This window comes from Hydrogenophaga sp. UC242_53 (assembly GCF_042696965.1).
GTDB lineage: Bacteria > Pseudomonadota > Gammaproteobacteria > Burkholderiales > Burkholderiaceae_C > Hydrogenophaga.
This window is the reverse complement of the sequence record NZ_CP170552.1, coordinates 2,239,243-2,296,064: the sequence shown is the minus strand read 5'-3', so window position 1 is coordinate 2,296,064 and position 56,822 is coordinate 2,239,243. Positions and strand designations below refer to the sequence as shown.

The 56,822-nt window shown below is 67.2% G+C and carries 45 protein-coding genes, 2 tRNA genes and 10 pseudogenes (2 of these 57 only partly in view); 26 read left to right on the top strand and 31 right to left on the bottom strand.

The window, feature by feature from the left end:
• The 4 genes and pseudogenes from ACFJI0_RS11450 to ACFJI0_RS11435 all read right to left on the bottom strand — a co-directional run.
• Nucleotides 1-120 carry the 5' portion of a phosphotransferase family protein gene (locus ACFJI0_RS11450; RefSeq protein WP_382325025.1) on the bottom strand. It extends 966 nt beyond the left edge of the window, so only the first 120 of its 1,086 coding nucleotides appear in the window; its start codon is at nucleotides 118-120; the stop codon falls past the left edge of the window.
• A 64-nt stretch (nucleotides 121-184) separates the two neighbouring features.
• Entirely contained in the window at nucleotides 185-904 is a 720-nt protein-coding gene (locus ACFJI0_RS11445; protein ID WP_382157670.1) for a Crp/Fnr family transcriptional regulator, read from the bottom strand.
• Between the two features lie 85 nt (nucleotides 905-989).
• Nucleotides 990-1,757, bottom strand: a pseudogene (locus ACFJI0_RS11440) (oxepin-CoA hydrolase, alternative type); the annotation flags it as partial.
• Nucleotides 1,758-1,795: 38 nt separating this feature from the next.
• A pseudogene (locus tag ACFJI0_RS11435) lies at nucleotides 1,796-3,317 on the bottom strand (3-hydroxyacyl-CoA dehydrogenase).
• A 76-nt stretch (nucleotides 3,318-3,393) separates the two neighbouring features.
• On the opposite strand from ACFJI0_RS11435, the gene ACFJI0_RS11430 reads away from it, so the two are divergent.
• Entirely contained in the window at nucleotides 3,394-5,517 is a 2,124-nt protein-coding gene (locus tag ACFJI0_RS11430; RefSeq protein ID WP_382325023.1) for a FimV family protein, read from the top strand.
• Between the two features lie 70 nt (nucleotides 5,518-5,587).
• On the opposite strand, the gene ACFJI0_RS11425 is transcribed toward ACFJI0_RS11430, so the two are convergent.
• The 3 genes from ACFJI0_RS11425 to lexA form a co-directional block, all read right to left on the bottom strand.
• Complete coding sequence (locus ACFJI0_RS11425; protein WP_382325021.1) at nucleotides 5,588-6,595, bottom strand: D-2-hydroxyacid dehydrogenase family protein; 1,008 nt, start codon at nucleotides 6,593-6,595, stop codon at nucleotides 5,588-5,590.
• A gap of 116 nt (nucleotides 6,596-6,711) precedes the next feature.
• Entirely contained in the window at nucleotides 6,712-6,864 is a 153-nt protein-coding gene (locus ACFJI0_RS11420; protein ID WP_382325019.1) for a hypothetical protein, read from the bottom strand.
• Between the two features lie 354 nt (nucleotides 6,865-7,218).
• Complete coding sequence (lexA, locus tag ACFJI0_RS11415; protein WP_382163966.1) at nucleotides 7,219-7,896, bottom strand: transcriptional repressor LexA; 678 nt, start codon at nucleotides 7,894-7,896, stop codon at nucleotides 7,219-7,221.
• A 142-nt stretch (nucleotides 7,897-8,038) separates the two neighbouring features.
• Here lexA and ACFJI0_RS11410 point away from each other — a divergent pair, with 142 nt between their 5' ends.
• From ACFJI0_RS11410 to ACFJI0_RS11400, 3 genes are read left to right on the top strand one after another with little or no spacing between them, the layout of a single operon-like run.
• On the top strand, nucleotides 8,039-8,998 hold the full coding sequence (locus ACFJI0_RS11410; RefSeq protein ID WP_382325017.1) for an asparaginase: 960 nt from the start codon (nucleotides 8,039-8,041) through the stop codon (nucleotides 8,996-8,998).
• Nucleotides 8,999-9,002: 4 nt separating this feature from the next.
• Nucleotides 9,003-9,422 (top strand): hypothetical protein, encoded by a 420-nt coding sequence (locus ACFJI0_RS11405; protein ID WP_382325015.1) that lies wholly within the window; start codon nucleotides 9,003-9,005, stop codon nucleotides 9,420-9,422.
• Between the two features lie 16 nt (nucleotides 9,423-9,438).
• Nucleotides 9,439-9,918, top strand: coding sequence for a DUF6152 family protein (locus ACFJI0_RS11400; RefSeq protein WP_382325013.1), 480 nt, complete (start codon nucleotides 9,439-9,441; stop codon nucleotides 9,916-9,918).
• 61 nt (nucleotides 9,919-9,979) lie between these two features.
• Here the strand turns inward: ACFJI0_RS11400 and adk are convergent, their stop codons facing one another.
• From adk to ACFJI0_RS11365, 7 genes and pseudogenes are all read right to left on the bottom strand, one after another.
• Nucleotides 9,980-10,636, bottom strand: a complete 657-nt coding sequence (gene adk / locus ACFJI0_RS11395; RefSeq protein WP_382157688.1) for an adenylate kinase — start codon at nucleotides 10,634-10,636, stop codon at nucleotides 9,980-9,982.
• Nucleotides 10,637-10,792: 156 nt separating this feature from the next.
• Nucleotides 10,793-11,578: a 3-deoxy-manno-octulosonate cytidylyltransferase gene (kdsB, locus tag ACFJI0_RS11390; RefSeq protein WP_382325011.1), complete on the bottom strand. Its 786-nt coding sequence runs from the start codon at nucleotides 11,576-11,578 to the stop codon at nucleotides 10,793-10,795.
• A complete protein-coding gene (locus ACFJI0_RS11385) occupies nucleotides 11,575-11,781 on the bottom strand; it encodes a Trm112 family protein (RefSeq protein ID WP_291117088.1) in 207 nt (68 codons plus the stop codon). The genes kdsB and ACFJI0_RS11385 overlap by 4 nt, the downstream gene beginning before the upstream one ends.
• A 35-nt stretch (nucleotides 11,782-11,816) precedes the next feature.
• On the bottom strand, nucleotides 11,817-12,887 hold the full coding sequence (lpxK, locus tag ACFJI0_RS11380; RefSeq protein WP_382325009.1) for a tetraacyldisaccharide 4'-kinase: 1,071 nt from the start codon (nucleotides 12,885-12,887) through the stop codon (nucleotides 11,817-11,819).
• Between the two features lie 19 nt (nucleotides 12,888-12,906).
• Nucleotides 12,907-13,341: a biopolymer transporter ExbD gene (locus tag ACFJI0_RS11375; RefSeq protein ID WP_291117082.1), complete on the bottom strand. Its 435-nt coding sequence runs from the start codon at nucleotides 13,339-13,341 to the stop codon at nucleotides 12,907-12,909.
• Nucleotides 13,338-13,986, bottom strand: a pseudogene (locus ACFJI0_RS11370) (MotA/TolQ/ExbB proton channel family protein). The gene ACFJI0_RS11375 and the pseudogene ACFJI0_RS11370 overlap by 4 nt, the downstream one beginning before the upstream one ends.
• A 62-nt stretch (nucleotides 13,987-14,048) precedes the next feature.
• Nucleotides 14,049-14,312 carry a hypothetical protein gene (locus ACFJI0_RS11365; RefSeq protein ID WP_382325007.1) on the bottom strand — a complete coding sequence of 88 codons (264 nt, stop codon included), beginning with the start codon at nucleotides 14,310-14,312 and terminating at the stop codon, nucleotides 14,049-14,051.
• 32 nt (nucleotides 14,313-14,344) lie between these two features.
• Here ACFJI0_RS11365 and xseA point away from each other — a divergent pair, with 32 nt between their 5' ends.
• The 3 genes from xseA to ACFJI0_RS11350 all read left to right on the top strand — a co-directional run bounded on the left by xseA (nucleotide 14,345) and on the right by ACFJI0_RS11350 (nucleotide 18,832).
• Nucleotides 14,345-15,643, top strand: coding sequence for an exodeoxyribonuclease VII large subunit (gene xseA / locus ACFJI0_RS11360; protein WP_382325005.1), 1,299 nt, complete (start codon nucleotides 14,345-14,347; stop codon nucleotides 15,641-15,643).
• 134 nt (nucleotides 15,644-15,777) lie between these two features.
• Nucleotides 15,778-16,359: a superoxide dismutase gene (locus ACFJI0_RS11355; protein WP_291117076.1), complete on the top strand. Its 582-nt coding sequence runs from the start codon at nucleotides 15,778-15,780 to the stop codon at nucleotides 16,357-16,359.
• Nucleotides 16,360-16,594: 235 nt separating this feature from the next.
• Nucleotides 16,595-18,832 carry an NADP-dependent isocitrate dehydrogenase gene (locus ACFJI0_RS11350; RefSeq protein WP_382325003.1) on the top strand — a complete coding sequence of 746 codons (2,238 nt, stop codon included), beginning with the start codon at nucleotides 16,595-16,597 and terminating at the stop codon, nucleotides 18,830-18,832.
• 45 nt (nucleotides 18,833-18,877) lie between these two features.
• On the opposite strand, the gene ACFJI0_RS11345 is transcribed toward ACFJI0_RS11350, so the two are convergent.
• Nucleotides 18,878-19,327 carry a DUF192 domain-containing protein gene (locus ACFJI0_RS11345; protein ID WP_382325001.1) on the bottom strand — a complete coding sequence of 150 codons (450 nt, stop codon included), beginning with the start codon at nucleotides 19,325-19,327 and terminating at the stop codon, nucleotides 18,878-18,880.
• 130 nt (nucleotides 19,328-19,457) lie between these two features.
• On the opposite strand from ACFJI0_RS11345, the pseudogene icd reads away from it, so the two are divergent.
• The 3 genes and pseudogenes from icd (at nucleotide 19,458) to clpA (ending at nucleotide 23,741) form a co-directional block, all read left to right on the top strand.
• Nucleotides 19,458-20,712 (top strand): annotated as a pseudogene (icd, locus tag ACFJI0_RS11340) (NADP-dependent isocitrate dehydrogenase).
• A gap of 235 nt (nucleotides 20,713-20,947) precedes the next feature.
• Nucleotides 20,948-21,307: an ATP-dependent Clp protease adapter ClpS gene (clpS, locus tag ACFJI0_RS11335; RefSeq protein WP_382324999.1), complete on the top strand. Its 360-nt coding sequence runs from the start codon at nucleotides 20,948-20,950 to the stop codon at nucleotides 21,305-21,307.
• 97 nt (nucleotides 21,308-21,404) lie between these two features.
• A complete protein-coding gene (clpA, locus tag ACFJI0_RS11330; protein WP_291117064.1) occupies nucleotides 21,405-23,741 on the top strand; it encodes an ATP-dependent Clp protease ATP-binding subunit ClpA in 2,337 nt (778 codons plus the stop codon).
• 67 nt (nucleotides 23,742-23,808) lie between these two features.
• Here the strand turns inward: clpA and ACFJI0_RS11325 are convergent, their stop codons facing one another.
• Nucleotides 23,809-25,359, bottom strand: coding sequence for a helicase HerA-like C-terminal domain-containing protein (locus ACFJI0_RS11325; protein WP_382324997.1), 1,551 nt, complete (start codon nucleotides 25,357-25,359; stop codon nucleotides 23,809-23,811).
• A 91-nt stretch (nucleotides 25,360-25,450) separates the two neighbouring features.
• Between ACFJI0_RS11325 and ACFJI0_RS11320 the strand changes: the two genes are divergently transcribed.
• From ACFJI0_RS11320 to ACFJI0_RS11280, 9 genes are all read left to right on the top strand, one after another.
• A complete protein-coding gene (locus ACFJI0_RS11320; RefSeq protein WP_382324995.1) occupies nucleotides 25,451-26,176 on the top strand; it encodes a YebC/PmpR family DNA-binding transcriptional regulator in 726 nt (241 codons plus the stop codon).
• A gap of 12 nt (nucleotides 26,177-26,188) precedes the next feature.
• Nucleotides 26,189-27,463 carry a phosphoribosylamine--glycine ligase gene (gene purD / locus ACFJI0_RS11315; RefSeq protein WP_382324993.1) on the top strand — a complete coding sequence of 425 codons (1,275 nt, stop codon included), beginning with the start codon at nucleotides 26,189-26,191 and terminating at the stop codon, nucleotides 27,461-27,463.
• Between the two features lie 169 nt (nucleotides 27,464-27,632).
• The gene (locus ACFJI0_RS11310; protein WP_382324991.1) at nucleotides 27,633-28,103 is read left to right on the top strand and encodes a 1-acyl-sn-glycerol-3-phosphate acyltransferase; all 471 of its coding nucleotides are present in this window, start codon (nucleotides 27,633-27,635) and stop codon (nucleotides 28,101-28,103) included.
• 2 nt (nucleotides 28,104-28,105) lie between these two features.
• Nucleotides 28,106-29,023, top strand: coding sequence for an oxygen-dependent coproporphyrinogen oxidase (gene hemF / locus ACFJI0_RS11305; RefSeq protein WP_382325624.1), 918 nt, complete (start codon nucleotides 28,106-28,108; stop codon nucleotides 29,021-29,023).
• Nucleotides 29,023-29,667: a nicotinate (nicotinamide) nucleotide adenylyltransferase gene (gene nadD / locus ACFJI0_RS11300; protein ID WP_382157706.1), complete on the top strand. Its 645-nt coding sequence runs from the start codon at nucleotides 29,023-29,025 to the stop codon at nucleotides 29,665-29,667. Before hemF ends, nadD begins: the two co-directional genes overlap by 1 nt.
• Entirely contained in the window at nucleotides 29,664-30,392 is a 729-nt protein-coding gene (gene rsfS / locus ACFJI0_RS11295) for a ribosome silencing factor (protein ID WP_382324989.1), read from the top strand. The genes nadD and rsfS overlap by 4 nt, the downstream gene beginning before the upstream one ends.
• Complete coding sequence (gene rlmH, locus ACFJI0_RS11290) at nucleotides 30,352-30,819, top strand: 23S rRNA (pseudouridine(1915)-N(3))-methyltransferase RlmH (protein ID WP_291117046.1); 468 nt, start codon at nucleotides 30,352-30,354, stop codon at nucleotides 30,817-30,819. Before rsfS ends, rlmH begins: the two co-directional genes overlap by 41 nt.
• Nucleotides 30,816-31,433, top strand: a complete 618-nt coding sequence (locus tag ACFJI0_RS11285; protein WP_382157712.1) for a Maf family protein — start codon at nucleotides 30,816-30,818, stop codon at nucleotides 31,431-31,433. Before rlmH ends, ACFJI0_RS11285 begins: the two co-directional genes overlap by 4 nt.
• 28 nt (nucleotides 31,434-31,461) lie before the next feature.
• Entirely contained in the window at nucleotides 31,462-33,027 is a 1,566-nt protein-coding gene (locus tag ACFJI0_RS11280) for a ribonuclease E/G (protein WP_382324987.1), read from the top strand.
• Between the two features lie 101 nt (nucleotides 33,028-33,128).
• On the opposite strand, the pseudogene msbA reads toward ACFJI0_RS11280, so the two are convergent.
• Nucleotides 33,129-34,936: pseudogene (gene msbA / locus ACFJI0_RS11275) on the bottom strand (lipid A export permease/ATP-binding protein MsbA).
• Between the two features lie 216 nt (nucleotides 34,937-35,152).
• On the opposite strand from msbA, the pseudogene tolB reads away from it, so the two are divergent.
• From tolB to ACFJI0_RS11240, 7 genes and pseudogenes are all read left to right on the top strand, one after another.
• A pseudogene (gene tolB, locus ACFJI0_RS11270) lies at nucleotides 35,153-36,447 on the top strand (Tol-Pal system beta propeller repeat protein TolB).
• Nucleotides 36,448-36,525: 78 nt separating this feature from the next.
• Nucleotides 36,526-37,107: a peptidoglycan-associated lipoprotein Pal gene (pal, locus tag ACFJI0_RS11265; protein WP_382324985.1), complete on the top strand. Its 582-nt coding sequence runs from the start codon at nucleotides 36,526-36,528 to the stop codon at nucleotides 37,105-37,107.
• A gap of 5 nt (nucleotides 37,108-37,112) precedes the next feature.
• Nucleotides 37,113-37,895, top strand: coding sequence for a tol-pal system protein YbgF (gene ybgF / locus ACFJI0_RS11260; protein ID WP_382324983.1), 783 nt, complete (start codon nucleotides 37,113-37,115; stop codon nucleotides 37,893-37,895).
• Nucleotides 37,896-37,974: 79 nt separating this feature from the next.
• Nucleotides 37,975-39,087 (top strand): YeeE/YedE family protein, encoded by a 1,113-nt coding sequence (locus tag ACFJI0_RS11255; protein ID WP_382324981.1) that lies wholly within the window; start codon nucleotides 37,975-37,977, stop codon nucleotides 39,085-39,087.
• Nucleotides 39,084-39,911, top strand: coding sequence for a ThiF family adenylyltransferase (locus tag ACFJI0_RS11250; protein ID WP_382324979.1), 828 nt, complete (start codon nucleotides 39,084-39,086; stop codon nucleotides 39,909-39,911). Before ACFJI0_RS11255 ends, ACFJI0_RS11250 begins: the two co-directional genes overlap by 4 nt.
• 74 nt (nucleotides 39,912-39,985) lie before the next feature.
• Nucleotides 39,986-40,061: transfer RNA gene (locus ACFJI0_RS11245), tRNA-Lys, on the top strand.
• A gap of 44 nt (nucleotides 40,062-40,105) precedes the next feature.
• Nucleotides 40,106-40,181: transfer RNA gene (locus ACFJI0_RS11240), tRNA-Lys, on the top strand.
• Between the two features lie 5 nt (nucleotides 40,182-40,186).
• Here the strand turns inward: ACFJI0_RS11240 and ACFJI0_RS11235 are convergent.
• From ACFJI0_RS11235 to dapC, 14 genes and pseudogenes are all read right to left on the bottom strand, one after another.
• On the bottom strand, nucleotides 40,187-41,326 hold the full coding sequence (locus ACFJI0_RS11235) for an ATP-binding protein (RefSeq protein WP_382324977.1): 1,140 nt from the start codon (nucleotides 41,324-41,326) through the stop codon (nucleotides 40,187-40,189).
• Nucleotides 41,327-41,329: 3 nt separating this feature from the next.
• Nucleotides 41,330-41,959, bottom strand: coding sequence for a PilZ domain-containing protein (locus tag ACFJI0_RS11230; protein WP_382325622.1), 630 nt, complete (start codon nucleotides 41,957-41,959; stop codon nucleotides 41,330-41,332).
• Between the two features lie 103 nt (nucleotides 41,960-42,062).
• A pseudogene (locus ACFJI0_RS11225) lies at nucleotides 42,063-43,490 on the bottom strand (glycosyltransferase); the annotation flags it as partial.
• A 307-nt stretch (nucleotides 43,491-43,797) separates the two neighbouring features.
• The gene (locus ACFJI0_RS11220; protein WP_382324975.1) at nucleotides 43,798-44,895 is read right to left on the bottom strand and encodes a cellulose synthase subunit BcsC-related outer membrane protein; all 1,098 of its coding nucleotides are present in this window, start codon (nucleotides 44,893-44,895) and stop codon (nucleotides 43,798-43,800) included.
• Nucleotides 44,876-45,667 (bottom strand): hypothetical protein, encoded by a 792-nt coding sequence (locus ACFJI0_RS11215; protein ID WP_382324973.1) that lies wholly within the window; start codon nucleotides 45,665-45,667, stop codon nucleotides 44,876-44,878. The genes ACFJI0_RS11220 and ACFJI0_RS11215 overlap by 20 nt, the downstream gene beginning before the upstream one ends.
• 5 nt (nucleotides 45,668-45,672) lie before the next feature.
• Nucleotides 45,673-46,788 carry a cellulose synthase complex periplasmic endoglucanase BcsZ gene (gene bcsZ, locus ACFJI0_RS11210; protein WP_382324971.1) on the bottom strand — a complete coding sequence of 372 codons (1,116 nt, stop codon included), beginning with the start codon at nucleotides 46,786-46,788 and terminating at the stop codon, nucleotides 45,673-45,675.
• 88 nt (nucleotides 46,789-46,876) lie between these two features.
• A complete protein-coding gene (gene bcsB, locus ACFJI0_RS11205) occupies nucleotides 46,877-49,018 on the bottom strand; it encodes a cellulose biosynthesis cyclic di-GMP-binding regulatory protein BcsB (RefSeq protein ID WP_382324969.1) in 2,142 nt (713 codons plus the stop codon).
• Between the two features lie 399 nt (nucleotides 49,019-49,417).
• Nucleotides 49,418-49,666 (bottom strand): GlsB/YeaQ/YmgE family stress response membrane protein, encoded by a 249-nt coding sequence (locus ACFJI0_RS11200; RefSeq protein ID WP_382157725.1) that lies wholly within the window; start codon nucleotides 49,664-49,666, stop codon nucleotides 49,418-49,420.
• Nucleotides 49,667-49,773: 107 nt separating this feature from the next.
• Nucleotides 49,774-51,781 (bottom strand): annotated as a pseudogene (locus ACFJI0_RS11195) (ABC-F family ATP-binding cassette domain-containing protein).
• Complete coding sequence (gene prmB / locus ACFJI0_RS11190; RefSeq protein ID WP_382324967.1) at nucleotides 51,778-52,683, bottom strand: 50S ribosomal protein L3 N(5)-glutamine methyltransferase; 906 nt, start codon at nucleotides 52,681-52,683, stop codon at nucleotides 51,778-51,780. The pseudogene ACFJI0_RS11195 and the gene prmB overlap by 4 nt, the downstream one beginning before the upstream one ends.
• A gap of 7 nt (nucleotides 52,684-52,690) precedes the next feature.
• Nucleotides 52,691-53,864 (bottom strand): annotated as a pseudogene (gene dapE / locus ACFJI0_RS11185) (succinyl-diaminopimelate desuccinylase).
• Nucleotides 53,865-53,868: 4 nt separating this feature from the next.
• Nucleotides 53,869-55,030, bottom strand: a pseudogene (locus ACFJI0_RS11180) (PilT/PilU family type 4a pilus ATPase).
• A gap of 40 nt (nucleotides 55,031-55,070) precedes the next feature.
• Complete coding sequence (gene dapD / locus ACFJI0_RS11175; RefSeq protein ID WP_382324965.1) at nucleotides 55,071-55,895, bottom strand: 2,3,4,5-tetrahydropyridine-2,6-dicarboxylate N-succinyltransferase; 825 nt, start codon at nucleotides 55,893-55,895, stop codon at nucleotides 55,071-55,073.
• A 53-nt stretch (nucleotides 55,896-55,948) separates the two neighbouring features.
• Nucleotides 55,949-56,822 carry the 3' portion of a succinyldiaminopimelate transaminase gene (gene dapC / locus ACFJI0_RS11170; RefSeq protein ID WP_382324963.1) on the bottom strand. It continues 350 nt past the right edge of the window, so only the last 874 of its 1,224 coding nucleotides appear in the window; its start codon lies beyond the right edge, outside the window; it ends in the stop codon at nucleotides 55,949-55,951.

Here is a 56,822-nt window from a genome sequence, read left to right as displayed (position 1 = left end):
CGAGAGCGGGCCGGCGAAGCCCGGCAGCCGGTCTGTCAGCCAGCGTTCGAGGGCCGGGATGTCGAAGGTGTGTTGTGCCGCAACGGGCCGGGTGCCGACGAAATTCTGGGTGTCGCTCATGGTGTGCGGCTCAAGGCCGTTGTGGGTTGACGGGCCTGAAGCAGCAGTGGCGACAACGCCGGGGTCAGGACTCGGCTTCGGCGATGCGCATGAGCATGTCGCGGTTGCGCACCACCACACCGCCTTGTTCGATGCGGATCGCGTCCTCGCGCTCCATCGACTTGAGCTCCTGGTTCACGCGCTGCCGCGACGCGCCCAGCAGCTGCGCCAGTTCCTCCTGCGCGAGCTGCAGGCCGATGCGCATTTCGCTGCCGTCGGCCAGGCAGGGCACGCCGTAGCTGCGCACCAGGTGCAGCAGCTGTTTGGCCAGCCGCGCGCGCAGGGGCAGGGTGTTGAGGTCTTCCACCAGGCCGAACAGCGTGCGGATGCGCCGTGCCTGCAGTCGCATGAGCGCTTCGTACAACTCCACGTGCGAGGCCAGGATCTTCTGGAAATCGGTGCGCGCCACGCACAGCAAGGTGGTGGCGCCATGCGCGTAGGCATCGTGCGTGCGCTGGTCGCCGTCGAACATCGCCACATCGCCGAACCACACCCCGGGCTCCACATAGGTCAGCGTGATCTGCTTGCCCGAGAGCGAGGTCGAGCTCACGCGCACCGCCCCACGGGCGACCGCCGACCATTCGGTCGGTGGGTCGCCGCGTGCGACGATGAGGTCGCCGTCCTTGAATCGCTTGACGTGGGCGCATCGGAGGATGTCGTGACGCAGGGAAGGTGAAAGGCTGCTGAACCAGCGACCGTTGTTGATCGCCTCGCGTTCTTCCATTGTCAGAATCGGTTCGTCCATGGGCTGTCTTTTGAGTGACTGAGGGTGGCCTTCATTGTCGCCACTGGGACGCGGCGGACAGATCAGGGTATGCGCGCAGACCGCGTCAACGGTAGTTGGCGGCCCGCTTTTCCATGAAGGCCGTGATACCTTCGCCCGCGTTGGCGTGATGCAGGTTGCGCACGAAATGATCGCGCTCGGCCGACAGCTGCGCGTGCAGTGTGACCGTCGGGGCGTCGTTGGCGAGTTCCTTGATGCTGCTGAGCGCGTTGGGCGCGCGCGCATTGAGGCGTTCGCACAGCGTCAGCGCGTCGTGCAGCGCTTCTCCCGGCGTGCTGGTCTGGGTGATGACGCCCAGTTGCTGCAGCCGCTCGGCGCCGATGCGTTCACCGCACAACAGCAACTGCAGCGCCGTGGCCCGGGGCAGGGCGCGCATCAGGCTCCAGGTGGCCCCGCCGTCGGGCGACAGGCCCACGCTGCTGTACGACATCGCGAACACGCTGTTCTGCGCGGCGATCACCAGGTCGCAAGCCAGCGCCAGCGAAAAACCGGCACCGGCGCACGCGCCTTCCACGGCCGCCACCACGGGCTTGGGGAAGGCGCGGATGGTCTCGATCCAGTTGTGCAAACCCTCGATGCTCTGCGCCTGCACCTCGGGCGGCTGCTGCCGGTTGGCCAGCAGCCGCTGCAGGTTGCCGCCGGCACAGAAGTGCGCGCCTTCGCCCGTGAGCACCACGCTGCGCACTTCGGGGCTGCTTTCGGCCACGTTGAGCGCTTCCACGCCAGCGGCGTACATGTCGGGGCCGAGGGCGTTGCGGTGTTCCGGGTTGCTGATGGTCAGCACCATGGTCTGACCATGGCTGTGGCTCTTGAGGCTGGCGGTCATGCGGTGTCGGTCCTTGCGGTCGGGAATCAGGCTTCTTCGTGCGTCAGGCTCAGGCCCAGCGCGCCACGGCGGCGCAGCCAGGGGGAAGGGCGGTAACGCGGGTCGCCGTACACCGTCTGCAGGTTGAACAGGATCTCCAGCAGGTTGGTGGGACCGATGCGGTCGCCCATGGCCAGCGGCCCCATCGGGTAGCCCAGGCCGAGGGTGACCGCCACGTCCAGGTCGGCCGGCGAGCAGATGCCCTGCTGGCACATGTCGGTCGCGATGTTGACGATGGTGCGCCACCACGCGCTGCGTGACGAAACCACCGCTGTCGCGCACCACGCTCACGGCCTTGCCGTCGCTGGCGAACAGGGCGTGAGCGGCGTCGCGCATGTCGGCCCGGGTGGCGGGGTTGGTGGCCAGCACGCGGCGGCGGGTGGAGGCGTCGTCGAGCATCATGTCGATGCCCACGGTGCGCGACGCATCCAGGCGTTCCACGGCGGCCAGCGTGGTCACGTCCAGACCCAGCGGCGCCACCAGAATGAGCGCGGCGGCCGACGGTGCGGCGGCGGTCTCGATGTGCGCGCCCAGGTCCTTGAGCAACTGATAGAGCTCGGCCCGGCGGGCTGCCTTGGGCGAGACCCAGACCGGTGGCAGCTCCGCGACGGTCGGCGCGGCCACGTCGGCCGGCACCTGGGCCACGCCCTTGTCGTAGGCATAGAAACCTTCACCGACCTTCTTGCCCACCACGCCCCCAGCCAGGCGCTGGGCGGTGATCACGCTGGGGCGGTAGCGCGGCTCCTCGAAATACTGGTGGTAGATCGACTCCATCACGGGGTGCGAGACGTCCAGCGCCGTCAGGTCCATCAGCTCGAACGGGCCGAGCTTGAAGCCCATCTGGTCCTTGAGGATGCGGTCGATGGTGGCGAAATCGGCCACGCGTTCGCCCACCACGCGCAGGGCTTCGGTGCCGTAGCCGCGGCCGGCGTGGTTGACGATGAAGCCCGGCGTGTCCTGTGCCGAGACCGGCGTGTGGCCGAACTGGCGGGTGTAGTCCGTCAGGCGCTGGCAGACCGTGGCGCTGGTCTTGAGGCCGGCAATGACCTCGACCACCTTCATCAGGGGCACCGGGTTGAAGAAGTGGTAGCCAGCGAGTTGGGCCGGGCGCTTGAGCGCGGCACCGATCGAGGTGACCGAGAGCGACGAGGTGTTGGTGGCCAGCACCGCATCGGGTTGGACGATGGCTTCGAGATCGGCAAACAGGCGTTGCTTGACGTCGAGCCGTTCGACGATGGCTTCCACCACCAGATCGCAGGGCGCGAGGTCGGTCAGCGCGCCGGCCAAATGCACCCGTGCCAGGCAGTCTTCCATCTGGCTGGCCTCCATGCGGTTCTTGCCCACCAGCGTCTGCCAGGTGCCTTGAAGGGCGGCGCGGGCGGCCTCCGCCGCGCCGGCCTGCACGTCGAAGAGCCAGACCTGGCTGCCGGCCTGGGCCGCCATCTGGGCAATGCCGCGGCCCATGGCACCGGTCCCGACGATGCCCGTATGAAGAAATATGGGTTGCATAAGTGTGTTGTATTTGGAATGAGGGTGCCTGGAGCTATGACAAAATGATCCAACGAAAGAACGAAGGGCTTCCAACGTGCGCCAGACATGGACAGGCTGTATTTTGCTATTAACTGCGCTGGGCAGTTCGGCGGCCACGCTGGGGCGGCACAGTGGTGCAGCTGTCATCGGACAACCTCTCGATGTCCGGGTTCAGGTTCTTCTCGCTCCGGGTGAGGATCTCACCAACCAGTGCCTCAATGCGGATGTCTTTTTTGGCGATACGCAAGTGTCGCCCGGTCTGGTTCGCAGCACGCCCCAGAAAGCCGAGGCCGAGTCCTCGGTGCGCATCCAGACTCGGCAGCCCATCAACGAACCCATCGTCACCTTGTACGTGCGCGCCGGCTGCGGCACCGCGTTCACCCGCCGCTTCGTGCTGCTGGCCGACCCGCTCAACGAGCCGATGGCGCCGGTCGACCGATCCAACAACCCGGTGGCCGTGGCGCCCCCGGCGGTGGCGCAGGCGCCTTCCACGCCTGCGGGTCCCGGTGTCGCGGGCGGCAGCCTGGTAGAGAGTGGCACCGCCAGCGCTCGGCCGCCCGTTGCGGCTGGCCCTGTGGCTTCGCCATCGGCACGGCCTGCGCCCAAGCCCGCCGCGAAACCGGGTGCCACCGCCTCGCCCCGTGCGAGCAGTGTGGTGCGCCGTCCACCGGCACCCCCTGCGGCGCCCCGCCTGCAGCTGGACCCGATCGATCTGGATGCGGGCATCGAGCGCGATCCGACGCTCAAGCTCTCGCCCTTCTTGCTGAGTGAGCCCGCCACCTCCGAAGAAGCCCGCGCCGCCGCCGGCCTGCTCTGGAAGTCTCTCAGCGCGTCGCCGGAAGACATCCTGCGGGACGCCCAGAAACTCGCGGCGCTGGAGGCGGAAGCCGAGCAACTGCGCAACGCCCGGGCCCAGAGCCAGAACAGCATTGGCGAGCTGAACGCCCAACTGAATGAGGCGCGTGACCAGCGCTACCGCAACTGGCTGGTGTACCTGCTGGGCGCACTGCTGTTGCTGACGCTTCTGGCGCTGCTGATGGCGTCGCGCCGCCGTCCAGCGCAGGCCGGGTCCGAGGCGTCCCGTGCGTGGTGGTCCTCGACGCCTGAAGACAAAACCATGCCGGCACAGCTCCGCAAGCCCGTGCGCCAGGGCGCCCCGATGGTGGCGGCCCCCGCGCCCGGCGGCGTGGAACTCGATCTCCACCTGGATCAGGATTCGTCGCTGGACGATTTGCAGGCCCTGGATGGCGCCGCTGCGCGCGAGAGCGATCCACAGTCGGAGTCGGCGGTTGCGCTGCCATCGCGCGACCGTCGGGATTTTTCACCGAGCGCCTTGGGCATCTCCCGTTCGGTGCGCACGGAAGAGTTGTTCGACATTCAGCAGCAGGCCGACTTTTTCGTGTCGCTGGGTGAAGACGAGCAGGCCATCCAAGTGCTGCGCAACCACCTGGCCGAGAGCCATGAGCCCAGCCCCCTGGCTTACCTGGATCTGTTCAAGCTCTATCACCGCCTGGGGCGCCGCGAAGACTACGACGCCCTGCGCGACGAGTTCAACCACGTCTTCAATGCCGGCGCGCCGCCCTTCAACCGCTACACCGACGGTGGTCGAGGCCTTGAAGCCTACGAAACGGCCTTCAGCCGCATTCAGTCGCTGTGGCCGGAGCCCCGGGTGCTGGACCTGATCGAGGAGTCGATCTTCCGGGACGCCAGCGACGACGAAGTCGAGGTGTTCGATCTCGAGGCGTACCGCGAGCTCTTGCTGTTGCACGCGATGGCCAAGGAGCTGATCAAGCGAGACGAGCCGTCCGCGGCAAAGCACAGCGAATTCCGGCACACGAACATGCAACCGCTGAAAGCCGACGGCCGGCGTCCGAGCGCGCCAGCCGGCAAGAAGCCCCCCGTCGCTGAAGAGCCTGCTGGCGGTCGCAACACCCAGCCGATGGACCTGGGTGTGCTGGTGCCTGCGTCGTCCCACCTGGGCCTGGACATCAACCTGAACGACCTCTCCGAGTTCTCTGCCTTCGAGGCCTTGTTGCCAGAGGTGTCGCCGCCCGTGGAGCCGACCGCCAAGGCAGGTGACGCCCAGGACCTGCCGCTGAGCAACCTGATCGATTTCGAGGTGTTGGACTTCATGCCGCCGGACGACGAGCCAGGCTCGAAGCCGGATGGCAAACGCTGACGCCCTTGGTACCCAGAAAAAACGCCGGTGACAACCGGCGTTTTTTCTGGGGTGAGGTCGATCGCAGCCATCAGCGTCGAACCTGCAGCGCGCCTGGATTGACGATATTGGTCGGTGTGCCCTTGATGTAGTTGACCACGTTGTCGAACGCAGAGGAGAAGTACATCTCGTAGCTGTCCTGCTCGACATAGCCGATGTGGGGCGTGCAGATGCAGTTTTCGAGCCGCAGCAGGGCATGGCCTTGCAGGATGGGCTCGGATTCGAACACGTCGATCGCGGCCATGCCCGGGCGACCCCGGTTCAGCGCGGCGATCAGCGCCTCGGGCTGGATGAGCTCGGCGCGGGAGGTGTTGACCAACAGCGCGGAGGTCTTCATGGCGGCGAGGTCTTCGGGTGTCACACAGCCCGCGTTGCTCTCGCTCAGCCGCAAGTGCAGGCTCAGCACGTCGGCCGTTTCAAACAGGGCTGCCTTGCTGGGGGCCACATCGAAACCATCGGACGCGGCGCGGGCACAGCTTTCTTCGCTGCCCCACACGATCACGCGCATGCCGAAGGCCCGCCCGTAACCTGCCACCATCTGCCCGATGCGGCCGTAGCTCCAGATGCCCAGCGTCTTGCCACGCAACACCATGCCCACGCCGAAATTGGCGGGCATGGCAGCAGCCTTCAGCCCGGCCTGTTGCCAGGCGCCATGCTTGAGGTTGGAGACGTATTGCGGGATGCGGCGCATGGCCGCAAGCATCAGGGCCCAGGTGAGCTCGGCGGTGGAGACGGGTGAACCCACGCCCTCGGCCACCGCGATGCCACGCTCGGTGCAGGCATTGACGTCCACATGCCCGCCCACGCGCCCGGTCTGGGCGATGAGTTTGAGCCGGGGGAGTTTTTCAACCAGTTGACGGGTGATGGCGGTGCGTTCCCGGATCAGGACCAGCACATCGGCATCGCGCAATCGGATGGACAGCTGGCCCACGCCCTTGACCGTGTTGGTGAAGACTTTGGCCGGGTAAGGCTCCAGTTTCTCGGCACACCGCAGTTTGCGCACAGCGTCCTGATAGTCATCAAGGATCACAATATTCATGACCCTATTGTGCCTTCACCTCCCAGGCCTTCCGGGCCGCTGACCCCTGGTTACAAGCAGGCACGGCGCGCCGGGAGCCTGGAGGATGGCCGTGTGCTCGCTGGCGGCGGCCGAGTTCAGGCCGCGCGCGTGGACAGCTGGCGTTCCTGGTCGGCCAGTCGATCGAGTTCGGCGCACACATCGTTGATGCGGCCCGAGATCACCAGCCTGACACCGGCCCGGTGCGCCGCCGCGGGGCCGGTCTGCTGCAGCACGCGCACGCGAGGCACAGGGTCCGCTGCCGGTGGCACGGCCCGCAAGACAAGTGGACTGCGGGCCGTGCTGGCGCGCTTGAGCCACCCGGCACGCGCAAAGCGCTGTACAACCTGCGTGCGCACGGGCTCGTTGGCGGCCGTTGCCCGGCGAAGGGCGGGAGAGGGCAACCAGCAGTCGATCAACTGCAAAGGGGCGCGCCACGTGTTGGTGTTGAAAATTTTTCCCATGCGAAACTCCATTGGGTGGGGTTGAACACAGGCAGGATTGCAAAATCAAACGCCTTCGCAGGGATGTGTCCTTGTGGTGGGTTGTGCACCCACCGGGACCAAACGCCCGCCACCTGCTGAGGCGACACGGACCGGGATCGGTCAGAGCTGGAAGCTGTTGCGGATCAGGCCCACGGCGAGTCCTTCGATTTCGAATGGCTCGCCCGGTTCGACGACGATGGTCTTGTAGTCGGGGTTTTCCGCGTGCAATTCAATCAGGTGCTGGCGCCGCATGAAGCGTTTGACGGTGACGTCGTCACCCAGGCGGGCCACCACGATCTGGCCGTTCTTGGCTTCCTTCGTGGCCTGCACGGCGAGCAGATCGCCGTCCATGATGCCGATGTCGCGCATGGACATGCCACGCACCTTGAGCAGGTAGTCGGGCGTGCGCTGGAACAGGCTGCGCTCGACCTGGTAGGTCTGGTCCACATGCTCCTGCGCCAAGATGGGCGAACCGGCTGCGACGCGACCGATCAGGGGGAGCACCAGCTGGGCCAGGCTGGGGATCGGCAGTGTAAGCTGGCGCCCGCGCGAATCGTTGATGGACTGCAGGTCTTCGCTGCGCAGGCGGATGCCTCGCGAAGTGCCACTGACCAGTTCGATCACGCCCTTGCGTGCCAACGCTTGCAGATGCTCTTCGGCGGCATTGGCCGACTTGAACCCGAGTTCGCTGGCGATTTCGGCACGGGTGGGCGGTGCGCCGGTGCGTGCGATCGCCGTCTGGATCAATTCCAGAATCTGTTGCTGCCGGGCGGTGAGCTTCGGTGCGGTATGGGGCATGTCGAGCATGAGGACCTCGTCGTGAACGTGGTGGCCAAGGGGAACGCCATCTGGGAAGACAGGAACAATGCGGGAAGTGGCTGATACCTGTTTTCTTATCCAGTATCTGTATTTTTAACCAGTTTTCAAGGATTGGCAAGTGGTGGACACAAATCAGGGCCGGCGGCTCGTGATCCTGGGCACGGGCGGCACCATCGCCGGGCGTGCGGCGCAGGCGGGCGACAACGTGGGCTACGTGGCGGGGCAGGTCGGCGTGGCCGATCTGGTGGCGGCCGTTCCGGCTTTGGCCGGCGTGCCGTTGGAGGTGGAGCAGGTCGCCCAGATCGACAGCAAGGACATGGGCCTGCCGGTGTGGCAGGCCCTGGCGGCACGGCTCCAGGCGCATCTGGACGATCCCCAGGTGTCGGCGGTGATCGTGACGCACGGCACCGACACCCTGGAGGAAACGGCGTTCGTGCTGCAGCGCCTGCTCCAACCCACCAAGCCTGTGGTGCTGACCTGCGCGATGCGCCCGGCTTCCGCGCTGGTGCCGGATGGGCCGCAGAACCTTGCCGACGCGCTGGCCGTGGTGCGGCATGGGGAGGCCGGCGTGGTGGTGGTGTGTGCCGGACAGGTGCACGGCGCGCTGGAGGTGGCGAAGGAGCACACCTACCGCCTGGACGCTTTTGACTCTGGAGACGCGGGGCCGCTGGCTTGTGTGGAGGAGGGGGAGGTGCGCCGTTTCCGATCCCGGGGCGCCTCCGTTGCTTCCCACGATCCAGCCCCGCTGGCCCGCTTCCTGGCGGCCGACGCCCTGCCTCGGGTCGAACTGGTGACCAGCCATGCCGACGCGGACGGCAGCCTGGTGCGGGCCTTGATGGCGCCAGGCGCCGCCCGTCCCTTGCGGGGCATCGTGGTGGCCGGCACGGGCAACGGTACCGTTCACCAGGCGCTGACCGATGCGCTGAATGCCGCGCAGGCACAACGGGTGCGGGTGGTGCTGGCGACGCGTTGTGCGCGCGGAAGGGTGGTGCCGCACGCTGGCCTGCCATTCGCGCACTCGGCCGGGCTCTCGCCGGTCAAGGCCCGGTTGGCGCTGGCGCTGGACCTGCTGATGGAATGACGCGATGTTCGCCGCGCTCGGTGCCCACGCCTGGGCGTACCCCATGCTGGAAGTGGCCCATCTGCTGGGCGTGGCGCTGTTGCTCGGCAACCTGACGCTGCTGGAACTGCGGGTGTTCGGCTGGGGCCAGAGCCTGCCTGTGGAGCCCCTGGCGAAACTGAGCCTGGGCCTGGTGGCGGTGGGTTTCGCACTGGCCGCCGTGTCGGGCCTCCTGATGTTCGGTACCCAGGCCGGGGAACTGCTGGCCAATCGCGTGTTCACAGCCAAGATGGTGTTGATCATGCTGGCGGGGTGCAACGCCGGCTGGTTCCACGCCCGCCGATCGCTGCAGCGCCAGGACCGCACTGCGCGCCTCTTGATGCTGCTGTCGTCGGCCTTGTGGCTGCTGGTGCTGACCTGCGGCCGTTGGATCGGTTACGTGTGATGGGAAGGAGATCTCCATGCAACGACGTGATGTGATTCGGACCGGGGCCTGGCTGGGCCTGGGGGGTTGGGGCGGTGGGGCGCTGGCCCACCATGGCTGGAGCAGCTTCGACCAGGACCGTCCGCTCTACCTGGAGGGGCGGGTGGTCGAGGTGAAGTGGCGCAACCCGCACGCCGAGCTGGTGCTGGAGCTGCCCGAGGCCCTGCGCCTGCCGGCCGACCTCGGCCAACGCCCTTTGCCCGCCCAGACGGCGGGCATCGACGGGCCCGCGCTGCTGGCCAAGACCGTGTTGCCCACGCGCCGCGACCGGCGCTGGGAGATCGAACTGGCGCCGCTGTTCCGGTTGGGGCAATGGCAGATGCCTGAGGTCAAGACCGGGGCCTCCCTGTCCACCGTGGGCTTCACGTTCAAGGACGAGAAGGGCGAAGCGATCCTGCGCGCCGAGTACGTGTTTCTGGAGGGCAAGGCCTACGGCCTGCGCTCCAGCCCGGCTTGAGCCCTCCTGAAAGCGGAACACCCGGCACGTGGCCGGGTGTTCTGCGGGAAGCCGGGGTGGCTTACTTCGACAGCGCCTCGAAGGCGCGCGCCGTGATGTCCTCGACCGAGCCCATGCCGCTGATGGCGCGGTACTTGGGCGCGGCGGCCGCGTCCGAGCGCGCCCAGCTGCTGTAGTAGTCCACGAGGGGACGGGTCTGTGCGCTGTAGACCTCGAGCCGCTTCTTCACGGTCTCTTCCTTGTCGTCTTCGCGCTGGATCAACGGCTCGCCGGTCACGTCGTCCTTGCCTTCCACCTTGGGCGGGTTGAACTTGACGTGGTAGGTGCGGCCCGAGGCGGGGTGCGAACGGCGGCCGCTCATGCGTTCGATGATGGCGTCGAACGGCACGTCAATTTCCAGCACGTAGTCCAGCTTCACGCCGGCGGACTTCATGGCATCGGCCTGCGGAATGGTGCGCGGGAAGCCGTCGAACAGGAAGCCGTTGGCGCAATCGGACTGGGCAATGCGTTCCTTGACCAGGTTGATGATGAGGTCGTCGCTGACCAGACCGCCGGATTCCATCACGGCCTTGGCTTGCAGCCCCAGGGGGGTGCCGGCCTTCACCGCCGCGCGCAGCATGTCGCCGGTGGAGATCTGGGGGATGCCGTATTTTTGGCAAATGAACGTGGCTTGCGTTCCTTTGCCGGCACCCGGGGCGCCCAACAGAATCAGTCTCATCGCTTTCCTTTTTTCAGAGTTTCAATGGCGTGGCCGCTTGTCTCGAGCGGCGGCCCCAGGGCGTGGGAGCCGGGGCGACCGGTCGAGGATAGCACGGGCACCCTTCGCTCTGGCTGACAGGAAAAGGGCTCCGACGCCCACCGCAAGGCCCGTAATTCAGGCCTTGGCGAGCAGCTCGCGCACCCGTTGAAGATCTTGCGGCGTGTCCACGCCGGGGCCCGGTGCATGGGCCGTCACGTGCACCGCGATGCGGTGGCCGTGCCAGAGCACGCGCAATTGCTCCAGCGACTCGATTGCTTCCAGCGACGAAGGCTCCAGCTGGGGAAACTGCCGCAGGAAGCCGGCGCGATAGGCGTAGATGCCGACGTGGCGCAGTGGCGCAGGGGTCGGCAGCGCGCTCATGGGCTGGCCGGGTGCCATGCCATCGCGCCACCAGGCGATGGGTGCGCGGCTGAAGTACAGCGCGGTGCCCATGCGGTCGAGCACCACCTTCACCACGTTGGGATTGAGGAAGTCGCTCGTGCTGTCGAGGGCGTGGGCGGCGGTGCTCATCACGCAATCGTCGCGGCGCCGCAGTTCGGCCGCCACGGCGTCGATCAGCGTCGGCTCGATCAGAGGTTCGTCGCCTTGCACATTGACCACCAATGCCTCATCCGCCAGGCCGAGCAGGGCGCAGGCTTCGGCCAGGCGGTCGCTGCCGGAGCGGTGGTCGGTTCGCGTGAGCAGGGCTTGCACGCCGTGGGCGGCGCAGGCGTCGACGATGCGCGGATCGTCGGCCGCCACCACGCAGCGCGAGGCGCCGCTCTGCATGGCGCGCTGCGCCACGCGCACCACCATGGGCACGCCGACGATGTCGGCCAGGGGTTTGTCGGGCAGGCGGGTGGAGGCCAGTCGGGCGGGAATGAGGACGGTGAAGTCGGCCGCCGCGGTGGGCAGGCTCATGCGAGCGGGGCGGGGGCCGATGGGCGCGCCGCTTCCTCTTCGCTGATCGTGCGGGCCTCGTGTTCGAGCAGGATGGGAATGCCGTCGCGCACCGGGTAGGCCAGGCGCGCGCTGCGCGAGAGCAGTTCCTGCTTGTCGCGGTCGAAGATCAGAGGGCCCTTGGTGACCGGGCAGACCAGCAGTTCGAGCAGTTTGGTGTCCATGGCGGAATGATAGTCGCGCCGGCTGGATCCGGGTTTCAAGGCTCTGGGCGCCAGGCGGCCAGATGGGCGTCGACCGCCTCGAAAAATGCCGGGTCGGGCGTGAGTTCGAGCGGGACGGCCCAGGCTTGCACGGAGCCGTTTGCCGGCAAAAGGGCAAAGAGTTTGGTCGCGTCCTTCTCGGTGCAGACCAAAGGGTGCCGCGCGCCGTGCACCAGCTCGGCGTAGGCCGCCGGGTCGGCGTGATCCGGCAGGGCCACCTGCTGCGTGGGGACGACGCCGGCCTCCCGCAGCATGTCAAAGAACACCTCGGGCCGGGCGATGCCGGCCACCGCAGTCAGCGGCGCGCCCTTCAATTGCGACAGTTCGATGCGCTGGCCCCGGGGGCCGGTGGCATGGGAGGCCAGTTGGCGCACCGCCCCGAACGCGGGCATGTCCGGCGCCGCCACACCCGTGGCGGCCGGTGCACCCGCGCGGCCTTGCCGCAGGAGAAGGTCGGGCCTGAACGGCGCGTGGCGCGCGGGCGGCCAGGGTTCGCGCAGCAGGCCGGCGGGCAGCAGCCAACCGTTGCCCACGCCGCGATCGTCAAACACCGCGATGGCCAGTTGCCTCGCCAACGCGAGGTGCTGCAGCCCGTCGTCGCACACCAGCACATCCACGTCGGGGTGGGTGGCGCGCAGCGCGCGCGCGGCATCGACCCGGCGAGCCGCCACGCAGACGGGGACGCCGGTGCGCTGGTGGATCAAGAGGGGCTCGTCCCCGGCTTCGCTGGCTGGCGTGTCGGCGTGCACATGGGTCACGCCGATGGCGTGCCGGCCATGACCCCGCGAGACCACACCGGGATGCCAGCCCTGCGCCTGAAGGTGCTTGACCAGCGCGATGGTGCAGGGTGTCTTGCCCGCACCGCCGACCACCACGTTGCCGACCACGACGACCGGCACATCCATCTGGTGAACCTTCAGCAGCCCACGGGCATACAGCCAGCGGCGCAGGGCCATGAGCGAGCGGTACAGCAGGGAGACGGGCCAGAGCAGGCAGGACAGCGGGCCGCGTTGCTGGGCGCGCCGCAGCCAGGCGGCTTCCCGCGTCTGCCCCTGGGCCTGGCTCATGGCGGGCACCCGTGGCGCGTCAGGGTTTGCCGCGGGCGGGGGCACCCGTCTGCTGGGTGGCGAACGTGATCTGCACCAGGCCGGCCCGGCGGGCGGCGTCCATCACATTGATGACCGACTGGTGGGTGGCGGCGGCGTCCGCGCTGATGACGATGACTGTGTCGCGGTTGTCCTGCGAGGCTTCCGAGAGCACGCGCGTGAGGACCTCGACGCCCGCGCCCTCGAGCACCTGCCGGTTGATGGAGTAGCGGCCGTCGCTGCCCACCGCCACCACGATCTCGCGCGGGTTCTGCTTGGGCGCCTGCGCGTCGGCCACGGGAAGGTTCACCTTCAGTTCGGTGAACTTGCTGTAGGTGGTGGTGAGCATCAGGAAGATCAGCACCACCAGCAGGATGTCGATGAACGGGATCAGGTTGATCTCGGGCTCATCGTGCTCACCGGTGCGGAAGTTCATAGCGTGGGCTTCCGCAGGCTCAGCAGGTGCCGGGCGAAGCGCTCCGCCGCGAGTTCCATGGACAGCAGGTAGCTGTCCACCCGGGCGCGGAAGTAGCGCCAGAAGATCAGCGCGGGGATGGCGATGATCAGGCCGAACGCGGTGTTGTAGAGGGCGATCGAGATGCCGTGCGCGAGCTGGCCGGGGTTGCCCATGCCGGGCACGGCGCCAACGGTGTCCACCGCCTGCGAGCCGAAGATCTCGATCATGCCGATGACGGTGCCAAGCAGGCCCAGCAGGGGCGCGGCCGACGCGATCGTGGCGCAGCGCGCCCAGGTAGCGCTGCAGCTTGGCGGCGGCCTCGCGGCCCGCGCCTTCCAGGCTGGCGCGCAGGTCGTCTTCGGTGGCGCGCGGGTTGACGTTGTAGGTGCGGAAACCGGTGGCGAGCACCGTGCCCAGCACGGAGTTCTGTTCAAGCTGCTTGACCACGTCCGGGCCCGGGATGCCGTTGCGCGAGACCATGATGGCTTCGTCGAGCAGCTTGGGCGGGAAGATCTTGCGCGTTTTGAGGCTGACGAAGCGTTCGATGACCAGGGCCATGCCGAGCACGGAACAGGCGATCAGGGGCCAGATGGGCCAGCCAGCGGCTTGTATGATGGAAAACAAATCAGAACTCCAGGCTAGTGCCACCGGACGCGGGTGGCCTTGAGGGTGCGAACGATTATGTCTCAGGCCCATGTGCGGCCCTCTGAAGGGACCGACCATTCGGCCCCTGCCCATGCCGTCCAGCCAGTCGGGCCCGATTCCTCTCCCTGATGCACAAATTCTGTGGATAACTTTGTGAAAAACTCACCCGCGATGCGCACGAAACCCCGGCCTGGAAGGGCCGGCGACACGTCGATCACAAAACAGGCACTGCAAATGTCTTTGGAATCAAGGCTCTTGGCGGCATCGCGCGGCGCCATTGAAGGGTGTTTCAGCATCGCCAGCAACGGCGCGGCTTGTGGACACATTTGCCCCGGAGATGCGCGTGGCTGAATCCTTGTTCGATGCCGATCAGCCGTCCGCGCGGCGTGTGTGGGCAGTTGGCCCGCTGATGCGAGCCGTGGCCGACACCGTCTCGGCCCGATTCAATCCGGTGGCGGTTCGGGGGGAGCTTTCGGGCTTTTCGAGGGCGGCCAGCGGCCATTGTTATTTTTCGCTCAAGGACGAGATCGGCCAGGTGCGTTGCGCCATGTTCAGGCGCTCGGCCGAGCAGTTCAGTTTTGCCCCGCGCGATGGCCAGCTGGTCGAGGCGCGTGGCAAGCTCGATGTCTACGGTGCGCGCGGCGATCTGCAGCTCATTGTCGAGTCGCTGCAGCCCGCGGGGCAGGGCGCGCTGTTCGAACAATTCCTCAAGCTCAAGGCCCAGCTGGAGGCCGAGGGCCTGTTCGAGGAGGCCCGCAAACGTCCGCTGCCCGTGCAGCCGCGCAGCATCGGCATCGTCACGTCCCTGGGTGCGGCGGCCTTGCGCGATGTGGTCACGGCGTTGAAGCGGCGGGTGCCCCATATTCCGGTGGTCATCTACCCGGCGGCCGTGCAGGGCGCGCAGGCGCCTGCCGAGCTGTGCGCCGCGCTGCAAACCGCTTACCAGCGGCATGCGGACACCGGCGAGAGCGAGGTGCTGCTGCTCGTGCGCGGAGGCGGGTCGCTGGAAGACCTGTGGTCGTTCAACGACCCGGTGCTGGTGCGCACCATCGCGCAGGCCCCGATGCCCGTGGTGTGCGGCGTCGGACACGAGACCGACTTCACTTTGGCCGATTTCGTGGCCGACCTGCGCGCGCCCACGCCGACCGCGGCGGCCGAGCTGTGCGCACCCACGAAAGTGCAGCGCCTAGGCGAACTGGCCTACCTGCAGGAGCGCCTGAACGATGGCGCCTATTCGGACATCGATCAGCGCGGTCAGCGGCTTGACCGCCTGGCCCAGCGCCTGGGGCGGCCCTCCGGGCGCATCCACGACAGCCTGCGGCACCTGGCCAGTCTGGAGCACGGCTTGCAGCGCAGTGGTTCGCTGGCGATCCAGCGCCAGCACAACCGCCTGCAGACCTTGCAGACCCAGTTGCCGCCATCCTTGCAGCGCGCGCTGCAAGCGCAGCGGCAGCGGTTGCAGCGCGGCCAGACCGCGCTGGGCCTGCTCGATCCGCAACTCGTGCTGCAGCGGGGCTATGCCTTTCTCACCGACGAGCATGGTGCTGCGCTCACGCGCGCCGCTCAGGCCCGGCCCGGGCAGCCGCTGCGCGCGACGCTGGCCGATGGCTCGCTGGACGTGAGGGTGGAAGGCTGAATCCCTGAGGGCCGAGAAACCCTGATCGCTCTGCCGTCACTGGCCTTGCCTACAATGCGGAGGCCCGATTGCCTTGTGCTCCGCTTCCCGCGGCCAAGCGCGCCATTTCACAACACCAACGCAAGAGGAACCCCATGGAACACACCCTGCCCAAACTGCCTTACGACCTGGACGCCCTGGCCCCGCACTACAGCCGCGAGACGCTCGAGTACCACCACGGCAAGCACCACAACGCGTATGTGGTCAACCTGAACAACCTGCAAAAGGGCACGGAGTTCGAGAACATGGACCTCGAGTCCATCATCAAGAAGTCCAGCGGCGGCATCTACAACAACTCGGCCCAGATCTGGAACCACACCTTCTTCTGGAACTGCATGAAGCCCAACGGTGGCGGTGAGCCTTCCGGCGCGCTGGCCGCGGCCATCACGGCCAAGTGGGGCAGCTATGCCGCCTTCAAGGAAGCCTTCGTCAAGTCCGCCGTGGGCAACTTCGGCTCGGGCTGGACCTGGCTGGTGAAGAAGGCTGACGGCTCGGTCGACATCGTCAACATGGGCGCCGCCGGCACCCCGCTGACCACGGGCGACAAGGCCCTGCTGACCGTGGACGTGTGGGAACACGCCTACTACATCGACTACCGCAACCTGCGTCCCAAGTTCGTCGAGACCTTCCTCGACAAACTGGTGAACTGGTCGTTCGCCGAAGCCAACTTCGCCTGATCGCATGCGCCAGCATCAAGGGCTCGGAGGGTGACCTTCGGGCCCTTTTTGCTGTCTGGCGGCATGAAAGCATGCAAATTTTTTTGCGCGTGTTTTGTATTGTGGGAATGTGATCCCAAAAACGAAGGCCTGGCCCTTGCGCTGAAAGCACAATCACGGGATACCGGTCACCGTGTCCGCGCCACCGGCCTGGATGCCGATCGGCATCGCACCCTACAACCTCTGGAGATAAGCAATGAGCAGCCAGCAACCCACCATCATCTACACCCTGACGGACGAGGCCCCCTTGCTGCGCACCAGTGCGTTTCTCCCTGTCATCCGCACCTTCGCAGCGCCCGCAGGCATCAACGTCACCACCGCCGACATCTCCGTGGCGGGGCGCGTGCTGGCGGCTTTCCCTGAGTGCCTGACCGAGGAACAGCGCGTCAGCGACGACCTCGCCGCGCTGGGCAAGCTCACGCTCAAGCCCGAGGCCAACATCATCAAGCTGCCCAACATCAGCGCGTCGGTGGCCCAGCTCATGTCGTGCATCAAGGAGCTGCAGGCCAAGGGCTACAAGATTCCGGACTACCCCGAGAATCCCAAGACCGACGAAGAAAAGGACATCCGCGCGCGCTACTCCAAGTGCACCGGCAGCGCAGTGAACCCGGTGCTGCGCGAAGGCAACTCGGACCGGCGCGCCCCCCGCGCGGTGAAGGAATACGCCCGCAAGAACCCGCACAGCATGGGTGAGTGGAGCCAGGCTTCACGCTCGCACGTCTCGCACATGCACCACGGCGACTTCTACCACGGTGAGAAGTCCATGACCCTGGACAAGGCGCGCGACGTCAAGATGGAGCTGATCACCAAGAGCGGCAAGACCATCGTGCTCAAGCCCAAGGTCTCGCTGCTGGATCGCGAGGTGATCGACTCGATGTTCATGAGCAAGAAGGCGCTGCTGGCCTTCTACGAAAAGGAGATCGAGGACGCGCGCAAGACCGGCGTGATGTTCTCGCTGCACGTCAAGGCCACCATGATGAAGGTGTCGCACCCCATCGTGTTCGGCCATTGCGTGCGCATCTTCTACCGCGACGCCTTCGAGAAACACGGCAAGCTGTTCGATGAACTGGGCGTGAACGTCAACAACGGCATGGTGGATCTGTACAACAAGATCGCCACGCTGCCGCAGAGCAAGCAGGACGAGATCAAGCGCGACCTGCACGCCTGCCACGAAGGCCGCCCCGAGCTGGCGATGGTCGATTCGGCCAAGGGCATCACCAACTTCCATTCGCCCAACGACGTGATCGTCGACGCTTCCATGCCGGCGATGATCCGCAACAGCGGCAAGATGTGGGGCGCTGATGGCCGCCTGAAGGACGTCAAGGCCGTGATGCCCGAATCGACCTTCGCCCGCATCTACCAGGAGATGATCAACTTCTGCAAGTGGCACGGCGCGTTCGATCCCAAGACCATGGGTACCGTGCCCAACGTGGGCCTGATGGCCCAGCAGGCCGAGGAGTACGGTTCGCACGACAAGACCTTCGAGATCCCCGAAGACGGCGTGGCCAACATCACCGACCTGGCCACCGGCGAGGTGCTGATGAGCCAGGACGTGGAGCAGGGCGACATCTGGCGCATGTGCCAGGTCAAGGACGCTGCCATCCGCGACTGGGTCAAGCTGGCCGTGACCCGCGCGCGCAACTCGGGCATGCCCGTGGTGTTCTGGCTCGACGCCTACCGCCCGCACGAAGCCCAGCTGATCACCAAGGTCAAGATGTACCTGCACGAGCACAACACGGCAGGTCTGGACATCCAGATCATGAGCCAGGTGCGCGCCATGCGCTACACGCTGGAGCGCGTGATCCGCGGGCAGGACACCATCAGCGCCACCGGCAACATCCTGCGCGACTACCTGACCGACCTGTTCCCCATCATGGAACTGGGCACCAGCGCCAAGATGCTGTCCATCGTGCCCCTGATGGCCGGTGGCGGCATGTACGAGACCGGTGCCGGCGGCTCCGCGCCCAAGCACGTGCAACAGCTGGTGGAAGAGAACCACCTGCGCTGGGATTCGCTGGGTGAGTTCCTGGCCCTGGCCGTGAGCTTCGAAGACCTGGGCCTCAAGAACAACAATGCCCAGGCCAAACTGCTGGCCAAGACCCTGGACGCGGCCACCGGCAAGCTGCTGGACAACAACAAGAACCCGTCGCCCAAGACCGGTCAGCTCGACAACCGCGGCAGCCAGTTTTACCTGGCGCTGTACTGGGCGCAGGAGCTGGCTGCGCAGACCGAGGACAAGGCGCTGGCGGAGAAGTTCGCACCGCTGGCCAAGGCGCTGGCCGACAACGAGAAGACCATCGTCAAGGAACTGGCCGACGTGCAGGGCAAGCCGGTCGACATCGGCGGCTACTACAAGCCCGATTTCGCCAAGCTGGAAGCCATCATGCGCCCCAGCAAGACGTTCAACGCGGCGCTGGCTTTGCTGAAGTCCTGACGCAAAAAAGGCCACCGGAAACGGTGGCCTTTTTCTTTTCGGGGGTTACTTGATGAACGGGGCGCCGCTCAGGCGCGAGCCGGCCTTGATGCCGCGCTTGTCGAACCAGCCCTGGTGCATCTCGAGCACGTAGCGCACCGGCTTGGCCGAGCAGTGCGAGTCCAGGCTCTGGGGCTGCATGTTCGCCAGGTTGACGATGGTGCCGTCGTCGGCCACGAAGGCGGCGGTCAGCGGCAGCAGCGTGTTCTTCATCCAGAAGCACTGACCGGAGGGCTGTTCAAACACGAACAGCATGCCCTCGTTGACCGGCATGTCCTTGCGGAACATGAGGCCCACGGCACGTTCCTGAGGGGTGGCGGCCACCTGGGCCTGGATCAGGTGCATGCCGGCCGACAGGCCGACGCGCGGCAGCTGAAGCTGAGGACCTTCCTGGGACCAGGCTGGCCCCGACAGCAGGAAGAACAGGCAGATCAGGGGCGTGAGCAGGCGTTTCATGCGGTGAGGCGGGTGAGTCGGGTCAGGCCCGCATTGTCCGCCATCGTGGCACGGCCGGGCGGGGGCTGAAGCTCCGAGTCTAGAATTCGCGCTCTTGTTCCCTTCCTCAGCCCTCTGGATTCCCATCGACATGTACCAGCACATCCGCGTGCCCGCCCAAGGTCAGAAGATCGCCGTCAATGCCGACATGTCGCTCCAGGTGCCTGACGAACCCATCGTGCCTTACATCGAAGGCGACGGCACCGGCCTGGACATCACGCCGGTGATGCTCAAGGTGGTGGACGCCGCCGTGGCCAAGGCCTATGGTGGCCGCCGGAAAATCCACTGGATGGAGGTCTATGTCGGCCAGAAGGCCACCCAGGTCTACGGGCCGGACGTCTGGCTGCCGGAGGAAACCCTGGACGCCTTGCGCGCCCACGTGGTGTCCATCAAAGGGCCCTTGTCCACGCCTGCCGGTGGGCCGTTCCGCTCGCTGAACGTGGCGCTGCGCCAGGCGCTCGACCTCTATGTCTGCCTGCGTCCTGTGCAGTACTTCGAGGGCGTTCCGTCGCCGCTGAAGGAGCCCGAGAAAACCAACATGGTGGTGTTCCGAGAGAACTCGGAAGACATCTATGCGGGGATCGAGTACGAGGCGGGCTCTCCCCAGGCGCAAAGCCTGATCCGCCTGCTTCAGGTCGAAATGGGCGTGACCACCATCCGTTTCCCGGCCACGTCGGGCATCGGCATCAAGACGGTGTCCAAGGAGGGCACCGAGCGCCTGATGCGCAAGGCGATCCAGTACGCCATCGACCACGACAAGCCCAGTGTGACCATCGTGCACAAGGGCAACATCATGCGCTACACGGAAGGCGGCTTCCGCGACTGGGCCTACGCGCTGGCCCAGAAGGAATTCGGTGCGGCCTTGCTCGACGGCGGGCCGTGGTGCCAGTTCCGCAACCCGAAGACCGGCCGGGACATCCTCATCAAGGATTGTTTCGCCGACGACTTCCTTCAGCAGATCCTGCTGCGCCCGCTGGACTTCTCGGTGGTGCGCAGCGCTCAACCTCAACGGCGACTACATCGCCGACGCGCTGGCGGCGCAGGTGGGCGGCATCGGCATCGCGCCGGGTGCCAACCTGTCCGATTCCCTGGCGTGCTTCGAGCCCACCCACGGCCCCGTGCCCAGGTTCGCAGGCAAGGACTACGCCAACCCATGCGCCGAAATCCTCGCCGCCGAGATGATGCTTCGGCACCTGGGCTGGAAGGAGGCCGCCGACGTGGTCATCTCCGCCCTGCGCAGCGCCATCGGCAGCAAGCAGGTCACCCACGACTTCGCCCGGCTGATGTCCGGCGCCACCCAGGTCAGCTGCTCCGGTTTTGGCGACGTGATGATCGAGAGCATGTAAATCGCGCCCGGGCGGCCAAATCCATTCCCTCGCCCGGGCGTGCGGTGGGAAGAAGCGCACGAATGCCGCCCAACTCGGTGGTTTTCAAGCCAGCTTTCGCTTCACAATGAGGCATGGCTGATGCAGGTTGCCACACCCCCCGCCGACCCGAAGGCAATGCTGTTTCGGGCCGTTGGAAGGCTGTTGTATTCCCGCACGATGCGGCGGTGCAATGCGCACCGCTAGAATCATTTTCATGCGCACCCAGAACCCCAAGAAACCGCCCAACCCTGTCGTCTCGCCCCCCAGCACGGGCAGCGACGACTCGGTGGTGCTGGAGCGGCGCGCGCAACGCACCCAACCCCCCCAGATGTTCCAGGTGGTGCTGCTCAACGACGATTTCACGCCAATGGAATTCGTGGTGCACGTCATCCAGGAGTTTTTCAGCAAGGACCGGGAGACCGCCACCCAGATCATGCTCAAGATCCATCTGGAAGGAAAAGGCATCTGCGGCGTGTATTCGCGCGATGTCGCCAGCACCAAAGTGGATCAGGTGCTCCAGGCCGCCCGGGCGGCGGGGCATCCATTGCAATGTCTGAGTGAACCGGTTGAATAAATCCGAATCCACCCCATCTGAGCCCTAGTCAGCCCCTTTTGACCTTTTTGAACCAGACGATTGCCTCTTCGATCACCCAGCCCAAAGGACGTGCCCAATGATTGCCCAGGAACTTGAAGTCAGCTTGCATATGGCCTTTGTCGAGGCCCGGCAGCAGCGGCACGAATTCATCACGGTGGAGCACCTGTTGCTCGCGCTGCTGGACAACCCCAGCGCCGCCGAGGTGTTGCGCGCCTGCTCGGCCAACATCGACGACCTTCGCAAATCCTTGACGAACTTCATCAAGGACAACACCCCGCAGGTGGCCGGCACCGACGAGGTGGACACCCAGCCCACGCTGGGCTTCCAGCGCGTCATCCAGCGCGCCATCATGCACGTGCAGTCCACCGGCAACGGCAAGAAGGAAGTCACCGGCGCCAACGTGCTGGTGGCGATCTTTGGCGAGAAGGACTCGCATGCCGTGTACTACCTGCACCAGCAGGGTGTGACGCGCCTGGATGTGGTGAACTTCATCGCCCACGGCATCCGCAAGAGCGACCCGCCGGAGCCCACCAAGTCGGGCGAAAGCGCGGCCGAGAACGAGGAAGCCAGCGAAGCCAAGGGGAATGAGAAAGCCTCGCCCCTGGAGCAGTTCACCCAGAACCTGAACCAGATGGCCAAGGACGGCAAGATCGATCCGCTGATCGGCCGCGAGTACGAGGTCGAGCGCGTGATCCAGATCCTGTGCCGCCGCCGCAAGAACAACCCGCTGCTGGTGGGTGAAGCCGGTGTGGGCAAGACCGCCATCGCCGAGGGCCTGGCCTGGCGCATCACCCAGGGCGACGTGCCCGAGATCCTCGCCGAGTCGGCCGTCTACTCGCTCGACATGGGCGCTTTGCTGGCCGGTACCAAGTACCGCGGTGATTTCGAACAACGCCTCAAGGGCGTGCTCAAGTCGCTCAAGGACAAGCCCAACGCCATCCTGTTCATCGACGAGATCCACACGCTGATCGGTGCGGGTGCCGCCTCGGGTGGCACGCTGGACGCGTCCAACCTGCTCAAGCCGGCGCTCTCCAGCGGCCAGCTCAAGTGCATCGGCGCCACCACCTTCAGCGAGTACCGCGGCATTTTCGAAAAAGACGCGGCCTTGTCGCGCCGTTTCCAGAAGGTGGACGTGGTCGAGCCGACGGTGGCCGAGACGGTGGACATCCTCAAGGGGCTGAAGTCGCGCTTTGAAGAGCACCATGGCGTGAAATACGCCGTGGCCGCCCTGCAGGCCGCCGCCGAGCTCAGCGCGAAGTACATCAACGACCGCCACCTGCCCGACAAGGCCATCGACGTGATCGACGAGGCCGGCGCCGCCCAGCGCATCCTGCCGGTGTCCAAGCGCAAGAAGACCATCAGCAAGGCCGAGGTCGAGGAAATCGTGGCCAAGATCGCCCGCATTCCCCCGGCGAACGTGTCCAACGACGACCGCAGCAAGCTGCAGACGCTGGAGCGCGACCTCAAGAGCGTGGTGTTCGGCCAGGACAAGGCACTGGAAGTGCTGGCATCGTCGGTCAAGATGGCGCGTTCGGGCCTGGGCAAGGCGGACAAGCCGATTGGTGCCTTCCTGTTCAGCGGCCCCACCGGCGTGGGCAAGACCGAAGCCGCCAAGCAGCTGGCCTACATCATGGGCATCGACCTGATCCGCTTCGACATGTCGGAGTACATGGAGCGCCATGCCGTGAGCCGCCTGATCGGCGCGCCTCCGGGCTATGTGGGCTTCGACCAGGGTGGCCTGCTGACCGAGGCGATCACCAAGAAGCCGCACTGCGTGCTGCTGCTCGACGAGATCGAGAAGGCGCACCCGGACATCTTCAACGTGTTGCTGCAGGTGATGGACCACGGCACCCTGACCGACAACAACGGGCGCAAGGCCGACTTCCGCAACGTCATCATCATCATGACGACGAACGCGGGTGCCGAGACCATGAACAAGGCGACCATCGGCTTCACGAACCCGCGCGAAGCGGGTGACGAGATGGCCGACATCAAGCGCCTGTTCACGCCCGAGTTCCGCAACCGCCTGGATGCGACCGTCAGCTTCAAGGCGCTGGATGAGAACATCATCATGCGCGTGGTCGACAAGTTCCTGCTCCAGCTGGAAACGCAACTGGCCGAGAAGAAGGTCGAGGTCACGTTCACCGACGGGCTGCGCAAGCACCTGGCGAAGAAGGGCTTCGACCCGCTGATGGGCGCGCGTCCGATGCAGCGCCTGATTCAGGACACGATCCGCCGTGCCCTGGCCGACGAACTGCTGTTCGGTCGCCTCACCGAAGGTGGGCGCCTGACGGTGGACATCGAGACCAAGCAGGACGAAGCGGGCAAGGAAACGCAGGAAGTCATGCTCGACATCCAGCCTTTGTCGAAGAAGGAAGGCAAGGCCAAGCCCGAGGAAGCCACGGCGGGCTGAGTTCCGTCGACGTCTGAATGAAAAAGGCCCGGTATGACCGGGCCTTTTTTCTTGGGCGATCGCCGGATCAGCGCTTCTTGCTGCCGCCCAGCAGGCCCCCGAGCATGCCGCGCACGATCTGGCGGCCCAGGCCACTGGCCACGCTGCGGGCCGCGGTTTTGGCGATCGTCTGCACCAGGCCGTCGTATTGCCCGCCACGGGGGCCGGTGCGGCCGAACAGCGCTTCGTTGACCATGTTGCCGAAGCCGCCGCTCTCGGCCGGTGCCTGCTGCTTGTCCGCGCCCGGAATGCGGGGCGTCTTCGCGGCCGAGGACGCTTCGGTGGGTTCCTCCGCGCCGCGTTTTCCGGCGTGGTTGGCAAACATCTCGTAGGCGCTTTCGCGGTCCACCACCTTTTCGTACACGCCCGCCACCAGCGAGTTCTGGCGCAGTTGCTGGCGCTGGGCGTCGGTGATGGGGCCCAGCTGGCTGCCTGGCGGCACCACGAAGACGCGCTCGGTCTCGGTCGGGCGGCCCTTGGGGTCGAGCAGGCTGACCAGGGCTTCGCCCACGGCCAGCTCAGTGATCGCGGCTTCGATGTCCAGCCCCGCCTTGGGGCGCATCGTCTGGGCGGTGGATTTCACGGCCTTCTGGTCGCGGGGCGTGAAGGCGCGCAGCGCGTGCTGCACGCGGTTGCCCAGCTGGCCGAGCACGCTGTCGGGGATGTCCAGCGGGTTCTGTGTGACGAAATAGACCCCCACACCCTTGGAGCGCACCAGCCGCACCACGAGCTCGATGCGCTCGATCAGCACCTTGGGTGCTTCGTTGAACAGCAGGTGGGCCTCGTCGAAGAAGAAGACCAGCTTGGGCTTGTCCGGGTCGCCAATCTCCGGCAGGGTCTCGAACAGCTCGGACAGCATCCACAGCAGGAAGGTGGCGTACAGGCGCGGCGCGTTCATCAGCTTGTCGGCCGCCAGCACGTTGATCACGCCCTTGCCGTCCACCGTCTGCATGAAGTCGGTGATGTCGAGCATGGGCTCGCCGAAGAACTTGTCGCCCCCTTGCTGCTCCACCTGCATCAGCCCGCGCTGGATGGCGCCGATGCTGGCGGCGCTGATGTTGCCGTATTCGGTGGTGAACTGCTTGGCGTTGTCGCCGATGTGCTGCAGCATGGCCCGCAGGTCTTTCATGTCGAGCAGCAGCAGGCCGTTGTCGTCGGCGATCTTGAACACCAGGTTGAGCACGCCGGCCTGGGTGTCGTTGAGGTTGAGCATGCGCGCGAGCAGCAGCGGACCCATGTCGCTGATGGTGGCGCGCACCGGGTGGCCCAGCTCGCCGAACACGTCCCACAGCGTGGTGGGGCAGGCGTGGGAGGCGGGTGGCGTGATGCCCCGGTCTTTCAGGATGGCGCTCATCTTCTCGCCGAAGCTGCCTGGCTGGCTGATGCCGGAGAGGTCGCCCTTGACGTCGGCCATGAACACCGGCACGCCGATGTTCGAGAACTGCTCGGCCAGCGTCTGCAGAGTCACGGTCTTGCCCGTGCCGGTGGCGCCGGTGATCAGGCCATGGCGGTTCGCGAGCCCGGGCAACAGCTGGCAGGTGGTGGTGGCGTTCTGGGCGATCAGCATCGGTTCGGCCATGGCAAGGGTTCCTCAGGGAAGGCGGTTCGGGTGAAAACGTAAAATCGCAGGCTTATTAGATCAAAGCCAGAACGGGCAAAAGGACAATTTCGTGGCCGGACACAGCAAATGGGCAAATATTCAGCACCGCAAGGGTCGCCAGGATGAAAAGCGCGGAAAGATCTGGACGCGCGTGATCCGCGAGATCACCGTGGCGGCCCGCCAGGGCGGCGGGGACCCGGCGATGAACCCGCGCCTGCGGCTGGCCATCGACAAGGCCAAGGCCGCCAACATGCCGGCCGACCGCATCAAGTACAACGTGGACAAGGCCTCGGGCAACCTGGAAGGCCAGGCCCTGGAAGAAATCCGCTACGAAGGCTACGGCATCGGCGGTGCGGCCGTGATCGTCGACACCATGACCGACAACCGCGTGCGCACGGTGGCCGAGGTGCGTCACGCTTTCAGCAAGTACGGCGGCAACCTTGGCACCGATGGCTCGGTGTCGTTCCAGTTCAAGCACTGCGGCCAGCTGGTGTTCGCGCCCGGCACCTCCGAGGACAGGGTCATGGAAATCGCGCTGGAGGCGGGTGCCGACGACGTGATCAGCGACGGCGACGGCGCCATCGAGGTGCTGACCTCGCCGGTGACGTTCGAGGCGGTCCGCAACGCGCTGGAAGCCGCCGGCCTCAAGCCCGAGGTGGCGGAGGTCACGATGCGGGCCGAAAACACCATCGAGCTGACGGGCGACGACGCCGCGCGCATGCAGAAGCTGCTGGACGTGCTGGAGGACCTGGACGACGTGCAGGACGTGTTCCACAACGCCGAAATCGGCGAATAAAGGTCGGCCCGGATGAAAGTACTCGTGATTGGCGGCGGTGGCCGCGAACATGCGCTGGCCTGGAAGCTGGCCCAGGCCGAAGGTGTGCAACAGGTTTTCGTGGCGCCCGGCAATGCCGGCACCGCGCGCGACCCGGCGCTGACGAACCTCGATATCACCGACAAGGCGGCGCTGCGTGCCTGGGCGCAAGGGCAGGGCGTCGCCCTCACGGTGGTGGGCCCGGAGGCGCCCCTGGCGGCTGGCGTGGTGGATGAATTCCGCGCCCATGGCATGCCGATCTTCGGCCCGACCAAGGCCGCCGCGCAGCTGGAGAGCTCCAAGGCGTTCTCCAAGGCCTTCATGCAGCGCCATGGCATTCCCACGGCGAAGTACCAGACCTTCACCGATCCGGCCGCCGCGCACGCCTACGTGGACACCGAGGGCGCGCCCATCGTGATCAAGGCCGATGGCCTGGCCGCCGGCAAGGGCGTGGTGGTGGCGATGACGGCGGCCGAGGCGCACGAGGCGATCGACTTCATGCTGGTCGACAACACCCTGGGCGTGGCCCACAACGAGGGTGGCGCGCGCGTCGTGATCGAGGAATTCCTCGTGGGTGAGGAAGCCAGCTTCATCGTGCTGTGCGACGGCGAGCACGCCTTGGCCCTGGCGACCAGCCAGGACCACAAGCGCCTGATGGACGCCGACCAGGGCCCCAACACCGGTGGCATGGGGGCGTACTCCCCCGCACCGGTGGTCACGCCGGCGGTGCACGAGCGCGCCATGAACGAGGTGATCCTGCCCACGCTGCGGGGCATGAAGGCCGATGGCATTCCCTACACAGGTTTCCTCTACGCGGGTCTGATGATCACGCCCGACGGGCAGGTCAAGACGCTGGAGTTCAACTGCCGCATGGGCGACCCGGAGACGCAGCCCATCATGATGCGGCTGCGCAGCAACCTGGCCCAGGTCCTGTTGTCCGCCACCCGTGGCGAGCTCGATCATGTGGCGCTGGACTGGGACCCACGGGTGGCGCTGGGCGTGGTGCTGGCCGCCGCCGGTTACCCGCTGAGCCCGCGCAAGGGCGATGCCATCACCGGCCTGCCGGCCGACGAAGCCGATCGCATGGTCTTCCATGCCGGCACCAGCGGCGCGCCGGGCGCGGTGCAGGTGTCGGGCGGGCGCGTGCTCTGCGTGACGGCGCTGGCGGGCTCCGTGGCCGATGCCCGGCAACGCGCCTACGAGGTGGTGGACGCCATCCACTTCGACGGCATGCAGTGCCGCCGCGACATCGGGTACCGCGCACTTTGAACCCCTCCGCCGACTACCCCGGGCCGCACGCGGTCCGGTTTCGTGGTTCTTCGCTGTCGCGCTGGCTGCTGTCCCGTCTGGGTTGGCAGCTGCGCTTTGATGGTTTTCCGCGCCTGCAGGGCGTTGCGCAGTCGTCTATCCCCACACCAGCAACTGGGACTTCGTCGTGATGCTGCTGGCCAAGTGGGCCATTGGCGTGCCGGCGCGCTTCTGGGGCAAGGACACGCTGTTCCGCGTGCCCGTGCTGGGTGCCTGGATGCGGTGGCTGGGTGGCATCCCGCTCGATCGCCAGTCGCCTCGCGGCGTGGTGGGGGAGATGGTCGCCTTGATGACCCGGCATCGGCAGGAGGGACGCCTGCTGTGGCTGGCGCTCTCGCCCGAAGGCACGCGCCGGCGCGCGCCAGGATGGCGCAGCGGCTTCTACCAGGTGGCGGTGGGGGCGGACGTGCCCGTGGCCCTGATCCAGCTCGATTACAGTCGCAAGCAGGTGAACGTCACCGACTTCATTCGCCTGAGCGGCGACGAGGCGGCGGACTACGCCCGCATGGCCGCGTCGTACGAGAGCGTGCGCGGCCTGCATCCCGAACTCGCCAGCCCCGTGCAACCTTTGTCCAGGCCCCTTTCCGTCGATCCGGCATGAGCATGCAACAGACCCCCACGTCCTTTGTGCGTGAGTACCTCACCGACCTGCAGGACCGCATCGTCTCCACCGTGGCGCTGGTCGATGGGGGCAGTTTCGTGGTGGACCGCTGGACCAAGCCGGCCGGCGAGCCGCTGCAGGGCAGTGGGGTCACGCAGATCCTCGAGGACGGTGCCGTCTTCGAGCGCGCGGGCTGCGGTTTTTCCCATGTCACCGGGCCCCGCCTGCCACCTTCGGCCACGCAGCACCGGCCCGAGCTGAGCGGTGCACCCTTCGAGGCCATGGGTGTTTCGCTGGTGTTCCACCCGCGCAATCCTTATGTGCCCACGGTGCACATGAACGTGCGCATGATCGCTGCCACGCCCGAGGGTGGCGAGCCCGTGTGCTGGTTCGGCGGCGGGATGGACCTGACGCCGTACTACGGTTTTGAAGAGGACGCGGTGCATTTCCATCGCTCGGCGAAAAACGCGCTCGATCCCTTCGGCGTGGACAAGTACCCGCGCTTCAAGACCTGGTGCGACGAGTATTTCTATCTCAAGCACCGCGATGAGCAGCGCGGCATCGGCGGGGTGTTCTTCGACGATTTCTCCGAGTTGGGCTTCGATGGCAGCTTCGCCATGATGAGTTCGGTGGGTGACGCCTTCCTGGACGCCTATCTGCCCATCGTCGACCGCCGCAAGAACACGCCCTACGGCGAGCGCGAGCGCAGCTTCCAGCTGTACCGGCGCGGCCGCTACGTGGAGTTCAACCTCGTCTGGGATCGGGGCACGCATTTCGGGCTGCAGTCCGGCGGACGGGCCGAATCGATCCTGCTGTCCATGCCGCCGCTGGTGAGCTGGGCCTACAACCGCAAGACGAAAAAAGGCACGCCGGAAGACCGGTTGTACAAGGAGTTCCTGGTGCGCAAGGACTGGATCTGATGGCTTCTACCTCGCCACCCCGGCGCGTGGGCATGTTCGGTGGGGCGTTCGACCCCCCGCATTGGGCGCACCGTGCGCTGGCCGAAACCGCGCTCAACCAACTTGGCCTCGATGCGCTGCACATCCTGCCCACGGGCCATGCCTGGCACAAGTCGCGCGTGCTGTCGCCCGCCGATGACCGCGTGGCGATGTGCGAACTCGCCTTTGGCGATCTGCCGCACGTGCAGCTGGACCAGCGCGAAATCCACCGCGAAGGCCCGAGCTACACCGCCGACACCTTGCGCGAACTCAAGCGCGAGTACCCGCAGGCCCAGCTGTTCCTGATCCTCGGCGCCGACCAGTTGCTGGCGTTCAAGAACTGGGTGCGCTGGCAGGAGGTGCTCGATCTGGCCACGCTGGCCGTGGCGAACCGGGCCACCAACATCGGTGCCGACGCCCCCCTGGACCAGGCCACCGAAACCGACCTCTCCAGCGTCGATCTTCCCTTCGAGCTGCTCAACATGCCCCTGAAGAACATCAGCGCGACGGCCGTGCGCGCCCGCGTGGGCCAACCCGCGCAGAGCACCGGCGCGCTGGATGTTCTGGTGCCCGAGCCCGTCGCACGCTATATTTCACAACACCACCTCTACCAGCCTCCTACATGACCAGCGAAACCACAGCCAAGAAAGACATCCAGCGACTCCAGAGGGCCATCGTCGATGGGCTCGAGGACGTCAAGGGTCAGGACATCGTGGTTTTCAACACCGAGCACCTCTCCCCCTTGTTCGAGCGGGTCATCGTGGCCAGCGGCACGTCCAACCGCCAGACCAAGGCACTCGCCGCCAGCGTGCGCGATGCCGTGCGTGAAGCGGGTTTCGACAAGCCGCGCATCGAGGGCGAAGACAACGGCGAATGGATCATCGTGGACTGCGGCGCCGCCGTGGCGCACGTGATGCAGCCCGTGATCCGCCAGTACTACCGCCTGGAAGAGATCTGGGGCGCCAAGCCCGTGCGCCTCAAGCACGGCACGGAAAAGCCTGCCGCGCCGGCCAAGCCCGCCGCGAAGAAGAAGGCCGCCAAGGCGCCTGAGGCCGCCCCCGTTGCGGCCAGGAAGGTGGTGCGCAAGACGGCCGCCAAGGCCGCGCCGCCTGCGCCCGCGAAGAAGAGCCCGGCCAGCACCAGCAAGGCCGCCGCACCCAAGCGCGGCGCCACCGCTGCCAAGAAGGCGCCCCTGCCCAAGGTGGTGGTCGGCAAACCCGTGCGCAAGAAGACCGCGAAACCCGCCGCCAAGTCGGTCGGCCGAAACCCGCGGCCAGGAAAACCAGCCAACCGGCCGCCAAGAAGAAGGCATGAGGCTGCTGATCGTCGCGGTCGGGCAGCGGGTGCCTGACTGGGCCCAGACCGCCTACGACGATTACGCCAAACGCTTTCCACCCGAGCTGCGGGTGGAACTCAAGTCCGTCAAGACCGAGCCGCGCGGCTCCAAGACCCTGGAGACGCTGCTCGCGGCCGAGCGCGAGCGCATCGAGGCCGCCATTCCCCGTGGCAGCCGCGTGGTCGCGCTCGATGAACGCGGCACCACGCTCACCACCAAGGCCCTGGCGCAACAACTGCAGCAGTGGCAGCTGGAGGGCGACGACGTTGCCCTGGTGATCGGTGGGCCCGACGGCCTGGAGCCGGCTTTCCGCGCCGCGGCCCACCAGCGCATCCGACTGTCCGACCTGACCCTGCCGCACGCCATGGTGCGGGTGCTGCTGATCGAGCAGCTGTACCGGGCCTGGTCGGTCAACGCCAACCATCCCTATCACCGCGAATGACCGATTTCATCTACCTGGCGTCCCAGAGCCCGCGCCGCCGGCAGCTGCTGGAACAGTGGGGCGTGCGCTGCGAGCTGCTGTTGCCCGATGCCGAGGAAGACGTGGAGACGCTGGAAGCCGTGCTGCCCGGTGAAGCACCCACCGCCTATGTGCAGCGGGTCACCGCGCTCAAGCTGGAAGCCTCTCTGGCGCGTCTGAAGCGCCGCCGCCTGCCGAATGCGCCCGTGCTGTGCGCGGACACCACCGTGGCGCTGGGCCGCCGCATCCTTGGCAAACCCGCCGATGAAGCCGAGGCCGCCCGCATGCTGGCCGATCTGGCGGGCCAGCAGCACCGGGTGCTGACGGCGGTCGCCGTGGGCAAGTCGGGTGCCCGGGGCGATCGCACCTGGGCGGCCTTGTCCACGTCCCGGGTCACGTTCGAACCGCTGAGCGCCGCGCAGATCCGCCGCTACGTCGCCACCGGCGAGCCCATGGGCAAGGCCGGCGCCTACGGCATCCAGGGGCGCGCGGGTTTGTGGGTCAGCCACATCAGCGGCAGTTATTCGGGCATCATGGGCTTGCCTGCGCACGAGACAGCGCAGGTGCTGCACGCCGCGGGCGTGCGGTTGATCTGAGACACCACACGCCACGGAGAAGGGCTTCATGAGCCAGGACATTCTGATCAATTGGTCTCCCCAGGAGACGCGCGTGGCCGTGGTGGAGCAGGGGGCCGTGCAGGAGGTGCACCTGGAGCGCACCCTGGAACGCGGCCTCGTGGGCAACATCTACCTGGGCAAGGTGTCGCGCGTGCTGCCCGGCATGCAGTCGGCCTTCATCGACATCGGCCTGGACCGGGCGGCCTTTCTCCATGTGGCCGATCTGATGCCCAACATCGCGGCCAAACACGCCACGCCGCGCGAACGTCCCCTGACGCCGTCGACCAGCGAGGTGGATCCGGCGGCAGCCGGGGCACCTCCCGTCAATGCCGGCGCCAAGCTGCTCGCGCCCAATCCCGTGCTGCCCATCGAGCGCCAGATCTTCGAGGGCCAGGCCCTGATGGTGCAGGTGCTCAAGGACCCGATCGGCACCAAGGGCGCGCGCCTCACGGCCCAGATCAGCATCGCCGGCCGCCTGCTGGTGTTCCTGCCGCAGGACAACCACATCGGTGTGTCGCAGAAGATCCCGCCCGCCCAGCGCGAGGCCTTGCGCCAGCGGCTCGTGCGGTTGACCGCCACCGCCGACGGCAGCCCAGCGGGCGGCTTCATCCTGCGCACCAACGCCGAGGACGCCACCGACGAGGAACTGGTGGACGACACCGCCTACCTGCGCAAGACCTGGCTGCGCATCAAGGAAGCCGCCACGCGCCAGCCGCCGGCCACCTTGCTGCACGAGGACCTGAACCTGATGCAGCGCGTGCTGCGCGACCTGGTGGGCGCCGAGACGCAATCGATTCGCATCGATTCGCGCGAGCAGCACGGGCTGCTGGTGGGTTTCGCGGCCGAGTTCATGCCCGATACCGTCGGCAAGCTGCAGCACTACAGCGGCGAGCGCCCGATCTTCGACCTGTTCAGCATCGACGAGGACATCGCCCGCGCGCTCAGCCGCCGGGTGGACCTGAAGTCGGGCGGCTACCTGGTGATCGACCAGACCGAGGCCCTGACCACGGTGGACGTGAACACCGGTGGTTTCGTGGGCGCGCGCAATTTCGACGACACCGTGTTCCGCACCAACCTGGAAGCGGCCCAGGCCATCGCGCGCCAGCTGCGCCTGCGCAACCTGGGCGGCATCGTGATCGTGGATTTCATCGACATGGTGCGCGACGACCACCGCGAGGCGGTCCTCACCGAGTTTCGCAAGCAACTCGCGCGCGACCGCGTGAAGACCATGACAGGGGGGTTTTCTCAGCTCGGCCTGGTGGAGATGACGCGCAAGCGCACGCGCGAATCCCTGGCCCACATGCTGAGCGAGTCCTGCGAGGCCTGCAGCGGGCGGGGCGCGGTGAAGACGGCGCGCAGCGTCTGCTACGACATCCTGCGCGAGATCCTGCGCGAGGCGCGTGCCTTCAACCCGCGCGAATTCCGGGTGGTGGGATCGCCCAAGGTGATCGAGCTGTTCCTGGACGAGGAGCGTGCCCACCTGGCGGGCCTGTCGGACTTCATCGGCAAGCCGATCTCCCTGCAGAGCGAGAGCTCGATGACGCAGGAGCAGTACGACATCGTGCTGCTATAGGAATCCCCCTGCGCCGCCTTCGGCGTCACCCCCCAGGGGCAACACCTGCGGCCCGGCAAAGCCGGTTCCGCGGTGTTTCTGGAAGGGGGGCTTTCTCCGGCCTACACCTCTGGCCGAAAACTTTGCGCGTGCAGGCGCGCGTACAGCCCGTCGGCCTGCAGCAGCTCGCGGTGCGAGCCCTGTTCCCGGATGCGGCCGTCGGCCAGCACGATCACGCGGTCCGCGTGCTCGATGGTGGAGAGGCGGTGCGCGATCACCAGGGTGGTGCGGCCCTTCATGAGGCGGGCCAGGGCGTCCTGCACCAGCCGTTCCGACTCGTTGTCCAGTGCCGAGGTGGCTTCGTCCAGGATCAGCACGGGCGCGTCCTTGTAGATCGCGCGGGCGATCGCCAGGCGCTGGCGCTGGCCGCCCGAGAGCTCGGCCGCGTTGTGGCCCACGGTGCTGTGGATGCCCTGGGGCAGGCGCTGGATGAGCTCGCCGAGGTTGGCCGAGACGAGCGCCGCGCGCACGCGCATTTCATCGATCTGATCGTCCGCCGCCCCCAGCGCCACGTTGGCGGCCAGCGTGTCGTTGAGCATCACCACGTCCTGGCTCACCATGGCGTACTGGCGGCGCAGGCTGCGCAGCTCCCATTCGGGAAGCGGCACGCCGTCGAGCAGCACCTCGCCGCGCTCGATTTCGACGAAGCGCGGCAGCAGGTTCACCAGCGTGGTCTTGCCCGAACCCGAGGGGCCCACGAAGGCCACCACCTCGCCGGGCCGGATGTCCAGCGACACCCCCCTGAGGGCGATCAGGCTGTCGTCGTCCCCACGGGCGGGGCCGCCGTCTTTCGCGGGGTAACGCACCCAGACGTCGCGCAGCGAAATCGAGCCCGAGACCCGGTCGGCGGCGTGCCTGCCACCGGTCTGCTCGGGCGTGTGCTCGATGAGTTCCAGGCCCCGTTCGAGCGCGGCCAGCCCGCGCGTGATGGGCGCGGCGATCTCGGCGAGGTGCCGGATGGGGGTGATCAGCATCAGCATCGCGGTGACGAAGGCCACGAAGTTGCCCACCGTCACGCCGCTGGTGCTGCTCTGCCAGAGCGCCACCGCGATCACGGCCGACAGCGCGGCAGACGCCAGCAGCTGGGTCAGGGGGGTCATGGCGGCCGAGGAGATGGTGGACTTGAGCGCCAGGCGCCGCAGGGCCATGCTCAGGCGGTCGAACCGCTGGCTCTGCCGTGCCTGGGCGCCGTGCAGGCGCACCATGCGGTGGGCGAGCACGTTTTCTTCCACCACATACGCCAGTTCGTCGGTGGCCTGCTGGCTGTCGCGGGTCAGCTTGTAGAAGCGGCGCGAGAGCACCCGCATGATCAGGATCAGACCTGGAAAGACCATCAGCACGATGAGCGTGAGTTTCCAGTTCAGGTAGAGCAGGTAGCCCATGAGGGCCACCACGGCCAGGCTGTCCTTGGTGAGCGTGAGGAAGGCCGTCACCAGCAACTGCGAGCCGGTCTGCACCTCGTACACCAGGGTGTTGGAGAGCTTGCTGGCGTTTTGCCGTGCAAACAGGGTCATCTGGGCGTCGTTGAGCTTGACGAACATGGCGCGGCGCAGGTTCAGCAGGCCCAGGCTGGCCGTGTACGACAGCGCGTACTGGGCGGTGAAGCCGGCCACGCCCCGAATGCCGAACAGCCCCATCAGCGCCACCGGCACCATCCACAGCTCGACATTGCCCTGGGCGAAGCCGCGGTCCAGCAGGGTCTTCAGCAGGGCGGGGATCAGGGGCTCGGTCAGCGCCCCGATCAGGGCGCGACGGCCGCGAGGACAATGCCGGTCTTGGCCGAGCGGAAGTAGGGCCACAGGCGCAACAGGCGCTGCGTGAGGGTGCCGTCCAGGGGCTTTTGCGGTTGGGCGGTATCGGTCAAGGGCAGGTCGCTTCAGGAAATCTTGCAGATCGGCGGAACAATGTGGCGCCACGGGAATCAAGCATCGGATGCATGCCGGGCAGGCAGCGGCGTGCACACATCTTGTCACGGAAGGCCCAGTGCCCTCCGTTATTATCAGTTGGTTGGCTGCGACGCATTCTCAGCGCCGCAACCCAAGGCACAGGCGACACACACAGGATGCTGGATTTGACTCGACACGACATGCAGGCCCCCCTTCCCAGGCGATCCGTTCTCGGGCTCGTTTCCTCCTTACCCCTGCTGACCTGGCCGCTGTCGTCCGCTCACGCCCAGTTCCGGGTGGAAGTGGCGGGTGTGGGCCTGACGCAGTTCCCGTTTTCCGTGGTCGGATTCCGCGGCAACGACGTTGCGCAGCGAAAACATCGCCGCCATCGTGCGCGCCGACCTGGAGCGCAGCGGCCAGTTCCGTTTTGTCGATCCGGTGTCCGGTGGTCTGGACGAAACCTCGCGCCCCGACCTCGGCCCCTGGCGCGAACGCGGTTCGGATTCGCTGTTGACCGGCAGCGTCACCCGCCTGGCCGACGGCCGCTTCGACGTGCGCTTCCGCCTTTGGGACGTGGTGCGCGGGCAGGACCTCGGCGGCCTGAGCTACCCCGTGGGCGCCACCGACCTGCGCCTGGCAGCCCACCGCATCGCCGACCATGTGTTCGAGAAGATCACCGGCGTCAAGGGCGTGTTCTCCACCCGCATCGCCTACGTCACCAAGGCCGGCCAGCGCTACAACCTCTGGGTGGCCGATGCCGACGGCGAGAACGCGCGCGCCGCGCTCACCAGCCCCGAGCCCATCATCTCGCCGAGCTGGGCGCCTGGAGGCGGCCAACTGGCCTATGTGTCGTTCGAGGCCCGCAAGCCGGTGATCTACGCGCACGACGTCGCCACCGGCAAGCGCCGCCTGCTGGCCAACTTCAAGGGCTCCAACAGCGCGCCGTCCTGGTCGCCCGACGGCCGCTCGGTGGTGCGCAGCGCTCTCGATCTCGGGCAACGCCCAGATCTACACCATGGACGCCAACGGCGGTGAGCCCCGGCGCCTGAGCCAGTCGGCCAGCATCGACACCGAGCCCGTGTTCAGTCCGGATGGCAAGAGCATCTATTTCGTGAGCGACCGGGGCGGCTCCCCGCAGGTCTACCGCATGGGTGCGCAGGGCGGCAATGCCCAGCGCCTCACGTTCACCGGCAACTACAACATCTCGCCCGCGCCGAGCCCGGACGGCCGCTGGCTCGCCTTCATCTCCCGCATCAACGGCGCCTTCCGTCTGCACGTGATGGACCTGGGCAGTGGCACCGTCACCGCCCTGAGCGAGTCCAGCGGCGACGAAAGCCCGAGCTTCGCGGCCAACAGCCGCATGATCATCTACGCCACCCGCGACAAGGGCCAGGAAGCGCTCATGACCACCACCGTCGACGGTCGCATCAAGACCCGGCTGGCTGGTGCCCAGGGCGACATCCGCGAACCCGAATGGGGCCCCTTCCTCAAATGAGCGGCAGCGCACAGCGAGTCTGAGCCGCGTCCGCTATCGTCCATCCAGCTTCTTTTCTATCTCCCAAAGGAATTTCCCATGTCCAACAACAACACTTCCGCCAACTCGTTTCCTCGCACCTCGGGCCGCTGGCTGCGCCTGATCGCCGGTATCAGCCTGGTGGCAGCCCTGGCGGCCTGCAGCTCCGGCGTGAAGCTCGACAACGTGCCGGTGGAAGACCGCACGGGTTCGGCCGCCGGTGCCGGTGGCACGGGGGGCCAATCGGGCGCGGTGGATCCGCGTGGTGTTTCGGGCGTGTCGGTCAATGGTGCGGACTCGGCCCAGCCGAACGCCCTGAGCCGCGTGATCTACTTCGACTACGACAGCTTCGAAGTGAAGGCCGAGTCGGCCGCCACGCTGGAAGCCAATGCGCGCTACCTCAACGCCAACCGCACGCGCCGCGTGAACCTCGAAGGCCACACCGACGAGCGCGGCGGCCGTGAGTACAACCTGGCCCTGGGTCAGAAGCGCGCCGAATCCGTGCGCCGCGCCCTGTCGCTGCTGGGCGTGCCCGAGACCCAGATGGAAGCCGTGAGCTTCGGCGAAGAGAAGCCCGCTCAGACCGGTTTTGACGAAGCGGCGTTCAGCAAGAACCGCCGCGTTGAACTGACCTACCGTTGAGCCCCATGGTGACCCGCTTGCGTTTTGCCTCCAGCCTGCTGGGTGCGGGCTCCCTGGCGGCGGCCGCGTTGTGGCCGCTGCAGGCACACGCCCTGTTTGGCGACGATGAAGCCCGCCGGGCCATCATCGAATTGCGCCAGAAGGTCGATGCCAACCAGCAGGCCGACGAAGCCGCCAAAACCGAGGCTCGCGAAAGCAACGCGGCCACCCGCCGCAGCCTGCTCGAACTCTCCAACCAGATCGAGCAGTTGCGCGCCGAGCTCGCCCGCATGCGCGGGCAGAACGAGCAACTGGCCCGCGAAGTGTCGGAGTTGCAGCGCCAGCAGAAGGACGTGCAGGCGGGCGTGGACGAGCGCTTGCGCAAGGTGGAGCCGCTGCGCATCGATCACGATCGCCAGAGCTTCACGGTCGCACCCAACGAAAAGCGCGACTTCGATGCCGCCATGGACCTGCTGCGCAAATCCGAGTTCGGCCCGGCGGCGAGCGCGTACAACGCCTTCCTGGTGCGCTATCCCGCCAGCGGCTACCGGCCTTCGGTGCTGTACTGGCTGGGCAACGCGCAGTACGCGAGCCGTGCCTACAAGGAAGCGGTGGACACCCACCGCCGCCTGGTGACCGAGTTCCCGACCCACATGCGCACGCCCGAAGCCATGCTGGCCATGGCCAACAGCCAGATCGAACTCAAGGACACCAAGGGCTCGCGCAAGACGCTCGAGGATCTGGTGAAGGCGCATCCGAACTCGGAAGCCGCCGCGGCTGGCCGCGAACGCCTCGCGCGCCTGCGCTGAGGCGCAGGGCACACGGCACCAGCGCGGTGCCGTGGCCTTCGCCGGGTGAGGGAGTTGGCCGCCTCCTACAATGGCGGCCATGGAAATTGCCGACTTTCTCAAACTGCAGACCCAGGTTCTCTGGGCTGCCTTCGCCGTGGCCGTGGCCTTTGGCTTCATCGCCCAGCGCACCCATTTCTGCACCATGGGCGCGATCAGCGACATCGTCAACATGGGCGATTGGACCCGCATGCGCATGTGGGGCATGGCCGTCGGCGTGGCCGTGCTCGGCTTCTACGGCATGGCGTGGCTGGGCTGGATCGACGCGGGCAAATCCATCTACACCTCCGGCCGGATCATCTGGCTCTCGGCCCTGGTGGGCGGCGCGCTGTTCGGTTTCGGCATGGTGCTGGCCTCGGGATGCGGCAGCAAGACGCTGGTGCGCATTGGCGCGGGCAGCCTGAAGTCCCTGGTCGTCTTCTTCGTGATGGGTTTTGCCGCCTTCGCGACCCTGCGGGGGGTGCTGGCCGTGCTGCGCGTCAACACGGTGGACAAGGTGGCTTTCGACATCCCTGCCGGTGGCGCCATTCCCATGTGGGTGTCCAGCGGGCTGGGCATGGAGCCCGCGCTCGCCGGCCTGTTGCTGGCGGTGCTGGTGGGGGGCGCGCTGGTGGTGTGGGCGCTGCTCGGCACCGAGTTCCGCAGCTTCAACAATGTGCTGGGGGGCCTGGGCATTGGCCTGGTGATCGTGGCCATGTGGTGGGTCAGCGGCCACCTGGGCTTCGTGGCCGAACACCCCGAGACGCTCGATGCGGTCTACCTGGCCTCCAACTCGGGGCGCATGGAGTCGCTCACCTTCACCGCGCCGATGGCCTACACGCTGGACTGGATCATCTTCTTCAGCGACACGTCCAAGTTGCTCACCTTCGGCGTGGTCACCGTCGCGGGCGTGGTCGTGGGCTCGCTCGCCTGTGCCTTGATCGAAGGCAGCTTCCGCTGGGAAGGCTTTCGCAGCACGCAGGACACCGCATTGCACATCGCGGGCGCGGCCTGCATGGGGGTGGGTGGCGTGACCGCCCTGGGCTGTACCGTGGGGCAGGGTCTGTCAGGCCTGTCCACCCTGAGCTTCCTCAGCATGATCGCCGTCACCGGCATCGTGCTCGGCGCCATCGGCGGTTTCCGCTTCCAGATGTGGCTGCTGGACCGCGAGTGAGCGCCCTCACGCCCGAGGTGTTCGAACGCCGCTTCGGCGGGCTTCGGCGCCTGTATGGCGTTGAAGGCGCGCAGCGCATCTTCGATGCCCATGTGGCGGTGGTCGGCATCGGCGGGGTGGGGTCCTGGGCGGTCGAAGCACTGGCGCGCAGCGGCGTCCGGCGGCTCACGCTGATCGACCTGGACCACGTGTCCGAGTCCAACATCAACCGCCAGATCCACGCGCTGGAGCCCACGCTGGGGCAAGCCAAGGCCGACGCCATGCGCGAACGCATCGCGCTCTTCCACCCCGACTGTGTGGTCGATGTGATCGACGAGTTCGTGACACCGGACAACTGGCCCGGCCTGCTGGAGGCACTGCCTCAGGGCGCGGGGCAACTGTCCGCGCTGATCGATGCCTGCGACCAGGTGCGCGCCAAGACCACGCTGGCGGATTGGTCGGTGTCTCAGGGTGTGCCCTTCGTGACGGTGGGCGCTGCGGGGGGCAAACGCCTGGCCCAGGCCGTGGAGGTGGCCGACCTGGCCGACACCACGCACGACCCCTTGCTGGCCCAGCTGCGCTACCGGTTGCGCAAGCAACATGGCGGCTCACGCACCGGCCGGATGGGAGTGGCCTGCGTGTTCAGCCGGGAGGCGGTGGCACCGCCGGATGCATCCTGCGGGCTGGACGACAACGATGGCTCGCTCAATTGCCACGGCTATGGTTCGGCCGTGAGCGTGACCGCCACATTTGGCCTGTGCGCCGCAGGCTGGGTGATGAATACACTGGCCGCTGACGCAAAAAAAACGCGGCATCTTCAAAGACCCGTAACAACCACGCTATAATTTGAGGCTTGGCGCAGCAGTCGACAAGACTCGAATCCAGTGCAGGTCACTGGCATTCACGCAGAATCCCTTCGGGGGCGTTAGCTCAGTTGGTAGAGCAGCGGACTCTTAATCCGTAGGTCGAGTGTTCGAGTCACTCACGCCCCACCACCGTTTTTCAGCGGTTGCCCCACGGCAGCCAGACCATTTTTGATGGGACGTTAGCTCAGTTGGTAGAGCAGCGGACTTTTAATCCGTTGGTCGGCAGTTCGAGCCTGCCACGTCCTACCAAAGATCTAGGGGCTTAGCCGCAGGGCTAAGCCCCTTTTTCTTGTCTCCGCGCGATCGGTCGCCGTCTCATCGAAGTGCAAGATGGCCGTGGTGTCTTCGTTGGGCGCCAGGGTGATCCGGAAGTCGCCCTGCAGGCTTCGCATCACGCGTTGACAGAGCACCAGGCCCATGCCAAGACCTCCCGAACCCTGGGAGCGGCTGGCGGCCAGCGCATCCAGGGCCTCGGCGGGTGGACGCCTTCCGTTGTGCGATAGGCGAATGCAGGCCTCGCCTTCGTGAAGACCCACGGTGATTCGCAGGCGTGGCTGTGCCATGCCCTGCAAGGCGCTCAGCGCCGTGCGCATCAGGGTGCAGAGCACCAGATGCAACAACCCGGCCTTCGAAGGAAGCGGGAAATCGTGCCCGACGTCGATCGAGATCCAGTCGCGCTCCTCGCCCACAAAGGGATAGCCTTCCAGCATCACCCACACCCGCCCGGAGGCCGAGCTGGGGGCCGATTCCCCACGGATACACGCGTTTTGGGCCGTTTCCGCGAGCCACGTCATCAGGGACTGGCAATGCCTTGCACTTCGTTCGGTGACTTCCAGCGCCTGTCTCACGGCGCCCGTGGGAGCCGGTTCCGTGGAGAAGGCGCCCAAGCGATGGGTCATCGCATGGGTGTAGCCCTGGATCAGGGACAGCGGGGTGTTGATTTCGTGGGCAAGGAAGGCGAGTGCATCGCGCAAGCCCGTACCACCGTCCTCGCATCGCAGCGATTCCAGACGCCGTCTGGTGTACAGGTCCATCGCCGCACGAAGGTGTTGGTCCGTTGTGTGGGGCTCCAGGGGCTTTTGCAGGATTCGGAACACCGATGTCTCGTTGATTGCCGCGAAATCGGCTCGTGGGTCATGCCCATCGGTGATCAGCAGACGGACCAGATGGCCATGGCGCGTCTGGTCGTTGTGCGACAGCCTGGACGCCATGCGCCGCAGCATGCGGTGGTCGGCCGCGATCACCGCCAGGCCAAGGCTCGGGCGGCGCAGGAGCTGCAAGGCCTCGTCTTCGTCACGCGCGACACGGACAGGCCAGCCCTCCGCGTGCATCGCATGTGGCAATGGCGTCGGGTCCACCCACAGGATTTCGGGTGAGCAGGGCTGGGTGCTCATGCCTCAATCCTCGGAAGGAAGCACGTCGAACCCGGTGTCGAAGCGCAAGGGGACTTGAGGGTGCTGCTGGATGAACTCGTGCACGGAGCCCTTGCGGGAGTTCTTGGCGTGGTACATCGCGCGGTCCGCCAGTTGCAGCAGCGTCTTGCTGGAGCGGCCGTGCAGCGGGGCGTAGCCGTTCACGCCGGTGCGCAGCAACTGCCACAGCTCCCACCCGGGACGGTCGCGGTGGCGCAGCGCGGACTGTCGGCGCCAAAGGTCGGGGCGCGAGAAGGTGCAGGCCATGAGCTTGCGTTGCTCGGCGACGTCGAGCGGATCGATCTGGACGCCCAGCGAGGTGCCGCGAAGGCGGGAAATGATCGCGGGGAATGCGTGCCAGGCCCGTCCGTCGTGCAGGTGCACATGGCAAGCCTGGCCCGGTTGACAGGGCAGAGCGGCCAAGATCTCCAGTCCCACGCCTTCGAGCGAGAAATCGACCAGGCTGGCGTGGAGTGGCGAAGCGCCGTTCACCTGCAAACGGGCCGGCAGGCGGTGGGCGAGCCGGATCCGTGGTGCGCTTCGGACCTGGCGGGTCTCGGTGCGCACGCGCACCGCGACGCCCAGCAGCAGGAGGTTGAACACCGCCCACCCCATGTTCAGGGACACCGCGGTGCTGTCGAGCCGGGCGCTCTGCATCAGGCTGCGCCACGCCGAACAGCAAGGCGAGCAGGTTGACCGAGATGAGAACGACGTAGGGCGTGGCGATGTGCCAGTCGAAGAACTCGTGTTCGATGCGGCCGCCTTTGGCCGTGACATTGAAGCGGCCCAGGCGCGGCGCGATGAGCGCCACAAGGGTGGGGCGCATGATGTACCAGGCGAGCACGGTTTCGTACACGCTGCCCCAGGAGGAGGCGCGAAACGGTCCCATCACCCGCTTCTCGAAGATCTTTCCCATCAACAGGTGCGGCAGCAGGTAGGCCATCAGGGTCGGCACGGCGGCATCGAGCAACTGCAGGCCGAACACGAGGTAGGCGATGGGTGCGGTCAACAGGATCAGACGAGGCAATCCATTGAAGAACTGCAGCATGGCGTTGCAGTAGCACAGGCGCTGCATCAGGGTGAGCCCCCTGCCTCGCAGGGGGTTGTCGAGCCGGAATATCTGGGCCATGCCCCGCGCCCAGCGGATGCGCTGTCCGATGTGGCCGGCGAGACTCTCCGTGGCGAGCCCTGCGGCGAGGATGCGCGGGAGGTAGGTGGTCGTGTAGCCCAGGCGATGCAGTTTCAGCGCGGTGTGCGCGTCTTCGGTGACGGTCTCCACCGCGATCCCGCCGATGGCCTCCAGGGCGCTGCGGCGCAGGACCGCGCACGACCCGCAGAAGAAGGTGGCGTTCCAGAGGTCATTGCCGCTCTGCACGGGTCCGTAGAAGAGTTTTCCTTCGTTGGGGATGCCACGTTCCAGGCGCGTGTTGCGCTCCATGGGGTCTTGTGAGAACAGGTGATGCGGCGTCTGCACCATGGCGCAGTCGGGCTTGTCGACCAGCCAACCCATGGTGGCGCGCAGGAAGTCCCGCACCGGGATGTGGTCGCAGTCGAAGATGGCGACGAATTCGCCCGATGTCCGCCCCAGTGCGTGGTTGATGTTGCCGGCTTTGGCATGGCGGTTGTCCGTGCGGCGCACGTAGTTCACGCCCACGGCGCGGGCGAAGGCCGCGAATTCGTCGCGCCGGCCGTCGTCGAGCAGGTGGATGTGCAGCTTGTCGGCCGGCCAGTCCAGGTTCTGAGCCGCCAGCAAGGTGGGACGCACCACGTGCAGCGGCTCGTTGTAGGTGGGGATGAAGACGTCCACATGCGGCAGTTCGGCCGCGGGCCGGTGGACCGGTGCTTTCGCGCGCCGGAGGGGCCAAGCCGCCTGCGCGTGGCTGAGCAGCAGCACCAGCCAGTAGTAGACCTCGGCCATGAGCAGCAACAGGCCGATCACGGTTTCCGCGACACCATTGAACTGCAGGGTTTGCGTGACCCGCCACCAGGCGTATCGGCCCGCGAGCAGCACGGAAATCCCCATGAGAAGCAGCACCTGTGAGCGGTCATCGGAACCCCTGGGCGCGCTGGCGCACAGCCCGGCCACGGCCAGCAAGGCACCCCCCAGCAGGCATTGCTGCGCGTTCGAGGTGGGTGTGAGCACCATCGCCATCAGGATGAGCAGCCCCAGGCAGGTCGCGGCCCGCCAGGCCAGCTCGGGCGGATGGGCCATCCAGGGGTGCTCGGCGGCCTTGCGGCCGGCTGGGAGGCGCCTGCGCGCGGCAGCCAGGCGCGCAGGCTGGTACCCGGTCACGGGCTTGCTGGGCTCCTGCAGCGCTTTCAGCGCGGCACGCTCGGGCCCCGACAACATGGCGCCGGTCCAGCGCAGCAGGGCCGCGAGAGCCCGGGGACGCAGCACCCACAGGCTCAGGCGCCAGTGGGTGGGCAGACGATGGGCGGCGCGGGGAAAAGGTTCAAACGCCAGCATGGGGCATCACCGTTGAAGGCCACAGGGGCACGGGACCGCGCTGGGGTTTCTCGTGCCATCGCAGGTAGAGGTGAACCTGCTCTTTGGCGTAGTCGGGTGAGCGCTCGGCCGCCACCCGAAAACCGGTTGTCCAGTGTGCGTTCATGCGGTACTCCCATGTGCTTTGCAATGCCCAGCCGGCACCCGGCCCACGGCTGCCGCCATACGTGCCTTGGCCCTGTGCGGCGGCCTGGGCCTGAAGGTCGGCTCGCGTGGGGAAGCGCGGCGCGCTCGTGGTGCTCGACTGGCTCCAGGACGGCGCCACGCGAACCACCCAGGAAAGATCGGTGCCGCGCATCGCCGCCTGCACCGGAACGCTCACCGTGGTGCTGCGTTGGGGGCTGTAGTAGCCACCATGACCCACGCTGTAGTGGTTCTGGTTGTTGTCGAAGGCGCGCAGGCGAAGCACCGGACCCACGGCCAGGTAGTGGTCCGCGCCACGGCTCAGGGCCCAGTCCACGCCCATGGCGGCCGCTTGCTCGCGGTTGGGCAGAACCTCGTGCCCGCGGTAGGTCGCCCATTCGAGTTGGGCAAAAGGCTCCAGCCCCCTCCAGGTGGTCGCGGATTGCAGAAGCGCCGACGTTCGGCGCACCGCACCCCAGCGGATGCCCGAAAACAGGTCGCGTTGGCCGCCGTAGGACAGCAGGCTTCCCGTGACGGGGCGGTGGGCCAGCGAGACGCCCCAGTCCGCCGAGCCCACGCGGCCCTTCAGGTCCAGGCCCGCGGCAAGGCCGGCGAACTCAAAGCCGAGCGGCGTGGTGCCGATGTCGGCGCGCCACCGGTCGGCGTCGTAGCCGACCGTCAGGGCGCGGCCCTGGGCATGGGCGTGCATGGGAGTTCTGCCTGGACTCGGTGGTTGCCGCAAGGCGGCGCTGCCCCAGTCGCCCGAGCGGATGAGCTGTGCGGCGTCCGCCCGTCCGGCTTCCAGCCGGATCGAGTCAAGCTGCCCGAACCAATGGCCGTGATCGCCCCAAGGCTGGCGCACCCGCAGGCTCGCGACCCGGGAGTCCAGGCGCGAGACGGCCTCATCGCCGGGCTTGTACACCCAGGTCAGTCCCGCTGCGCACTTCGGGTTGTCGGCGTGCGTCCAATGCCTGCAAGGCGTTTCGGGATTCCCGGGCCACCCATTGGAGAGAGGCCGGTGCCTCCAGCGATTGCCGCACGGCCTGTTCGAGGCCCAGGCGCGCCTCGCCGCGCAAGCCTGCATCCCGCAGCGCCAAGGCGAGGGCGCGGGAGACATCGGGGCGTTCGGGATACCGTTCGCTGAGCGCCCGTCCGAGCCGCACCCCGTCCGCGGCGCGGCGCTGGTCCAGGGCCTCCCACACCGCTTGAAGGTCCGGTTCAGCGCGGGCGGGCGGTTCTTCTTCCACCCATGCTTCACCCACCTCGACCCGGGGAATACCTGCGTCGGCGGGCGCCTCGGGCAGGGCGGCAGGCGGCACATCGGCGACCACGGCTTGTGCAGGCTGCGCGATGGGTGTTCGCGCGGCCCTTGCCAGTGCGAGCGCTGATGGCGCGGGCCGTGTCGTTCTGGCTCGGGTGGAAGGCGTTGGCACCGGTGAGTTGGCGGGCGCCAGCGCGCCGCTTCGCGGTGGTGAGCCAGGGTTGGCCGCCAAGCCCAGGGTCTCCAGCGCCTTGGGGTGGCGCGGCTGGATGGCCAGCAGCTTGCGCATCAGCTGGCGAACCAGGTCCGGCCGCTGGCGTTCGGCCCAATACTGGGCGCTCTCGAGCAACTGCCGCACCTCGGGCGCATCGGCCGTTGCTTTCGCGTGAGATCCAGGCAGCCACAGGCCCCACACCAGCAGGACGAGGGCCACACGCATCACCGCCCCCGTGGCTCGCATGCGCTGTCGGGCAGGAGCAATGCTCCTTGGGGCGTGAACCGGTAGCGACCCTCCATCCAGCCCAGCCCGAAGAGGGCCAGCGCATGGCTGTAGTAGCCGGGCGACTGGCGCGACAGGCTGGCGTCGATCCTCGTCTGCAAGTGCCGCTTCAGGGTGGTGAAGCCCAGGCTGTCGGCCAACACCAGCGCCGCGACATCGAACCCCGCAGGACCCTCCCGGGGCGTCTGTTCCGTGCTGACGCCGGTGGCCGCGTTGAGTGCTTCCGGGGCATGGCCGTTTTGACCCACCCAATGCAACCAGGGAAGGAATGCCAGCGCGAGCCGTTCGAAAGCGGGGTCGTTGCGGGACAGGCCCGTCCAGAGGTACGTGCGGATCGCGTTGTAGCTGCCCATCCCGTCGGTTTGTGCGTCGGCGTGCCACCCGCTGCGCGCATCCCAGATCGCCCATTCGGGCGAGATGCCGTGCGGCGCGGATTCCACCATCAGGCGCAGGGTGGGTTCGACCATCTCCAACCATTCGTGCTGGCCCGTGAGGGCGGACAGGCCCCGGAGCAAGGGCACCGGGGCGTAGCTTGGGTTGAGGCGCCATCGGTCGGGTCCAAGTTGAAAACCGATCGGAGCGGGCAGCAGGCTGCGCCCCAAGGCGGGCAACACGGCGCTGGCGTCCCGCAGCAGGCGGGCGGCGAGGCTTTGTCCCAGCCGCGTGTAGGCCTCGTCGTGCCAGAGCCGGCCTGCCGCCAGCAGGGTGTAGGCCAGCCACAGGTCGGCGTCGCTGGCGGGGTTGCTGTCCAGCAGCTCCCACTGGCCCGAGGCCGACCGTCCCCAATGCCAGCCGGGGGCGAACTGGTGCAGGTTGCCTCGGGCCAGGTTGTTCCGGGTCCACTCGAGCAAGCTCGAGAACTGCTGTCGGTCACCCGCGACCAGGGCGAAGAACAGCGCGTACGCCTGTCCTTCCGAGACCGTGGGCTTGTGTGGCAAGTCAAGGTCCTGCACCCGCGCATCCAGGCTGATGTAGGTCTTGCGAAAGGACTCCCACAAGGGCCAGTCGGCACAGGGGGCGGCCTGCGACATCCCGGGAAGGCCCGCGATCGCCAAGGCCAGGGCGCCTGTTGCGCCGCGGCCCCAGCGGGTGAATCGGAGAAGCCGGATGGGCCATGTCGGTGGTGTCATGGCTCGGTCGGTGTCACCCTGGTGGTCTTGAGGCGCCGCGCGGCGTACAGCTTGAGGCGGATGCGGGCCGCCCATACCAGCAGGCCCAATGCCAGGGCCAGGGCCGCGGCCGCCAGCCACGGATGCATGGACAGGAACAGGGACATGCGTGCCGCCCAGGGAAGCTGGCCGGTGTGATAGACGGACGCACCCTCATAGGACCGCACCTCCTGCTCGCGAACCACGGTGAGCCCCCCTGAATCTGTGCCGCTTGCGCGGACTCGAGCAGGGCGGCCGATATCCAGTTCAGGCCCCGGGTCTGGTCGCTGCTCAAGGCCACCACCGATCGGCCGGCCTGCAGGGGCGACTCAAAGCCGGCGATCACCGCCAGGCTGCCAGGTGCCTCCACCTGGAGTGGGGCCAGCGATGGGCTCGCCGGCGTGTCGGCGCCTTCGCGGGCAGGGTGCAGCCAGGATCGCCAGCCGGCCACCTGAGTGGCCGGACCGCGCGTGTCCCTGCGATGGGCGTCGAGCGCAAGCATCGGGCCCTTCTGCCAACGCTTGAGCAAGGTGTGCAACTGCGGCCCACCGATCAGCAGGAGGTCGCGGTCATGGACCTGTTCAAGCCTGTCGGGCGTGGTGATCTCGAAGTGCCAGGCGGGCGTGCCGGTCCAGCGGCCGAAACTGCCCATCACCGCCAGCAGGGTCTCGATCTCGTGGTCGTCGGGTTGTGAGGGCAGCACGATGGCGGTTTGTGCCAGATCCGCGTACCGCGTGAAGGGAAAGCCCGATCCCGCGAAAGCCGCCAGATCGGGCATCTGCAGAAAATGCGGCAGTGCCGAGAAATCCAGCGTGGACTCGGCGTCCACCGAGGCCCGGGTGGACTCGGCGCGCCAGGCGCAGTCGCCGGCCTGGGGCTTCATGCCCAGTGGCAGTTGCACTTCGAGCGTGTTGCTTTGTCGTGGCTGGAACTCGGGCAGCTTCACGCGCACCGACCCCGACGCCTCGTCCGCGTTGCCCAGCCATCGGCCCAGCCCGCCCAGGGCGTCTGAGGAAGAAGCGGCGGCCAGGCGCCAGGCGCGCACGAAGCTGTCGTTGAGCGCCAGGCTCATGAGCGCGTTGTCCGTTGGCGCGGGCACGGCGGTGTGGTAGCGCAGGTTCAGCAGCGCGCTGCGGCCGGGGCCTTGCCAGAGATCCGGCGGCGTGCGCCAGCGCACCCGCACGGCGTCGGGATGGGCGCCCTGGAGCTGGAGCGCGGCGCGCTCCGGCACCAGCTCCCCCAGGCGCACGGGCTTGTCCGTGGCGACCCAGTTGGGCGCGTCATAGGGCGGGCGGACGGGGATCGGCGCCAGCTCGTGAACCAGGGCCGTGCTCCCGCTCATGGCCTGGCGGCCGAGGATCAGGCCCAGGGCCGCCGTGCGGAGCTCCTGCTCGTTGCGCCCTTGCAGCACCAGCAGTTTGACGTGGGGCAGTTTCGGATGGCGCATCAGCCGCACCGTGGGGCCCAGTGCCTCGGGCAGTTCAAGGCCTTCGGGGCCTGGTTGTTGCGGGCTGACCAGCACGATGGCATGGCGATTGGGCAGGCGGTCGCGCCGCACCGGGAAGACCGCGCCGCGCTCCCCCGCGAGCGAGCCCAGCCACGAGGCGATGATGGACGCGGTGCTCAGGCGGTCGTGGCCCGGCTGGGGCCCGAGAACCATGGGCACCTCGACACGGCCGGCGCCACGGCGATCGAACCAGGGCGCGGGAAACAGGGCCAGCTCGTCTTCCAGGGCGAGCGGTCGGATCGCGAGTTCGAAGCCCGTCGCGTCCACATCCACTTCGGCCCACAGGCTGTTGTGCAGCGGGTCTTCGCACGCCAGGGTGTAGTGCCCGACCAGGCGCAGGCTGAGCCAGTTGTCGTCCACGAACAGACGCGGGTCGAGCTCGATGGTCCGCACGATCCGCTCACCCGCGTGGTCCGCGCGAATGGGAACGACGGACAACAGCTTGTCGTTGAGGCGGACCTGAAGGTGGGACAGGGTGGGCAGCAGGGCCGGGGAGGGCGTGACTGCGAGGTTCAGGCGGGCGCGCACCACCATTTCATCGAGCCGCACGCCCAGATGGATGCGTTGCTCGCTGTGCGCGCCCCGAAGCGTCAGGCGGTTGCCCGTGAGCTGCCGCAAAGGCAGTTGCACGGTGCGCCAGGCGTCGGTGTTCTCAGCTGGGGGAGAAGGGGGCTGCTGGGCCCAGGCAGGGCCCTGCAAGACAGCCCAGATGCCGGCGAGCACGAGTGCCAGTCGTAGGCCGCGGGCGAAAGTGGAAACGGGGATGGAACGGGGAAACGGGGTGGGAGCGGCGAGGAGGAGGGGCACTGGACGCTGGGGCATGGGGCGAATGGCTGCGAACCATATCGCAGGCCATGCGCACAGCAGTCACAGGAGAATGAAGCGCTCCTATTCGGGATTCAGGCGCTTGTTTTCATGGCCCAAACGCACTTTTGAGTCTCCCAGCCACGGCCTCCACACCCGACGACCGTGCCAGATCCGGTGGTGGAGACGTGGGGGGGCATGCCAGCCGCGATGGGCCGGTGAGGTTCACTTCTTCTTGAAGAGGCCGTAGATCACCAGCAGCAGGATCGCACCGATGACGGAGGCGATGAAGCCTACCGGTTCGCCCTGTTGGTAGAAGCCGAGCGCGGAGCCCAGGTAGCCGGCGACGAAGGCGCCTGCCACACCGAGGATGGCGGTCATGATCCAGCCCATGCCATCGTCGCCGGGCTTGAGCGCGCGGGCAATGAAGCCGGCAATGAGACCGATGAAAAGCGTGCCGAGAATGGACATCATGTTGAGGGACCCTCCTGGTTTGTGTGAGAAAGGCCGGTCCGCTTGACCGGCCTGCACAGGATACTCCAGGGCCTCCCGCCAGGGTCTACAGGGTTGTCCCGCCCGGCTCAGGCGCCTGCCGCCGCCTCGATCGCCTCGTGCAGTTCCAGCCAGCGCGCCTCCAGCGTGTCGTTCTCGTCGTTCACGGCCTTGAGGCGGCGGCCCGATTCGGCGATGTCGGTCGGGCTGGCGGGCTGGCTCATGGCGGCTTCCAGGCGCGTTTTCTCCTGGGCGAGTTGCGCCATGCGCTTCTCGGTCTGTTCGAGCTCCTTCTTCAAGGGCTTGGTCTTTTCGGCCACCTGCTGGCGGCGCTGCGCGTCCTGGCGCTTCTGTTCCGGCGTGCGAGCGGGCTCGGACGCCTTGGGGGCAGCCACCGGAGCGGCTGCGGGCGGCGGCGCGGGGCTGCGCGACTGCCCACGCTGCTCCTGGCGTTGCGCCTCGCGCGATTGTTTGGCGACGTCGAGCAGGTAGCGCTGGTAGTCGTCGAGGTCGCCATCGAAGGGTTCGATGCCTCCGCGCGAGACCAGCCAGAACTCGTCGCACACGGCGCGCAGCAGGGCACGATCGTGGCTGACCAGCATGACGGTGCCTTCGAACTCATTGAGCGCCACGGACAGGGCTTCGCGTGCTGGCCAGGTCCAGGTGGTTGGTGGGCTCGTCGAGCAGCAGCAGGTTGGGGCGCTGCCAGACGATCATGCACAGCACCAGCCGCGCCTTCTCGCCGCCGCTCATGCTGCCCACGCTCTGCTTGACCTGGTCGCCCGTGAAGTTGAAGTTGCCCAGGAAGCTGCGCAGGTCCTGCTCGCGCGTGGGCTGTCCGCTCAGGCGCCCTTGCGCGGTGCAGTCGCGCACCAGGCGGATCATGTGCTCCAGCGGGGTGTCGGCGGGGCGCAGCACGTCGAGTTCCTGCTGGGCGAAGTAGCCGATGTTGAGGCCCTTGCCTTCGGTGATCTGGCCCGCCAGCGCCTGCAGATCGCGGGCGATGGTCTTGACCACCGTGGACTTGCCCTGGCCGTTGGCGCCCAGGATGCCGATGCGCTGGCCGGCCAGCACCGAGCGGCTGATGCCGCGCACGATGGCCACCGGCTCGCCGCCGGGCTCGCGCGGCGGGTAGCCGAAGGTGACGCCTTCCATGGCCAGCATGGGGTTGGGCAGGTTCTGCGGTTCGCTGAACTCGAAGTTGAAGTCGGCCTCGGCCAGCACCGGCCCGATCTTCTCCATGCGCTCCAGCGCCTTGACCCGGCTCTGCGCCTGCTTGGCCTTGCTGGCCTTGGCCTTGAAGCGGTCGATGAACTTCTGCAGGTGGGCCATCTTCTCCTGCTGGCGCGCGTACGACGTGGCCTGCAGCGCCATCTGCTCGGCGCGCATGTCCTCGAAGCGGCTGTAGTTGCCGCCATAGCGGTTGAGCAGCGCGCGCTCGATGTGCACGGTGACGTTGGTGATGGCGTCGAGGAACTCGCGGTCGTGGCTGATCACGAGCAGGGTGCCGTCGTAGCGCTTGAGCCAGGCTTCGAGCCAGACCAGGGCATCGAGGTCCAGGTGGTTGGTGGGTTCGTCGAGCAGCAGCAGCTCGCTGGGGCACATGAGGGCGCGCGCGAGCTGCAGGCGCATGCGCCAGCCGCCGGAGAAGCTGTCGACCGGGCGCTCGAGTTCGTCGGTGCGAAAACCCAGGCCGAGGATCAGGGCCTGCGCGCGCGCGGGCGCGTCGTGCGCGCCGGCATCGTGCAAGGCCATGTAGGCGTGGGCCATGCGCTCGCCGTCACCGCTGTCTTCGGCGGCAGTCACTTCCTGCTGGGCTTTCAGCAGCGTGGAGTCGCCTTCGATGACGAACTGCGTGGCGGACATGTCGGTCTCGGGCATGTCCTGCGCGACCTGCGCCATGCGCCATTGCGGGGGCACGTAGAAGTCCCCCTTGTCTTCGTGCAGCGTGCCATCGAGCAGGCGGAACAGGCTGGACTTGCCGGCGCCGTTGCGGCCCACCAGGCCGACTTTTTCTCCCGGGTTGATGGTGCAGGAGGCGCCATCGAGCAAGACCTTCGCCCCGCGGCGAAGGACAACATTCTTCAAAGTGATCATGGAGCGGGCGCCTGCGAGATGGGCAGCGCCAAAAGGGATTCAAGGGTGAGCAGCAGGACCTGGTCGTCGCCTGCGCTGGTTTCGAGCCAGATGGCTTCGAGCTGAGGGAAGGCCGCTTCGAAGTGCTCGCGTTCGTTGCCGATCTCAAGCACCAGCACACCGTCGGGTTTCAGGCAGCGGGCCGCGCCGCGCAGCAGGGCGCGCACGAAGTCCATGCCGTCGCGGCTGCCGGCCGTGTTGCCGTCGAGCGCCAGACCGGGCTCGGCCAGGTACTCGGGCGGCAGCGTGGCCATGCTCTGCGCGCTCACGTAGGGTGGGTTGCACAGGATCAGGTCCCAGGGGCCGCGGCAGGCGGCCAGCCCATCGGACTCGACCAGCCGGATGCGGTGCTGCAGCCCATGCCGATCGACGTTGATGCGGGCCACGGCCAGCGCATCGGGCGAAATGTCGGCGCCGGTGACGCGCACATCGGGGTAGGCCATGGCGGCGAGCACGGCCAGGCTGCCGTTGCCGGTGCACAGGTCGAGCACATCGCGGGACCGCTCGTCCAGCCAGGGGTCGATCGACCCTTCGGCCAGCAGTTCGGCGATGAAGCTGCGTGGCACGATGGCCCGCCGGTCCACGTAGAACGGCACGCCCTGCAGCCAGGCCTCGCCGGTGAGGTAGGCCGCGGGTTCGCGCGTGTCGATGCGGCGCTGGATCAGGGCCAGCACGGCGGATTGTTCTTCGGCCGTCACGCGGCGCCTGGCCAGGGTTTCCAGGTCGCTGTCCAGCGGCAGGCCGAGTTGCCAGAGCACCAGCCAGGCGGCCTCGTCCTGGGCGTTGGTCGTGCCATGGCCATAGGCCAGCTGCGCGGCCTCCAGGCGTTGACGGGCTTGGATGAGGAGTTCGTTCAGGTTCACGGTGGGCTCAAGCAGGCGCACGGGCCTGGGCGTCGAGATGCTCCAGCGTGCGGCGGTAGATGTTCTTGAGCGGTTCGATGTCGGCCACGGCCACGTGCTCGTCGATCTTGTGGATGGTGGCATTGGGCGGGCCCAGCTCGATCACCTGCGGGCAGACCTGCGCGATGAAGCGGCCATCGCTGGTGCCGCCGGTGGTGGACAGCGTGGTGCGCAGCGCCGACCTCGTCGTGGATGGCCGCGCGCACCGCATCGACCAGCGTGCCCGGTGGCGTGAGGAAGGGCCGGCCTCCGAGCGTCCAGTCGAGGTCGAAGTCGGCGCCGGGCTGCAGGCCGTGGCGCTGCAGCAGCTCGCCGACCCGCTGCTGAAGGCCCTCGGGCGTGGACTCGGTGGAGAAACGGAAATTGAAATCGATCACCACCGTGCCCGGGATCACATTGCTCGCGCCGGTGCCGCCATGGATGTTGCTGATCTGCCAGCTGGTGGGCGGGAAGAATTCATTGCCACCGTCCCACACGGTGGCCGCGAGTTCGGCCAGCGCGGGGGCGGCGAGGTGGATCGGGTTCTTCGCCAGGTGGGGGTAGGCGATGTGGCCCTGGATGCCCTTGACGGTGAGCTTGCCGCTCATGGTCCCGCGGCGCCCGTTCTTGATCATGTCGCCGGTGCGCTCGACCGAGGTCGGCTCACCCACGATGCACCAGTCCAGCCGCTCGCCGCGCTGTTGGAGGGCATTGCAGACGATCACCGTGCCGTCCAGCGCCGGGCCTTCCTCGTCGCTGGTGAGCAGGAAGGCCACGTCGATGGCGGGCGCCGGGTTCGCGGCCACGAACTCTTCGCAGGCCACAACCATGGCCGCCAGCGAGGTCTTCATGTCGGCCGTGCCCCGGCCGAACAGCTTGCCGTCGCGGTGGCTGGGCACGAAGGGGTCGCTGGCCCAGGCGGTCAGCGGGCCGGTGGGCACCACGTCGGTGTGGCCGGCGAACACCAGGGTGGGCCGCCGGCCCTGGCCCAGGCGGGCCCAGAGGTTGGTCACACGAAAGTCGGCCGGGCCGCTCTCGATGGTCTCGCACGCGAAGCCCAGCCGCGCCAGCCGCGCGCCGATCAGCGCCTGGCAACCTTCGTCGCGGGGGGTGACGGAGGGGCAGGCGATCAGGGCTTCGGTCAGGCGCAGGGTATCGGTCATCGGATCAGAATTTGACGTCGAGCGTGAACTCGGTGAAGGTGGCGCTGTCGCCCCCGTCCTCTTCGCTGGCCTGCGCGGCTTCGCTCGCCTTGGTGGCGTTGAAGTCGTTCTGCAGGCGCCAGAGCAGGTTGTTGGGCGAATCGGCGTGGGCCAGGCCCTCGTTGCGCGCGACCAGGCCATCGTTGATCAGGCGGGCCAGGTCCTGCTCGAAGCTTTGCGAGCCTTCGGCCAGCGACTTCTCCATGGCTTCGCGCACACCCGAAAAGTCGGCCTTCTGGATCAGGTCGGCAATCAGCGAGGTGTTGAGCATCACCTCCGTCGCCGGCACGCGCCCACCGGTGTGGGTGCGCAGCAGGCGTTGCGAGACGATGGCACGCAGCGCGGCGGCCAGGTCGCCCAACAACGTGGGGCGCACCTCGACCGGGTAGAAGCTCAGGATGCGGTTGAGCGCCTGGTAGCTGTTGCTGGCGTGCAGCGTGCGCCAGGCACAGGTGGCCTGACTGCGCGTAGGAAATGGCGGCCGACATGGTCTCGCGGTCGCGGATCTCGCCGATCAGGATCACGTCCGGCGCCTGGCGCAAGGCGTTCTTCAGGGCGACCTGGAGCGAGGCGGTGTCAGGCCCGATCTCGCGCTGGTTCACCACCGACTTCTTGTTGCGGTAGACGTATTCGATCGGGTCTTCGATCGTCAGGATGTGGCCCGTGGCGCGCTCGTTGCGGTGGTCGATCATGGCCGCCAGCGTGGTGCTCTTGCCCGCGCCGGTGGCGCCGACCATGAGCATGAGCCCGCGTTTTTCCATGATGAGATCGGCCAGCACCGGCGCCACGTTGAGCGAGTCCAGCGGGGGGATCTCGCTCGACACGAAGCGGATCACCACCGCGACGTGGCCGCGCTGGCGGAACGCGCTGACGCGGAAGTTGCCCAGGTTCTCCAGCGGCACGGCCATGTTGAGCTCGCCGGTTTCCTGCAGCTCTTCCATGCGGGTGGGCGGCACGATCTCGGCCAGCAGGTTGCGCGGCGCCTCCGGCGGCAGCACCTGGCTGTTGACGGGGATGGTCTGGCCGTTGATCTTGATCATGGCCGGCGCGTGCGCCGTCAGGTACACGTCCGAGGCCTTCTTGTCGGCCATCAGGCGCAGGATGCGCTCCATCGTTCCGCTGCTCATGCCATCTCCCTGTGGGTTGCTCCGGGCCGCCGCTGCCGCCTCAATCGCGCAGGAGGTCGTTCAGGCTGGTCTTGGCGCGGGTCTGCGCATCCACGCGCTTGACGATGATCGCCGCGTACAGGCTGTACTTGCCGCCGTCCTTGGGCAGGTTGCCGCTGATCACGACCGAGCCGGCCGGCACGCGGCCGTAGCTCACCTCGCCCGTGGCGCGGTCGTAGATCGGGGTGCTCTGGCCGATGTACACGCCCATGGAGATGACCGAGTTCTCCTCGATCACCACGCCTTCGACGACTTCGGAGCGGGCGCCGATGAAGCAGTTGTCTTCGATGATGGTGGGGCCGGCCTGCAGCGGCTCCAGCACGCCGCCGATGCCCACGCCGCCCGAGAGGTGCACGTTCTTGCCGATCTGCGCGCAGGAGCCCACCGTGGCCCAGGTGTCGACCATGGTGTTCTCGTCCACGTAGGCGCCGATGTTCACGTAGCTGGGCATGAGGATCGCGCCCTTGGCGATGTAGCTGCCGCGGCGGGCCACGGCCGGCGGCACCACACGCACGCCGGTGGCCTTCATCTCGGCTTCGCTCAGGTGGGCGAACTTGGTCTTGACCTTGTCGAAGAAGCCGAGGTCGCCGGCGCGCATGACTTCGTTGTCCTTCAGGCGGAAGGAGAGCAGCACGGCCTTCTTGATCCACTGGTGCACCGTCCACTGGCCCACGCCTTCGCGCGTGCGCACGCGCAGCTTGCCGTTGTTGAGCTCGGAGATCACATGCTCCACCGCGTCCACCACTTCCTTGGGAGCGGAGGCGGGGGAGAGTTCGGCACGGTTGTCCCAGGCGTTGTCGATCAGGGTTTGCAGTTGTTGGGTCATGGTCTCAGAGGAGCAAGGGTGAAGAAAAGGAGAGAAAGCGGGAGGGCGCCGCGTCAGGCGCGGCGCGACAGGAAGGCCTGGATGCGCCCGGCGGCTTCCAGGCATTCGGCGGGTTCGGCCACCAGGGCCATGCGCACGCGGCCGGTGCCCGGGTTCACGCCGCCGACCTCGCGGGCCAGGTAGCTGCCGGGCAGCACCGTCACATTGTATTGAGCCAGCAGCTCGCGGGCGAAAGCCTCGTCGGCGCTGAGGCCGGCCGCGGCGTCGGCAAACGAGGCTGGCACGGCGGCCCACAGGTAAAAGGAGGCGTCGGGCAGGGCCACGTCGAGCACCTGGGCCAGCAGCGGCGTGACCTGGGCGAATTTCTCGCGGTACTGGCGCCGGTTGTCCACGACGTGGTCTTCATCGCCCCAGGCCGCCACGCTGGCCGCCTGCACCACCGGGCTCATGGCGCCACCGTGGTAGGTGCGGTAGAGCAGGAAGGGCTTGATCAGCGAGGCGTCGCCCGCCACGAAGCCGCTGCGCAGGCCCGGCACGTTGCTGCGCTTGGACAGGCTGGTGAACATCATCAGGCGGCGGAAGTCGGTGCGGCCCAGGCGTTGCGCGGCTTCCAGGCCGCCCAGCGGGGCGTCGTCGCGGAAGTAGATCTCGCTGTAGCACTCGTCGGAGGCGATCACGAAGCCGTGGCGGTCGCTCAGCTCGAACAGGCGCTGCCATTCGTCCAGCGGCATCACGGCCCCAGCGGGGTTGCCGGGCGAGCACACGAACAGCAGTTGCGTGCGCGCCCAGACCGCCTCGGGCACGCTGTCCCAGTCGGCCGCGAAGTTGCGCGCGGGGTCGCAGGCCACGTAGTGCGGCTCGGCACCGCCCAGGAAGGCCGCGCCTTCGTAGATTTGATAGAACGGGTTGGGCATCACCACGGTGGCG

Coding starts and splice junctions, on each gene's coding strand:
- ACFJI0_RS11445 (WP_382157670.1), bottom strand. CDS start 904: ATGGACGAACCGATTCTGACAATGGAAGAACGCGAGGCGATCAACAAC.
- ACFJI0_RS11425 (WP_382325021.1), bottom strand. CDS start 6,595: ATGAATATTGTGATCCTTGATGACTATCAGGACGCTGTGCGCAAACTG.
- lexA (WP_382163966.1), bottom strand. CDS start 7,896: ATGCCCCATACCGCACCGAAGCTCACCGCCCGGCAGCAACAGATTCTG.
- ACFJI0_RS11405 (WP_382325015.1), top strand. CDS start 9,003: ATGTTCGCCGCGCTCGGTGCCCACGCCTGGGCGTACCCCATGCTGGAA.
- ACFJI0_RS11400 (WP_382325013.1), top strand. CDS start 9,439: ATGCAACGACGTGATGTGATTCGGACCGGGGCCTGGCTGGGCCTGGGG.
- adk (WP_382157688.1), bottom strand. CDS start 10,636: ATGAGACTGATTCTGTTGGGCGCCCCGGGTGCCGGCAAAGGAACGCAA.
- kdsB (WP_382325011.1), bottom strand. CDS start 11,578: ATGAGCCTGCCCACCGCGGCGGCCGACTTCACCGTCCTCATTCCCGCC.
- ACFJI0_RS11385 (WP_291117088.1), bottom strand. CDS start 11,781: ATGGACACCAAACTGCTCGAACTGCTGGTCTGCCCGGTCACCAAGGGC.
- lpxK (WP_382325009.1), bottom strand. CDS start 12,887: ATGAGCCAGGCCCAGGGGCAGACGCGGGAAGCCGCCTGGCTGCGGCGC.
- ACFJI0_RS11375 (WP_291117082.1), bottom strand. CDS start 13,341: ATGAACTTCCGCACCGGTGAGCACGATGAGCCCGAGATCAACCTGATC.
- xseA (WP_382325005.1), top strand. CDS start 14,345: ATGCGCGTGGCTGAATCCTTGTTCGATGCCGATCAGCCGTCCGCGCGG.
- ACFJI0_RS11355 (WP_291117076.1), top strand. CDS start 15,778: ATGGAACACACCCTGCCCAAACTGCCTTACGACCTGGACGCCCTGGCC.
- ACFJI0_RS11350 (WP_382325003.1), top strand. CDS start 16,595: ATGAGCAGCCAGCAACCCACCATCATCTACACCCTGACGGACGAGGCC.
- ACFJI0_RS11345 (WP_382325001.1), bottom strand. CDS start 19,327: ATGAAACGCCTGCTCACGCCCCTGATCTGCCTGTTCTTCCTGCTGTCG.
- clpS (WP_382324999.1), top strand. CDS start 20,948: ATGCGCACCCAGAACCCCAAGAAACCGCCCAACCCTGTCGTCTCGCCC.
- clpA (WP_291117064.1), top strand. CDS start 21,405: ATGATTGCCCAGGAACTTGAAGTCAGCTTGCATATGGCCTTTGTCGAG.
- ACFJI0_RS11325 (WP_382324997.1), bottom strand. CDS start 25,359: ATGGCCGAACCGATGCTGATCGCCCAGAACGCCACCACCACCTGCCAG.
- purD (WP_382324993.1), top strand. CDS start 26,189: ATGAAAGTACTCGTGATTGGCGGCGGTGGCCGCGAACATGCGCTGGCC.
- ACFJI0_RS11310 (WP_382324991.1), top strand. CDS start 27,633: ATGCTGCTGGCCAAGTGGGCCATTGGCGTGCCGGCGCGCTTCTGGGGC.
- hemF (WP_382325624.1), top strand. CDS start 28,106: ATGCAACAGACCCCCACGTCCTTTGTGCGTGAGTACCTCACCGACCTG.
- nadD (WP_382157706.1), top strand. CDS start 29,023: ATGGCTTCTACCTCGCCACCCCGGCGCGTGGGCATGTTCGGTGGGGCG.
- rsfS (WP_382324989.1), top strand. CDS start 29,664: ATGACCAGCGAAACCACAGCCAAGAAAGACATCCAGCGACTCCAGAGG.
- rlmH (WP_291117046.1), top strand. CDS start 30,352: ATGAGGCTGCTGATCGTCGCGGTCGGGCAGCGGGTGCCTGACTGGGCC.
- ACFJI0_RS11285 (WP_382157712.1), top strand. CDS start 30,816: ATGACCGATTTCATCTACCTGGCGTCCCAGAGCCCGCGCCGCCGGCAG.
- ACFJI0_RS11280 (WP_382324987.1), top strand. CDS start 31,462: ATGAGCCAGGACATTCTGATCAATTGGTCTCCCCAGGAGACGCGCGTG.
- pal (WP_382324985.1), top strand. CDS start 36,526: ATGTCCAACAACAACACTTCCGCCAACTCGTTTCCTCGCACCTCGGGC.
- ybgF (WP_382324983.1), top strand. CDS start 37,113: ATGGTGACCCGCTTGCGTTTTGCCTCCAGCCTGCTGGGTGCGGGCTCC.
- ACFJI0_RS11255 (WP_382324981.1), top strand. CDS start 37,975: ATGGAAATTGCCGACTTTCTCAAACTGCAGACCCAGGTTCTCTGGGCT.
- ACFJI0_RS11235 (WP_382324977.1), bottom strand. CDS start 41,326: ATGAGCACCCAGCCCTGCTCACCCGAAATCCTGTGGGTGGACCCGACG.
- ACFJI0_RS11230 (WP_382325622.1), bottom strand. CDS start 41,959: ATGGGGTGGGCGGTGTTCAACCTCCTGCTGCTGGGCGTCGCGGTGCGC.
- ACFJI0_RS11200 (WP_382157725.1), bottom strand. CDS start 49,666: ATGATGTCCATTCTCGGCACGCTTTTCATCGGTCTCATTGCCGGCTTC.
- dapD (WP_382324965.1), bottom strand. CDS start 55,895: ATGACCCAACAACTGCAAACCCTGATCGACAACGCCTGGGACAACCGT.